The 57671-nt window shown below is 55.8% G+C and carries 34 protein-coding genes (1 of these 34 running past the window's edge); 25 read left to right on the top strand and 9 right to left on the bottom strand.

Going from position 1 to position 57671, the window contains the following annotated elements; translation table 11 throughout:
- Positions 1-882 carry the 5' portion of a signal recognition particle protein gene (ffh, locus tag Q4D85_RS06480; protein ID WP_303199087.1) on the bottom strand. Its footprint begins 714 nt before the window's first position, so only the first 882 of its 1596 coding nucleotides appear in the window; it begins with the start codon at positions 880-882; its stop codon lies off the left edge, out of view.
- 478 nt (positions 883-1360) lie between these two features.
- Positions 1361-5389, bottom strand: a complete 4029-nt coding sequence (gene eccCa / locus Q4D85_RS06475; protein ID WP_303199086.1) for a type VII secretion protein EccCa — start codon at positions 5387-5389, stop codon at positions 1361-1363.
- Positions 5390-5486: 97 nt separating this feature from the next.
- Between eccCa and Q4D85_RS06470 the strand changes: the two genes are divergently transcribed.
- Positions 5487-6926: an EsaB/YukD family protein gene (locus Q4D85_RS06470; RefSeq protein WP_303199085.1), complete on the top strand. Its 1440-nt coding sequence runs from the start codon at positions 5487-5489 to the stop codon at positions 6924-6926.
- On the opposite strand, the gene Q4D85_RS06465 is transcribed toward Q4D85_RS06470, so the two are convergent.
- Complete coding sequence (locus Q4D85_RS06465; RefSeq protein WP_303199084.1) at positions 6923-7681, bottom strand: hypothetical protein; 759 nt, start codon at positions 7679-7681, stop codon at positions 6923-6925. The two genes, Q4D85_RS06470 and Q4D85_RS06465, sit on opposite strands and share 4 nt — an antisense overlap.
- A gap of 110 nt (positions 7682-7791) precedes the next feature.
- On the opposite strand from Q4D85_RS06465, the gene Q4D85_RS06460 reads away from it, so the two are divergent.
- From Q4D85_RS06460 to Q4D85_RS06435, 6 genes are all read left to right on the top strand, one after another.
- Positions 7792-9561 (top strand): MinD/ParA family protein, encoded by a 1770-nt coding sequence (locus tag Q4D85_RS06460; RefSeq protein ID WP_303199082.1) that lies wholly within the window; start codon positions 7792-7794, stop codon positions 9559-9561.
- Positions 9558-10205, top strand: coding sequence for a hypothetical protein (locus tag Q4D85_RS06455; protein ID WP_303199081.1), 648 nt, complete (start codon positions 9558-9560; stop codon positions 10203-10205). Before Q4D85_RS06460 ends, Q4D85_RS06455 begins: the two co-directional genes overlap by 4 nt.
- Positions 10202-10540 (top strand): hypothetical protein, encoded by a 339-nt coding sequence (locus Q4D85_RS06450; protein ID WP_303199080.1) that lies wholly within the window; start codon positions 10202-10204, stop codon positions 10538-10540. The genes Q4D85_RS06455 and Q4D85_RS06450 overlap by 4 nt, the downstream gene beginning before the upstream one ends.
- 29 nt (positions 10541-10569) lie before the next feature.
- Positions 10570-10818 carry a hypothetical protein gene (locus Q4D85_RS06445; RefSeq protein ID WP_303199079.1) on the top strand — a complete coding sequence of 83 codons (249 nt, stop codon included), beginning with the start codon at positions 10570-10572 and terminating at the stop codon, positions 10816-10818.
- 135 nt (positions 10819-10953) lie between these two features.
- On the top strand, positions 10954-11646 hold the full coding sequence (locus Q4D85_RS06440; RefSeq protein WP_303199078.1) for a hypothetical protein: 693 nt from the start codon (positions 10954-10956) through the stop codon (positions 11644-11646).
- Positions 11647-11712: 66 nt separating this feature from the next.
- Positions 11713-12642, top strand: a complete 930-nt coding sequence (locus Q4D85_RS06435; RefSeq protein WP_303199076.1) for a hypothetical protein — start codon at positions 11713-11715, stop codon at positions 12640-12642.
- A gap of 22 nt (positions 12643-12664) precedes the next feature.
- Here Q4D85_RS06435 and Q4D85_RS06430 read toward each other — a convergent pair whose 3' ends face one another.
- Together Q4D85_RS06430 and ftsY are read right to left on the bottom strand one after the other, a co-directional pair.
- Positions 12665-13435: a hypothetical protein gene (locus Q4D85_RS06430; protein ID WP_303199075.1), complete on the bottom strand. Its 771-nt coding sequence runs from the start codon at positions 13433-13435 to the stop codon at positions 12665-12667.
- A gap of 116 nt (positions 13436-13551) precedes the next feature.
- Entirely contained in the window at positions 13552-15195 is a 1644-nt protein-coding gene (gene ftsY, locus Q4D85_RS06425) for a signal recognition particle-docking protein FtsY (RefSeq protein WP_303199074.1), read from the bottom strand.
- 348 nt (positions 15196-15543) lie between these two features.
- Here ftsY and Q4D85_RS06420 point away from each other — a divergent pair, with 348 nt between their 5' ends.
- The 12 genes from Q4D85_RS06420 (at position 15544) to Q4D85_RS06365 (ending at position 45263) form a co-directional block, all read left to right on the top strand.
- Entirely contained in the window at positions 15544-17979 is a 2436-nt protein-coding gene (locus Q4D85_RS06420) for a hypothetical protein (protein ID WP_303199072.1), read from the top strand.
- A gap of 45 nt (positions 17980-18024) precedes the next feature.
- The gene (locus Q4D85_RS06415) at positions 18025-20505 is read left to right on the top strand and encodes a DUF6493 family protein (protein WP_303199071.1); all 2481 of its coding nucleotides are present in this window, start codon (positions 18025-18027) and stop codon (positions 20503-20505) included.
- A gap of 128 nt (positions 20506-20633) precedes the next feature.
- A complete protein-coding gene (locus tag Q4D85_RS06410) occupies positions 20634-21554 on the top strand; it encodes an ATP-binding protein (protein ID WP_303199070.1) in 921 nt (306 codons plus the stop codon).
- 139 nt (positions 21555-21693) lie between these two features.
- Positions 21694-24096 carry a hypothetical protein gene (locus tag Q4D85_RS06405; protein WP_303199069.1) on the top strand — a complete coding sequence of 801 codons (2403 nt, stop codon included), beginning with the start codon at positions 21694-21696 and terminating at the stop codon, positions 24094-24096.
- A 19-nt stretch (positions 24097-24115) separates the two neighbouring features.
- Positions 24116-26545 carry a DUF6493 family protein gene (locus Q4D85_RS06400; protein WP_303199068.1) on the top strand — a complete coding sequence of 810 codons (2430 nt, stop codon included), beginning with the start codon at positions 24116-24118 and terminating at the stop codon, positions 26543-26545.
- A gap of 47 nt (positions 26546-26592) precedes the next feature.
- Positions 26593-29814, top strand: coding sequence for a DUF6493 family protein (locus Q4D85_RS06395; protein ID WP_303199066.1), 3222 nt, complete (start codon positions 26593-26595; stop codon positions 29812-29814).
- A gap of 21 nt (positions 29815-29835) precedes the next feature.
- The gene (locus Q4D85_RS06390) at positions 29836-32343 is read left to right on the top strand and encodes a DUF6493 family protein (protein ID WP_303199065.1); all 2508 of its coding nucleotides are present in this window, start codon (positions 29836-29838) and stop codon (positions 32341-32343) included.
- On the top strand, positions 32250-33200 hold the full coding sequence (locus tag Q4D85_RS06385) for a hypothetical protein (protein ID WP_303199064.1): 951 nt from the start codon (positions 32250-32252) through the stop codon (positions 33198-33200). Before Q4D85_RS06390 ends, Q4D85_RS06385 begins: the two co-directional genes overlap by 94 nt.
- Positions 33201-33283: 83 nt before the next feature.
- Positions 33284-36538, top strand: a complete 3255-nt coding sequence (locus Q4D85_RS06380) for a DUF6493 family protein (RefSeq protein WP_303199063.1) — start codon at positions 33284-33286, stop codon at positions 36536-36538.
- A gap of 126 nt (positions 36539-36664) precedes the next feature.
- Positions 36665-39859: a hypothetical protein gene (locus Q4D85_RS06375; protein WP_303199061.1), complete on the top strand. Its 3195-nt coding sequence runs from the start codon at positions 36665-36667 to the stop codon at positions 39857-39859.
- 44 nt (positions 39860-39903) lie between these two features.
- Entirely contained in the window at positions 39904-42942 is a 3039-nt protein-coding gene (locus Q4D85_RS06370; protein ID WP_303199059.1) for a hypothetical protein, read from the top strand.
- The gene (locus tag Q4D85_RS06365; protein WP_303199057.1) at positions 42939-45263 is read left to right on the top strand and encodes a hypothetical protein; all 2325 of its coding nucleotides are present in this window, start codon (positions 42939-42941) and stop codon (positions 45261-45263) included. The genes Q4D85_RS06370 and Q4D85_RS06365 overlap by 4 nt, the downstream gene beginning before the upstream one ends.
- 198 nt (positions 45264-45461) lie before the next feature.
- On the opposite strand, the gene Q4D85_RS06360 is transcribed toward Q4D85_RS06365, so the two are convergent.
- On the bottom strand, positions 45462-46268 hold the full coding sequence (locus Q4D85_RS06360; protein ID WP_303199055.1) for a hypothetical protein: 807 nt from the start codon (positions 46266-46268) through the stop codon (positions 45462-45464).
- Positions 46269-46532: 264 nt separating this feature from the next.
- Between Q4D85_RS06360 and Q4D85_RS06355 the strand changes: the two genes are divergently transcribed.
- The 3 genes from Q4D85_RS06355 to Q4D85_RS06345 are packed head-to-tail and all read left to right on the top strand — an operon-like array spanning position 46533 to position 50099.
- Positions 46533-47213 carry a DUF4241 domain-containing protein gene (locus tag Q4D85_RS06355; RefSeq protein WP_303199054.1) on the top strand — a complete coding sequence of 227 codons (681 nt, stop codon included), beginning with the start codon at positions 46533-46535 and terminating at the stop codon, positions 47211-47213.
- 20 nt (positions 47214-47233) lie between these two features.
- Positions 47234-49510 (top strand): hypothetical protein, encoded by a 2277-nt coding sequence (locus tag Q4D85_RS06350; protein WP_303199052.1) that lies wholly within the window; start codon positions 47234-47236, stop codon positions 49508-49510.
- A gap of 10 nt (positions 49511-49520) precedes the next feature.
- Entirely contained in the window at positions 49521-50099 is a 579-nt protein-coding gene (locus Q4D85_RS06345; RefSeq protein WP_303199050.1) for a hypothetical protein, read from the top strand.
- 121 nt (positions 50100-50220) lie between these two features.
- On the opposite strand, the gene Q4D85_RS06340 is transcribed toward Q4D85_RS06345, so the two are convergent.
- Positions 50221-50916: a hypothetical protein gene (locus Q4D85_RS06340; RefSeq protein ID WP_303199049.1), complete on the bottom strand. Its 696-nt coding sequence runs from the start codon at positions 50914-50916 to the stop codon at positions 50221-50223.
- A gap of 693 nt (positions 50917-51609) precedes the next feature.
- Here Q4D85_RS06340 and Q4D85_RS06335 point away from each other — a divergent pair.
- Positions 51610-52044 (top strand): hypothetical protein, encoded by a 435-nt coding sequence (locus Q4D85_RS06335; protein ID WP_303199047.1) that lies wholly within the window; start codon positions 51610-51612, stop codon positions 52042-52044.
- Between the two features lie 270 nt (positions 52045-52314).
- Here Q4D85_RS06335 and Q4D85_RS06330 read toward each other — a convergent pair whose 3' ends face one another.
- Complete coding sequence (locus Q4D85_RS06330) at positions 52315-54606, bottom strand: hypothetical protein (protein ID WP_303199045.1); 2292 nt, start codon at positions 54604-54606, stop codon at positions 52315-52317.
- On the bottom strand, positions 54597-55055 hold the full coding sequence (locus Q4D85_RS06325) for an NADAR family protein (protein WP_303199042.1): 459 nt from the start codon (positions 55053-55055) through the stop codon (positions 54597-54599). Before Q4D85_RS06325 ends, Q4D85_RS06330 begins: the two co-directional genes overlap by 10 nt.
- A 281-nt stretch (positions 55056-55336) precedes the next feature.
- Between Q4D85_RS06325 and Q4D85_RS06320 the strand changes: the two genes are divergently transcribed.
- Both Q4D85_RS06320 and Q4D85_RS06315 read left to right on the top strand, forming a co-directional pair.
- A complete protein-coding gene (locus tag Q4D85_RS06320; protein ID WP_303199040.1) occupies positions 55337-56545 on the top strand; it encodes a hypothetical protein in 1209 nt (402 codons plus the stop codon).
- Positions 56546-56980: 435 nt separating this feature from the next.
- Entirely contained in the window at positions 56981-57640 is a 660-nt protein-coding gene (locus tag Q4D85_RS06315; RefSeq protein ID WP_303199038.1) for a hypothetical protein, read from the top strand.
- Positions 57641-57671 lie beyond the last annotated feature (31 nt).

The following is a 57671-nucleotide window of genomic DNA, read 5'->3' as shown; positions in this document are numbered from 1 at the left end:
GTCTTCCATCTTCTCACCGGTAGAGGCGAACATGATCGGCTTACCCGTGACTTCACGAATCGACAGCGCCGCACCACCGCGGGCATCACCATCAAGCTTGGTCAAAACGACACCGGTGAAGTCCACACCGTCGCGGAAGGCCTCCGCCGTTTGCACGGCATCCTGACCGATCATCGCATCGATAACGAACAACACTTCGTCCGGATTGATCGCGTCGCGGATATTACGCGCCTGGGTCATGAGGGTTTCATCAATACCCAGCCGACCGGCGGTATCGACGATGACAAAATCGTGCTTCTTCGCCTCCGCCTCGGCGATGCCGGCCCGAGCCACCGCTACTGGGTCGCCATGAGAGGTGCCCATCTCGTGATCGAGGGTATCGATCGAGGTGCCCGGGTCAGGGGCGAACGTAGGCACCCCGGCGCGTTCGCCGACGATCTGAAGCTGCTGCACCGCGCCGGGCCGCTGCAAGTCACAGGCCACCAGCATCGGGGTGTGGCCTTTTTGTTTGAGGTAGTGCGCCAGCTTTCCGGCGAGGGTGGTTTTACCGGCACCCTGCAAACCTGCCAGCATGACGACTGTTGGTGGTTTTTTCGCAAGGTTGATATGCCGAGTTTCGCCGCCGAGAATGCCGGTGAGTTCTTCATCGACAATCTTGATTACTTGCTGCGCCGGGTTTAATGCTTTGGATACTTCTACCCCGAGTGAGCGTTCTTTGATCCGTGCGATAAAACCGCGTACCACCGGCAGTGATACGTCGGCTTCGAGCAGCGCGAGCCGGATTTCGCGTGAGACCGCATTGATGTCAGCCTCCGTGACCTTGCCCTTGGAACGAAGCCCGCTTAAGGCTTGGCCGAGCCGGTCTGTTAGAGATTCAAACACGATCTATTCACTCCTTGAGGTGACGCATTTTTAACGTGAGTAGTTAACGCATCAATACTAGCGGCAAGCCGGGTGTTTGGTCACCTCCGACAAGGTTTTGCTTTTCGACGCCCCACAGGCGCGCACTCGCCAACGCTGCTAGCCGAGATATTCCCGGTTGTATTTGAGCCCACCAACCAGGCGGCTTTGGGCGGAATCAAGACGCCATTGGCCGTGCTTTTGTTACACAGACGAACACCCATTCTTCTATCCACTCTTTGTTGTGTGGATATTCCCGTTGAACATGGAGCAGGGTGCGCGTGGGCTTCGGCTGCGAAATTTCGTAAAGGCGATAATAATCTGGGTTAAAGTGTGGTTCTGAGCCGATTCCATACGCCCGGGTAATGTGTCGAGCTTTATCGGTTTTAACTAAATAAAGTGACACAGGCCAAGATCGTGCCGGGCGGCCGTGACATGGGCGTCGACAAGCAAAAACACGTTAATCGGCTTGCGGTGTGAACCCAATCTGCACCATTTCCACCCGCCCGGATCGCTGCACCCACTGGGCGCGGCCCGGCGGCAGTGGCTTTAAGAACACTTTGGGGTAAATCTGCCCTTCTTGACGGTCACCAGACAGCAACAAGCCGGCGGCACCGGCTTCCCGGATTCCCTGGATCACTGGGTCATACCCGGCGCGCGACATGCCCGACGACCTGCGGGTCACGATCACGTGCAAACCGATATCGGCGGCTTGCGGCAAGTATTTCGTGAGTGCTTTCAGCGGGTTCGCCGACCCTTCGATCATGTCGATATTGTCGACGATGACGAAGATTTCCGGCCCGCTCCACCACGAACGGCTCCGCAATTCCTCGACGGTGACTCCGGTACCTGGTAGTCGGCGTTCAAGCTCCGCGACGATGCCTTCGGCGAGTTTGTCGCAGCCGGGTCGGGTGCCCGCGAAACCGCCGAGGAATTCATCGGGGATGACGCCTAGCAAGTGTCGGCGTAGGTCCCACACCCCGAACATAACATCGCCGGGTTCCTTTCCCTTAAGAATTTCGCTGATGAGGGTACGCAACGTCGATGTTTTACCAGATTGAGAATCGCCGACGATGAATACATGGCGTTGGTCTTCTTCGAAATTGAACTGCGCAGGCCGCAGGGTGGTCTCGGCTAAACCGATGATTGCGGTGTCGATGTCGGAGAAATCTGCACGCAGCTTCGCCATATCGACGCTGTCCGGCAGCATCCGTACCTCCGGCGCGGTCGGTCCCCGCCATGCGCGGTTCATCGCCGCAACGGTTGCCTGCGGGGTTGGTTCCGGAATGAGGGAACGTTTATCCACGTACGGCAATGCGATTTGGCTATACAAACCGTCGGATGTCAACGCCCGACCGACCGTCTGAACTTTCAAGCCCTCGGCGGGCTTGCGGCCAATGGACGAATCCATGGGGTCGTTGAGGGCGAACTCAAGCTTATTGCCGATCACGGCTTGAAGCGGCAACCGGAAATCCGCCCATCGGCCGGTAACGAGGATCACGTGAATCCCGAAGGCCAAGCCGCGTTGGGCGATTTCGGTGATGGTATCTGCTAAATCTTCGTAGTCTTTGCGCAGCGTCGCCCAGCCGTCGATGGCCAAGACGATGTCCGCGGCGGGTAATTCCGGCAGGCGGTTTTGGGCGTGCATCTCCCGCATCTCCGCCACGCTGGAAATGTGGTAATTGCTGAAAACCGCCTCGCGCTGCACTAAGAACATGCTCATTTCCGCAACCGTGCGCCGCAATTGGTTTTCGTCAAACCGGGTCGCCACGGTACCCACATGCGGCAAGTCCTTGAGATAACTCAATTGTGAACCCGCCATGTCAATGAGATAGAAATTCACATCGGTTGGTTTATGGGTTAATGCCGCGGCCGTCACCAAGGTGCGCAACGCGGTGGTTTTTCCTGACTGCGGCGCACCCATGATCGCCACGTTTCCGCCCGAACCAGACAGGTCAAGAACCAATTGCCCCTGCCACTGGGTCAGCGGCTTGTCTTTCATTCCCATTGGAATCCGCAAATGCCCGGCCGACTCCGCAGCCATTCCCCGCTTCGTGGTCGATTCAACGCTGTCGATCACCGCCCCTAATTCAAGGTTCTCCGGCAGCGGCGGTAACCAGATCTGTCGAGTGCGCGGCGCTGCTGGCGCTAACCTACCAACCACCAAATCCAAAGTGGTTTCCTCCGACTGTGCGCTTCCGCCTGTTTGCTGTTGTATTTTCGCCTGGAACTCCAACTGCTTCATCCGCAGCCAGGCCTCCGTGGTGTTCATCAACTCCAACGGCATGGGAACCGGCGGCAGTTCCCGCTGCGCGGCCGATTCGGTGGCAACATATGGCCCAGAAACATATGCGGCTTTGAATCTATCAAAAATATCGGGGTCCACCTTGAGAAAACCCGACCCCGGAATAGGCGGCAAATCATGCGCGTCGGTGGTACCAATAGCGGCACGTGATTCCTGGGCGGAGAAAGTACGCAAACCAATACGGTACGACAAGTAGGATTCCAAACCCCGCAGCTTGCCTTCCTCTAATCGCTGCGACGCCAGCAAGAGATGCACACCAATCGACCGGCCGATACGACCGATCTGGACAAACAGATCAATAAACTCCGGCTTCGCGGCAAGCAATTCACCGAACTCGTCAATCACCACGAACAACACCGGCAACGGCTCACTGAGCACACCAGCGTTGCGCAGTTTATTATATTCGCCCACATTGGCGAGATTGCCTGCCTCCTGCAGCACCTTTTGCCGCCGTTGAATCTCACCCAAAATCGAATCATGCAACCGGTCCACCAAACCAGCGGCGTCCTCTAAGTTGTCGACGATCGCTGCAGTATGCGGCAATGGCTCCAAACCCGCAAAGGTTGCACCACCCTTAAAGTCCACCAAAACCAGGGACAACTGGTCTGGTGGATGGCACACCACTTGACCTAACACCAGGGTGCGCAGCACCTCCGATTTACCGGAACCGGTCGCTCCCACGCACAACCCATGTGGCCCCATACCAGATTTCGCCGATTCCTTAATATCCAGCGATATCGGTTCATTATCAGCACCGATACCAAACGGAACATTGAGAAAATCTCGACCAGAACGCGGTGCCCAGGCCTCCTCAATGCTATACGTGGCGAAATTGCCGATTCCAAGCATGGTATCCAACGCGATCGTCTGTTCCAGCGGTGCATCCGGACTAGCATCTTCCACCAACCGTAGCGACGACACCGCCCGCGACACCGACTCCGCAAGCACCGGCGACACCTCATCCAACCTGCCGTCACTGCCGCCGTACAGCACCCGCTCTACGTAGCCATCCGCGCCCTCCTTCGGGGTACGGATCTCACCGCGATCCAACAACTGCACCGAAAACGAACGATCCTCGTTAATCAGCACCCGCACATCCACCCGCGACGGCTCCAAATACTGCACCGTGGAACACGAAATCAACGTAATCCGCGCCGCATCCAACGACATCACCCCATCAAGGTGATCCGAAATCCGCCGACCAAGCTCCGAATCCATCGACACCACAACAATCAACTGCGGCGCCTCAATCGCCGTCAACTTGAGCTTCGAACGCTCCTTCACCATCTCGCCGCGCCGAGAAATCTCCGACAACAACGCCTCCGCCGACGCGTCGTCAAACGAAACCTCCCGCTTACCAATCGGCCCATCGAAACTCTCCGCATTCAGCAAATGCGGCAACCACAACGCCCAGGTTCCGCCGTCATCCGGATCAGCCAACGGCAACGCGAGGTGCAACCGAACATCATCAGGCGCATGAAACACAACGATCTGCGACACAATTGCCCGAATAGCCTCCGCACACAACTCGCCCGGCCCCACCAACGACACATTCCCTCGCACCGGAATCGCAATCGGCAAATGCTCAATGGTACAAGTACGCCGCATCATCCGATCCAAATGAGCCTGCGAAATCGGCTCCGCCACCATCATCGGATTAGAAGCAGGCGGCACCTTCACCCCCTGGGCAAGCTCCCCCACCCCGGTACCAATACGGGTAACCAAAAAATCCTCATCACCGCGCCGACGCTCCCACAACCGATACGGGTCACGCACCACATCCGTTAACCCATGCGGCTGCGGATTACGCGACAACGACTCGGTACGCTGCTTGATAGCTAACTCACGTATCTTATCTTCCGTCTCCTCCAGGTGCTCCAAAAACCTGGTGCGTTCATCCTCCGCAGTTTTCCGCGACCCTGTTTTATTACGAATAAACATGGTCACCGCAGTGAAAATCACGGCAATAAACATAACCCCACCGATAGCCATACGGATGGGGTTACCTGAGGACACCATCATCATAACCATGCCGGTACCAGCAACAATCGGCATGATCAACGTCATAATATTGGCGTTGCTAGAAGCCGACCGGATAGTCGGAACCGGCGCGAGCGGAACCGGTTCCTCCTTGGCGATGGTCGCATGTAACCGCGCCGGGCGGTGCACAATTTTCGTGCTCATGGATTGATCCTCATATCAATAACTGAAAATACAATACGTCACAGCGACTGTTTAGCTTACGTCACTTTAGATATAAAAGTGTGCGAACATAGAACACATGAGTTCGACCTTTGTACGAGTCAGCGTGCTGCATGAAGACCACCAACTCGACGTCAGCCTGCCGGTTAACCGCCCGGTGATTGACTACATCGATGATGTAATTACGCTTCTGACAGAGGCTCCGAAGGATAACGAACCGAATCGAACATTGAAAAATACCCATATTTGGGTGATGTCGTCCCCCACCAGAGGAATCATCGAACCATACCTCACCTTGGCCGACCGTGGAATCGTGGATGGCGAACGGCTGTATCTGACCAGGCGCCATGAGGCCGCCCACAGCCCATTCGTCGATGATGCCTTAGCCGAAGTCCGTTCAACCATCGGTGACGCCCAGTGGCGCTGGTTTGAGAAAATGCGTTCCGGCGGATTAATTGCCTGCACGCTTGTGCTGCTGAGCCTCTTAGCAATTGCTGCGAGCCTTAACCTGCTTACCACCCCCAATGCGTCGATTTCTACCCTGGTCACCGGCAGATTTGGCATAAACGCTGCGATTATCGGTTTCGTCAGTGTATTCGCATTTGGTTTGGCTATATGGCGCCCCCAACCGTGGCTGAGGTGGGTCGGAATGTGGTTACCGGTCGCGGTTGCTGTTATAACAGCACCGTTTCTTCTCACCACCCCGGTCTGGTGGTGTGCCGCGATCCTAGCTGCGGCAATTCCCGCGACGGCTGCGGCTGGCCGAAAACAACCAGTCGGGGCCGTTGCTGGCGTAACCGCACTTTTGCTTGGAACTATCGTTTTAACGGCTGTCGCCGTCGGCTTGCACTTCAAGCTCAATCTCATCGCCATAGCCGCATGGTCAGCGTGGGTTCCTGTGCTGCTGTTGCTTCTTGCCCCAACCGCCGCGTTGAAAGCTACCGGGCTTGCAACCATCTTGCGGCGCAATGATGCAGGCGATCAAGTGTCCCGCGACGAGATTCGGGCTAAAGCGCTACGCAGTGAGGCAATCAGCCGGGGAATCGTGTGGGCGGCTATCGGCATTGCGGTGGGCATTCTCATGATCCTTTCCACCAGCGGTTTTTGGCAGCACGGCACGATTGCGGCGTTGTTATCGGTAGTGCTATTGCTTAGAATCAATGGTTTCGCTGATACCCGGGTTATTGTGCCGCTATTAACCAGTGGCGTTTTAGGTTTAGCGTTGACCGCTGGCGCGGTGGTTTCGTGGGCTCAGGCGGGCTGGGTTGGCAAACGGGGGTTGCATCCCTGGTGGCTGCCTGGTTCCGATTCGTCCTGGTTAACGTGGTTTTGCGCGGCTGTCGTCGTCATTATCGCCGCAATTATCATGATTATCGCGCAGTTCCGCGCGCCGGATGACCTAGCCGAAGCCAAGCTGGCAAAGGTCATCTCGACCATCGACGTTCTAGTATGCCTGGCGGTTATCCCGGTTATCCTCGCAGCCCAAGGAGTATTTGTCTACTATTGGGCAACGTTTTAGGGATACAGCCTGGCTAACAATCGGTGATACATGGTCAGCGACGCCGAGTCTGTCGGCAAATGCATGCGGTCGCGCGATGTGGAGCCCAAATCGAGACTTGGCATGGAAAACGTGTCTTTGAGTTGGTTATCGGAGACCTCCCCGCCCAGCCGTACCACTGTCACCCGCCCCTCGTTCGCGGCTTGGGTTAATTGGTGCCCCTTGCGGTACAGCCAGCCGTGGTCGGTGTGGTGTTTGTCCGTCACTAAAATCACGTGCTTGGCCAACGCGGTACCTGCGGATATGGTGTCATGCAAACACGTAAACGGTAGATCAATCACGACGGTTGGCCACCGATGCGCCACCCGGCTAACGGCAGTGTCTAATACTTCCGGTTGAATTTTTATTCGGGTTTGGAAGTTATTGCTTAAAAGGGCAACGGCTCCGCTTGTATCGGCAAAGGTTTCGATGGTTGCTCGGTTGAGCTTTTCGACGTTCGCCTCCACGAGCCCAATCAGGTCACCGCCGGTCCCCGCACCGATCGGGCCGCGTAGGGGTTGATTGATCCCATCGCCGTCGACAAGCACCACGGGTTGCTGGGCAACGGCATTGAGCAAAATCCCGATGCTGGCACTAATAGGGGTAGAAAGGATGCGCTCGTCTAAGGCAGCGACCGCGATGGTCATTGTTTTATCAATGGTGCGCGGCGGGGTGCGCTGTGCATGGGCTAAGACATTCGATGCCAATAACCGACGCACAACAGTGGGCGATTTCATCCCGGTCATTGTCAGCCTTCTTTTTTATCGCTGCTTCAAATTATGCAAAATGATTATAGGATAAGAATCATTCTTTAAGTGACAATGGAAGAAAAAGTAGAGATTTACTGATGAATCAACACCCCGGTAACAATGGCGGCCACCCGGCGTGGCTTCGGATCGATGCCGACGAGGCACCTGAACCACAGCACGCTGATCAACCCCAACCCCCTTCTTCCACACCCCACACTGCTTCTCCGCCTCAAAGCATTCCCGAAACGCCAACTAGTTCGAATCCGCAGCAATCATTTTCGCCAGCGCCCACACCACCAGCGCCAGCTGCACCCACCCCTCTGGCACCAACCCCTCAGGTACCAACTACACCACCTGCCAACACTGCACCTGCCAACACCCCACCTGCGCATTATGGCACTGTTGCACCTGCTCCTGCCGTATCGCCGCAACAACAGCCATATCAGCCTAGACACCAGGCGGATCCGCAGCCACCAGCACCGGAAGTTAGTGCGTCTGGGCCGGTAGCTCCAGCAGCACCAGCGCCGCAGCCAGCCCAACCAGCATCTCATCAGCAACCACCACAGCACGCCGCGCCATTGCACGCGGAGCCCCACCATGGCGAGCCGCAGCCAACCGAAACACAGCACACAGCGCCGCAACCAGCGCCGCCTGTAGCAACCCCGCAAAAAGCGGTTCCGGAATCGGCATCGGCCGAGGTCCCACCAGCGCCTGCCCCCGTTTCGCAGCCCCCGGCACCCGCTGCGCAGCAACCCACAGCAGCCGCACCGCCACCTGCTACTGCGCCACAACCAGCTACGCCACCAACCGAGTCTGCTCAGTCCACATCGGCGCAACCAACGCCGACTGTTGGCGCGGTTAAGCAACCTCAGTCCCCAACGCATCCGCCGCTGACAGCTACCAAAGCACCGATGGAACAATTCGAATTGGTTCCGCCGCCAGCATTGGATCAGACGAACCTTGTTAATCCGGTGAAACCTCCGCCGAAAGGTGGGTGGCGTAAATTCCTGCACAAGATCACAGCAGGCCGATTCAACCCAGGTGATTCCGCAAAACAACGCAAACACGATCAGCTTTTAGAGCGGATCAATACGCCACTACGCGGTGACTACCGCATCGCGGTGATGTCCTTGAAAGGCGGCGTTGGCAAAACCACCACCACCGCAACCCTGGGTGGAATACTGGCAGAAACTAGGGGTGACCGGGTCATCGCCATCGACGCCAACCCCGATTTAGGAACGTTGGCGCAGCGAGTGGTGGCCAATAACACCGCAACCATCCGTGACCTTTTGGCCTTGCAAGATACCACCCGGTACCCAGAGATTCGTTCCTATACCACCCAGGCGAAATCCCGCCTGGAGGTAGTCGGTTCAGAACGCGACCCCGCGGTATCGGAGGCGTTTAGTGAGGCGGAATATCGAAAAGTGATCGACATTCTTCGGCATCACTACAATATCGTTCTCACCGACTGCGGTACCGGCTTGATGCACTCCACAATGAACGGTGTGTTGGATCTGGCCAACGCGTTGGTCTTGGTCACCTCACCAGCATTAGATGGTGCCCAGTCAGCTTCGGCAACCTTGGATTGGCTGAAGCTTCATGGTTACGAGCAATTAGCCGCGAATTCTGTTGTGGTGGTTTCCGCAGCACCGCTGCAACGCTCAAGCATTGACATGGAACATTTGGTCAAGCACTTCCGGTCCCGTACCCGGGCAGTCCAAGTTATTCCGTACGATCCGCACCTGGCCGAAGGCGCAACCATCGACCTCGACCGGATTGGCAAATCAACCCGCGAGGCATATTTGGAATTGGCCGCAATTATCGCGGAAGATTTCAACGCTTGGGATAGGCAACCACCACAGCAATGAGCGCCACGAGACCACTTCTATTTGCTCTCGCCAGTTCGTTTCTTTTAACCGGCTGCGTCGAGCGCCTGGAACCTGTCGTGCCCACTCCCGAGCAACGAGTGGATCAAGTCGCGGAATGGTCTGAGGATCGTTCTAAACCCTATAACATTCCGGAACGCTCACTTCGGGCGTACGCCTATGCCGCCTGGTTGGTCAAAGAAGACTCAAAGTGTGTCATTGGGTGGCCGACCCTTGCCGCAATCGGGCAAGTGTATTCCGACCACGGGCGGGCCCTGGGGGCGTCGATAAGCGAAGCGGGCAAAGTTTCCGTCCCGCAACGCGGCCTCGACAACATGGGGCCTGGTAAACCCGTCGTTCCCGACACGGACGGTGGCAGCACCGACGGCGATCCAATCAACGACATTGCAGTTGGCCCCATGCAGATCATGCCGTCGCGATGGGAGCAATTCGCCGAGTCGACCGAACCTGGGAAAATTCCCGATCCTAACGACATCGACGATGCCGCTTTGACCACCGCACGGATTCTATGTTCGGCCGGTAACCCCAGCACCCCGGAGGGCTGGGATGCCGGTATCACATTAATCGCGCCAAACCCCGACGTGGTCAAGCGCATTCACGCAATCGCCAAGGAGTATTCCCGATGAGTTCTCTGCGCATGGCGTTGTCGGTAGCGACACTGTCGACGGCCGCCGTCATCACCTTGGTATCCTGCGGCGAACCGGGTTTCGCCAAGCAGGAAAAATTACAGCAGCACATCCCGCCGCTTGGGCAGCTTCCGGAACTACCTGAAAGCTATTTCCCGCCACCGCCAAAGGAAAGTTCGGAGCCCCCGGCACCACCATCAAGCCAACCGCAAGTTACCGTCACTACAACCGTGACCTCGGAGCCCCCGCCACCGCCGCCACCTCCACCACCACCGCCGCCAGAACCAGAACCGGATATTTTCATCCCGATTATCGACGACATTTTGCGTCTGTAGGTGACGAGAGTTTTTATAAAGGAACAATAATGACAAGTCCCACCGAAGAGTCGGTTGGCCACGACAACCGCCCGCCGCGGAAAGACCATCGGTCTGTGATTCAGGCGAACAAACTGCGCACTGAATTGATTGTGAAAGCAATCCAATTCGGCAATACCGAACCTTCGATCAAACCGCGCAGTTTGAAAATCCTGTTTGGGTCGACCGCCCTTGGTGCCATCGGCATTGTGGCGTCCATGGTGATCTCAGTGGTTCTGCAATTGATCCAATCACGATGACATCACGGTTGCGGCTATTTTCCGGGTTTCCTAGAAATCGCCCCGCCTTAGGTTTACGATATGGAATGCACTTGTATCAATACGTTGCCCACGGTTTTTACCTAGGCAGCCGCGTGTATGTGGAGTTAACTCAAGTTGAGCGACGAAAATAATCTGTTAATCGAATACCACCCCGATGCACCCCGACCGCAATTCATGTGGTCGGCTTCGTTACCTAGCACGTGGCGGATAATCGAAACCCACCCAGCCCGCTGGAAAGTCTGTGCAGAACGACTAGTCCAGGACTACATTCCAGGGATGCGGCTATCGGCAAGCGATCGCCGGGCCGTCATGGCGAAGCTGGAAGAAGTTGTCGCCCAATCCCAAAAAGCGGGCGTGTTGCTTGCGCTCGTTCAACCGGGCATCGTCGATGAACAAGTAAGCGCCGTAACCCTCCTCCTACGGTGGGTTGACACGACGCCTTCCCCGGCCAGCGTGTTGGCGATTGAGAAGGAGTTAACCGGCAAAGACCCTAAGGTTGAACGCACCGGTAGCGATGTGCCTTACGTGTTCGTCTCGACAAGCCACCAGGCTGGTCCCATAACCGACCGCCGAACCGTCATTACCCACCAGGCCTACGTCCCGGTTTCTGGTACTTCGTGGACGTTAGCTGTTTCCGCGACAGCGCCGAACAAAGAAACCAGCGATTCCGTGGCCGCGATTGTGCGGCGTGTTGTTGAGGGAATCAAGGTGTATCCGGACACGGCCGGGGAACGAATCTTCGCCGAACCCGCAGCCGAAGACGATGTGGCAATGGTCATGTCCGAAGAAGGTGTTTTGAAGCCTTAAGCGACTCCCCACGTTCATATCGATAAATATCCTGCGGGAGTTGTCCAACACGGGTAGCCTGTCCGTATGGACCAAACCTACCCACATCTTACGGAAGAAACCGAAGCCCGCTTTCGCGCCGACTTGATTGCTGCTGCCAGCGCGATTGGGGCTTCGATTACGTTTTTAGACCCCAATGACGAGGCAATGCTTCTGACGAGCGACGGCCAGCACACGAATATGGGACTGCAAAACGTATCCCGCGATTACGCACTGGCCGAAGGTGACAGAGCATCCGAACTGTATGTTATTGGCGAATACTTCAAAATGTTCCAGCCCGCCGACCCTGTCGACACCTCCCCGGAGGCAACCAAACAACGGCTGAAAATCCGGGTATCGCCAGCAGAGATGCTGCAGGAACTTCTGTCGCTTAGCTCCGACGTGTCTTTTGATCAAACGACCTCGCCGCTCGCCACCGGCTTGATGACTGCGCTTGTCGACGACCAACCGGTCTCCATCGCCTCCATCTCCGATCAAACACTCGCCAATCTAGGAACCAGCGAAGAGCTCTACCCCATCGCCTTAGAGAACACCCGCACCGAACTACTAGGGCAGCAACCCGTAGTTCAGCACATGCCTGGCGAAGAGCACCCCACCGGTTTTACCTATATAGAAGACGCTGGTTATTTCTTAAGCTCAGTGGTGATTTTCCCCGAAATTCTCCAATCGTGGGTGCCTACCCTCAATCCTGAAACTGGCTACATTGTTTCCATCCCAACCCGGGACATTATTCTGGTTGCGCCGGTTACCAGCAGTACCGATCTATTCAATTCGCTGCAAACGATACTGGGGCTGACTGTTTCCCTCTATGAGAAAAACAGCCACCCCGTCTCCCCCTACATTTATCTCCAACGCGTTGGCCACGAAATCCTCGAAACCATCGGCGGGCCGATCGTGGAAGACGGCGAAACCAAACTTGTATTGCCACTTCCGGATTACTTAAGCGAATTGCTTTAATCTGCGGTTAACCGGGTAACGGTTATTCCCAGAAACCCGAGTAGCTGAACAGGACCAAGCCGGTTGCCGCAATCCCAGCGGCCACCTTGTGCCAATCAGCGCCGGTGGTATTGCCGTACACATGCTGCATATCGGAAACAATTCCGGCTACATCGAGCTCGGTGCCGGGTGGGCGTCGAAAAGCAAGCGTGGACGCCCCCATTCCCAGTAACGTCAACCCGTAACTGGTGGTCATCCGCTCGATGATCGCCGCGACTTCAAACGGGTTTAAATCATCAGCGAAGTAACCGTTTGGCAAACACGCTAAGAAGTCACGCGGATCATCGGAGGAAATGCACAACACGAAGTGCTCGGGATCAACCAGCGAATCGAGGTTGTCGTAAATCTCACCCAACGTTGTGACGTTTTCGTCCGTAGCATGCAAAGCATCCTGGAGCCCGTCCCACTCTACTTTCAGCGCCGGATCAGCAAAGGCCTTTTGGACGGCATGATACCGATGCAGATCTAGGGCATCTAGATCGTCCTCGCCTTCCTCCGACCAGTCGAAGCCGTCCTCGAATCCGTGCTTATCAGCAGCATGCCCAGAGGTATAAAGCATCTGCGATAGGAAGTCGAGGGTGAGGTAGCTTTTCCCCTTGCTTTCCTGCGCTACAGCGATCTCGTCAAACGCACCCAGCAGTTCTTCGAAATCGTCCGGATCGAAAATTCCATGCGTTGCCATGAGATGAAGCCTGGATACGTCTTCATCCGGCAGCTTGAGAATTTCGATTGGCTCGGATTCTTCATTCTCCACAGCTTTATCCTCTCAGTCGCATCTAAACCATGAAATCGCACCGGTATCACACCGACCTCAGGCGGGCGTCGACAAGCAATCATCGACACCCCACCCCGAGGCGATGAGCTTTCCTTTTAACCCAAGAGCGCGTCGACGAATCCTTCCACCTCAAACGGTGCCAGATCGTCAGCGCCCTCGCCCAGACCAACCAGTTTCACCGGCACACCCAAGTCTTCCTGAACTTGGAAAACGATGCCGCCTTTAGCCGTGCCATCCAGCTTCGTGAGCACCACACCGGTAATTTGCACAACCTCGCCGAAAACCCGGGCTTGGTTCAAACCATTCTGGCCGGTAGTCGCGTCGATAACAAGCAGCACTTCGTCCACCTCAGCCCGCTTTTCCACCACACGCTTTACCTTGCCAAGCTGATCCATCAAGTTCGCCGAATTATGCAGCCGGCCAGCCGTATCAATCACCACAACATCGGCGCTGGTCTCAATGCCCTTCGATACCGCATCGAAAGCCACGGATGCTGGGTCAGCGCCCTCTGCACCACGAACGGTGGTTGCGCCCACGCGACGCCCCCACGCCTCCAACTGATCCGCTGCCGCCGCACGGAAAGTATCAGCCGCACCTAACAGCACCTTATGCCCCATCGACACCAAAACCCGAGCAAGTTTACCGGTAGTAGTAGTTTTACCGGTTCCGTTAACCCCAACCATAAGCACCACGGCGGGCTTGCCTTCATACGGAATCGCCTTAATCGAACGATCCATCTCTGGTTTACACGCCGTAATCAGGCATTCCCGCAGCATGGCGCGCGCTTCCGCCTCGCTTGAGACACCACGGGTGGCGATCATGTCGCGCAATTCCTCGACCACATTCATCGTGATCTTGACGCCCAGGTCAGCTTGGATCAATTGCGCTTCGATATCCTCCCACGCATCTTCGTCCAGGTCACCCGCCGACAACATCCCCAATACGGACTTGCCAAACACGTTTTGCGAACGAGCCAACCGACCACGCAACCGGCCAATCCGGCCCGCAGCCGGATCGATATCCTCCGTTGGTTTCGCTTCCTCAGCTGGGGTTTCGACGGCTGGTGCTTCGGCGTTAGGAGCCTGCGCTAAGGCTTCCTCAGCAGCATCGATCGCTTGAGTAGCTGCGGCCGCAGCAGCCGCAGCCTCCGTATCCTCCGCGCTTGGGGAAACAGCGTCGTCCTCAGACGTCGTCTCACCCGTCGGTTCGTCTGATTCTTCAGTTTCCTCAATTTCGTGGAATTCATCGAGCGCCGCGAAGTTTTCCTCACCCGGCTCTTCCGAATCCGCTGGCTTTTCCGGCTCTTCGGTCGAACTTGTTTCCTTGGCGGAAGCCTCAGAATTTTCTTCTTCGGCTTGCTTGTCGACGCCCTCCGTCGCAACGGATTCCGGTTGCGTGGTTACGTCAACCTCCGGCACCTGTGCTAACTCTTCTTCCACCAATAGCGCCTCATGTTCAAGTTGCGGAACAACCGGTGCCTGTTCCCCCGCTAACTCTTGACCAGGCAACACTTGCGCTTGCTTCTCGTCTTTTTTAGCAGTAGCGAAATTAAAACCACCCTGAGCTTGGTAATTACCTGATTTCTCTTGTTGCGTCAGCTCTTTTGGTTGCGCTTGATCCGCTTCTGTCTTATCAAAGCTAATGGTCTTAGCCTTTTTCCGGTTGAGACCCACCAGCACCAAAATGGCGATGAGCACAACGATGGCAAGAACAATAATGAGGATTGTCGTATTGGTCATGGTTCCATCTTGGCAAACTTCCGCCGCTTTAACATCTTCACTGCGAAGATAGGGCTAACAATTAGCTAATAATTTATAAAAACGCAGCACGCCTGCCGTCATCAACCACGGGATACAGCAGAAAAAACCAACACGTCTGCTTAGGTAATGGTTTCTCCTTGCGCTCCTACGATCAGCTTTACATCGACGACAAAAAATATTGCCGATCACATAAGCTCGTACTAATTTTTAGAACAAATATTCTAAAATTTTTGTATAACTATGTTGCATGGCGTTGCTAGGATTAGCTCGAAAATATTAGGTCAAAGCTTTAACAAATGGACTAGCCAACCAAAGGACAACACCACCATGTCTACCAAGCAAGAACTGCAGGCCGCCGTCGAAGTTTTCCGCGAGTTGGGCTGGGAGAATGCTACCCAAGATATGATCATGGGGCTCCCCGCTGGCACAAAGGAGCAGCGTGCAATTGCAGTCGCTGGGTTGAAGTCGGGTGAGTGGCAGAAATACTCCGAGGAAGAACGCGCCTTTATTAATCAGGCTGGGGTGGATCTGACCATGCTCACGCTTTTCGCTATCCGCATGGGCGCTCCCGCGCCACGATGCATATCCTTGATTGATAATTACAATCGTTTCTCCGATCTTGATGCGTTGCCGTTCATTGTGGCTGAGCGGGGTGAGAAGTTTGCGCAGAGTTTTATCAAGGCTGCGTGTGGGTCGCGGATGCCCGCACCGGGGTTTAAGTTCTTGAGTGCGGCGCCGGAAACGGTACTGCGTCTCGTGTTCGGCGATTATGGTGTTGACCTCGGTATTCCTTCCTATCCCACGTATCTTCAGGATTGGGCATGTCTTGTCTGTTTCCTGTTCCCGTCTGGTGGCGTAGATCCTAGTGATGCGGAATGGATGGAGCAGCCGTACCGGAATGAAGCGGAGCTAAAGTTTTCGGCTCTCATTCCCACGTTTCGTGCACATGTTGAGGCTGGTCTTAGTGCCGGTGTTGGGCTTTCCGGCAGCTTCGGCAGGGCGATTTTCATCGGCGCTACCGTGGGGCTACTCTCCCGCGATGAGGCACTTTCGGCGATCGCACGGGGTCTTGACCTCGCGCAACGCCAAGGTGAGCGCCGTCGTTTGGTTGCGCTTTTGACTGAGGATTTTCAGGTGACCGATGCGGAGATTTCGGCTCATTTCGCCCATTTCGCCACTGCGTTGGCTACGAGCGACCCTACTTATTGCGCTGCTTTTGGCAGCCGCATTATTGCGCTAGCTTCGGAGCTTCAGCTTGTCGACGCCGCCGCTGGCCCCCTGCACGTGACTACCGCGACGGGGCAGAAGGCCGCGCTGAAGGCTCTTGTGGAAAAACCCACGCCTCCGAGGGAAATTATCGCCCAGCTTGAGCCTCGAATTACTAAGCTTGCTACCTCGCGTAATGCTGCGGTCCAGAAGCTTGCTGCGGGTCTTCTCGCCCGGTGGAATATTGAGGAGTCGGAGGAGGAGGGTGAGTTCCTTCCGTGGGTTTCAGCCCCACCGTTGTGGGAGTGTCCGCGCTTTGATAAGGGCCCTGTGACGTTGGAGAATTTTATTTCTGCTGTGCGCCGGTCAACGTTTGGGCTGCTTGATGTCCATGCTGAGCGTCGTAATGCGTTGCTTGTGGCACTGGCCAATGAGGATATGGATGTTGCCCGTCGTGCGGTTGATATGTGCGAGGACTACGAGAGTTGGTTGTGGTTTACTAGCTCGAAGAAGGGGCGAAATGGTTTAAATCCGGTGGTGGCGCGCAGTGCTGCCTTGGTGGAGAGTTTGGGTAAAATCCCTGTGCTGCTTTCCGAACCTACGTATGAGGATCTTTCCATTGATTTTGATGATCTGATGGGGCGCCTTGAGCTGTATCGGGAGGCTGGTGCGGAGGTGATGGAACCTGACTTGCAGTTGGCGTTGTTCCGGTTGAATCTTGACACCGCTGATGCGGCGAAGGCGCGGGCGGTGGATGTTCCGATGCGTGTGTTTGGCGCTGATCATGCCAATAATTCGGCGGGCACGATCATTGCCTCCTTTATTGAAAACCCCATCACGGAACCCAGCTTGGTGGCAAAGCTTGAGAAGACGTTTGTCCCTGCCGCACCGACTTATCCATCCACGTTGGGGTTGCTTCCTCCTAGGCTTACGAGGTGGGTGAAAGATACTGGTGTGTTGCCGGTGGGGTTGTTTCCTGCGTGGATGGTCACGCCTGCTACCCACCTTGTGCGTTCTGGTATTGGGCGAAGTAAGGAGGTAGCTGCTGATATTGCCTGTGCGGTTGCGCAACTTGCCCGCAGCAGGCGCCCGCTGGGGGCTGGTTTTGTGATGAATCTGCTTGCGTTGCAGCAGCCTGGTTCGCTTCCCGTCCACGAAGATATCGCGGCCGCGCTTTTTGACGCGTGGGAGCGCGGGCTTATCCAACCAGGAGTTGCCGACCCTGCTTTGTTGGAATGGTCGACTAGTCCGGCGAAATTTTCCGGTCTTGCCCCGACCCTTGAGCAGCTTGCCCAAGATGGGTTGCTTTCAATCGTGTGGCCGGTTCTTGATGGGCTTCTTGGCCTCGCACCGAAACCTTCGGCAGCAACTGCGGAGGTCGCGGAGGCTATCTGTGCGCTTCTTCCCTCGGTAGTCCACGCGGTGGAGCAACACCAGGCATCTAGGGAGCAGTTGGCGCTTCCTGCGCTTCACCGGTTTGCTGGGATGAGCAAGGCAAATAAGACCACCGCGGCGGCGAAAAAGGCGCTGGCGTTGATCCCCGATATTTCCATGTAGCTATTCCACGTTCTTTTCATTCCCCCGTTAGAGGAGATCATTTTCATGGCTGTTAATCCCAAGCTTCAGGCCGCCGTCGAGGTTTTCCGCGAGTTGGGCTGGAACGACGTATCGAGGCAGAACTTGATGGCGCTGCCCACTGGCACGAGTGAGCAGCGTGCGATTGCGGTTGCTGGTTTGAAATCGGGCACGTGGGAAACCTTTGATGCGAAGCTGCGTCGCCCCTGCAACCACGCCGGGGTGAACTTGCAGAAATTGGCGTTGTTTGCGATCCGCATGGGTGTGCCAGCACCGCGGGCGTTATCGTTGCTGAATCGGTATGTGCGCAGTTATCCCGCCCCGATACGATTCCCCCTTATTGCTGGGCGGGGTGAAAAATTTGCCACACAGTTCATTAAGGCGGTCTATGGCACCCGCGTGCCCCGACCGGACGACTTCTATGTCAGTTTCGACCACTACTCCACGTGCATTCGGCTCGTTGCTGGTAACGGCGGTTTTTCTGTGCCGGTACCGTCAGTCGCGGGCTATATTCAGGATTGGTCCACGTTTATTGTTTCGCTTCTTCCTGAACACGTGGATCCTACTGAAACCGCTTGGATGTCCAAGCCGTGGCACATGGATGAGGACATTAGTTTTCATACGTTTGCGCCTACTTTCCGTGAGCATGTGGATAAGGGCATTGCCGCGAACCTTTCCGTTCTTGGCAGCTTCGGTAAAGTCTTGGTTGCTGGGGCTATTATGAGACTTCTTCCCCGCGAAGAGGTGCTCACAGTGTTTATGCAACAGATAGAATCCCCACAGCGACCAGCGCAGCGGCGTCGTATGGTGGAGTATCTTGTCACTGATCTCGCCGTCACGGACACGGAAATGCTCGCCCACCTCGACGTGTTCAGCGCGGCTTTGGCTACCAGCGACCCTGTTTATTGCGCCGCTTTCGGCCCAAAAATCATAGCGCTTGCCCCTGAGCCTAAGCTTGTCGACGCCGCCACCGGCCCCCTGTACCTGACCACCGCCACCGGCCAGCGCGAGGCTCTTAAAGCCCTGTTGGATAAACCGGTACCTACAGCGGACACGATCGCTACGCTTGAGCCTCGAATCCGAGAGCTTGCCCAATCCCGGAATACCGCGGTGGCCAAGCTTGCTGTGAAGCTCCTAGAACACTGGAATCTCGACCCCCAAGTTTCACAGGATGTCGCTGAGGTTCTTCCGTGGCACCCAGCCCCGCCGCTGTGGGACTGCCCGAAGTTTGATAAAGGCCCTGCTACGTTGGATGCTTTCGTCGATGCGGAGCGCCAACTCACCCCGTTGCGGGTCGATATTCATTCCGAAAAACGTGATGCGTTGCTGGTGGCACTCGCCAACGAAGATGTGGCGGTGGCGCGGCGGGCGGCGTCGACAAGCAAGTGCGTTGAGTTTCAGCGTTGGGCACGCGGGGAAGAAATACTACAGGGTAAGGGGCGGCGGCTCGGGCTGCTGCAGGCGCGCGCCGTGGCGATTGCGGATCGGTTAGGCAGTATTCCTGTGCTTTTATCCGAACCCACCTATGAGGATCTTTCGATCGATTTTGCAGACCTCATGCACCGTCTTTCCCACTATCAGGCGGCTGGCGTTGAGGTGATGGAACCGGATTTGCAGTTGGCGCTGTTTCGCCTCAACCTTGATACCGCCGACCCCGAAGCTGCGTTGGACTGTAATGTTCCCGTTCGTATGCTGCGCACCCATGTTTTAGACGAGACGGCTGGCGAAATCGTTGCTGCCTATATCCGCGACCCTCTCCCCGAACCACCGCTGGTTGCGACTAACTTTCGGCATTGGGCGGTGAATTGCGAGACTTTCGCACCTGATCAGCCGGTGTACCCGGAATCGATTGCGTATCTACCGAACCGGCTTATCCGCACATACACTTCAGAAAATGGCATTCCTGTCGGGGTGTTTCCCCGCTGGACTGTCGCACCCACGCCCCACATAACCCGCTCCTACATTGGGAAAAGCAAATATGCGGCTGAGGAGGTTGCGTGCGATGTGACTCAGCTTGCTAGGTCTAGAAAACCGCTTGGGGCGGGGTTTGTGATGAATCTCCTCGCACTCCAACAACCCGGCCCGCTGCCTGTGCACGAGAAAACAGCGGCCGCGCTTTTCGACGCCTGGGACCGTGGCCTGCTAATCCCCGGGATTGCGGATGCGACCTTGGTGGAATGGGCGGTTACTCCGACGAAGCTTGTAGGCCTTGGAAAGACTCTTGAGCAGTTAGCCCATGAGGGTTTGTTATCACTGGTGTGGCCGGTTCTTGACCCGTTGCTCAAGTGGACAATTCAGGCACCGAAACCGCCTGCGGGCACATCAGATATTGCGGAGGCGATTCTCGCACTCGCACCTTCTGTTATTCATGCTGTTGAAAGTGGTGACGCTGACGCGGATCAGCTGAAGCTTCCCAGCGTGCACCACTATGCGAACCTACCGAAATCCAATAAGACCACCAAGGCCGCACAGAAAATTCTCGCCCTAATCCCCCCAGAACTTCTGTGACCTGCCAATTTTTGACACAACCCAGCGAAATCCATGTAAGCCATCGTCATTATCGTTACGAAACGATTGAAACGATAAGGCTTTTCGTTGCAGAAAGATCGAAATAATAACGAGGATTGAACCGCATCATGTATCAACGAGGAAAAGCTTCCGAAACAGTCATAGATTATGAGCTTTTGCCTGCTTCAGACCAGGAGCTCAAATTCTCAGTCTTGGAAGAGGAACTTGTGGAAAAGCATTCAATCAAAGAACTCTCCCCCGACATTTTGAAAACGCTGCAATTACTGTCACCTGACGGTGTATATAACAAAGCAGCTGAATTGCTTGCTGATGCCAACGATTTTCTTGGTATCGACATGGCACGATTCGGATCAACCATTAACGAAATTCACGGACGGTACGATCTCACTGGAGTTTCTGTTTTGAAACAATTCCATGAAGCGCTCAGCATATTCACCCAAAACTACGTTTACGAAAAAATTGAAGGTGCTACTAGGGAAACTGTAGAAACAATTCCCAAGGAAGCTTTTCGCGAATCAATAACAAACGCTCTCGTCCACCGCGCGTGGGATGTGAGGGCGCCAATCAAGGTGAGTATGCACCCTGACAAAATAGTTGTGACGTCTCCTGGCGGGTTGCCTCCCGGAGTTTCCCCTCACGATTATGTCAATGGTCATTTTTCTCTCTTACGAAATCCAATTCTGGGGATGGTCTTTTTTCGACTTGGATATATTGAGAAATTTGGAACAGGAATCGCCAGGATAAAGCATCTTTATCAAGCAAGTGTTGTCCAACCCGCCTTTGACATTTACGATTCCTCGATCACAATCACACTCCCCATCCTTTCGGACGAGCACTCCCTTAACCAACACCATGTCAAGGTATTGGCTGCCCTCGACAATGCAACACCTCGATCCCGTTCTGAGATTGCAACTGTGGCAGCAGTGAGTCGTGCCATCACGATACGTGCGCTCAATGAGCTCATAGAGCTGGGGAGCGTGAAAAAAGTAGGTAGCGGCCCACAAACCAAGTACATGAGAAATAACTAAAAATTTCTTGCATATTGTTTGAAAAACCGTCGCCGCCAAGCGCTCATCATCTTTAATGGGCTGAGACACGAAATCATCCTCCTCAAAAGTCTTGCTTAACCAAGTCACTCCGCCAACAAAAGCAACAAACTTCTTTTCAATGAACCTCAATCCCCACCTGCACGAAGCCGTCGCGATTTTTAAAAAACTCGGCTGGGATAAAGCCGAACTGAGCGAAGCCTCCACCCTGCCGTTGGGCACCCCGGAGCAGCAGAAGATCGCACGCACAGGATTAGCTACCGGGGATTGGGGCGAAGATGTATTGGTAGAGGGTGAGGGTTGGCGCTGGATTTCGGCAGTGGACGTGAATACCAAGATGCTGGGGCTGTTCGCCACACGTCTGGGTGTTAACGCCCGTCGGGCGCTGGAGGTTCTTCCTGGGGACGCTGAAGAAGAGGTCAAAGAAGCCATTGCGGTTATTGCGCAGCGCGGTGAAGCTTTCGCCGCAGATTTCGTCTGCGCTGCCACTCTCACAGATGGCCCGCTTGGGGGTGGTTTCTTTGGGTTTCACTGGATTGCAGTTCAGGTTGCGCTGCACATGGATTTAGAAATACCGCGAAACAAGGCATTTTATATTTTTTGGGCTCAGATAGTCCTCGGTTCTTTCCGCGCTTTAAAAGTATGGGAGCCACAGCACGTGTGGCATGCGTGGTTTGATGTGGAGGAACATGCCGCCCCCGCACAGCTTTTACAGCCAACGTTTATCGCATGTGTGCAGGAAGCGGCTCGTTATCCCTCGATGGCTCTGTGTCTCGCCATTGTTGGCGCGTACCACCACGGCTGGATGGATCGCCACAACACTGTTTCCTATGCCCTGTCTTGTATTGCGGGGGCACACACACTGTGGGAAAGGGGAAGGTTGGCACGGCTGTTGTTCTTAGAACTTGGCTTGAGCGTTGATGATCTCCTCCCCCACATCAATAAGGTAGAAGAGCTGATTGCCACCGGTGATCCCGCCATGGTTTCCCGTTTCGCATTACCGCTTATGCCTCATGTTAGTGGCCAGAACTTCGTCGATATTGTGCTGCCCGCACTTAATTGCCGCACAGCGAAAACCACCGTTGCTGTTCTCAACCGACTCATCACGCTGCCCGCCCCTGACCAGGACATCATTAGCATCTTAATACCCCACATCGAAAAGCTTCTTTCCACTGAGCACCACACAACGATCAAAAAGGCCACCAAACTGCTCAAACACTGGAACCAACCTGTCCCAGAAGTCCAACAGTGTCAGCGCAGCTACGCCTGGATTAACCCACCAGAACTCTGGGAGCTACCCCGATTTGAGCGCGGTGTTGCCAGCGTCGAAAAGCTCACACACGCGGTGCAAACGTTGGAAAAACGCGAACGCAACCGCCTGAGCGCTTTCGACCTCGAATTAGAGCGCTTCCTTGCATTAGCCAACGACCTTGCCCGCACCGACCCTGACGCCGCGAAAGCACTGCTTAGTAAAACTCCCATTTTTAACCGCATCTGCCAGATCTGGGCGCTTGGCCCGAACCCTCACCTGCGGATCACCACCAACTACTTGGCAGAGCTCATTGAGCGGCGAGTTTCTGAACTGTTTGCGGCACTCGGCGAACTGCCGTGCCTTCTATCGGAGCCGTCCTTTGTGGACCTTTCGATCACCGCCTGCGACTTTATCGCGCGCCTGCAAAAATACCGCGACACTGGGACTCCCGTGCTGGAAAACGACCTGCTCTTCGCCCTCACAAGGTTGAACCCCGACACTTTCACCGAAGCCGCTATCACGCAAATTGAGCAATTAGATGTTGCGCTCAGACATGTGGAAAGAATCCCCGCTGAATACACCGTTGCGCAGGTGGTGAAGGAATACCTGACTGTTGATATTTCTTCCGACCCCAATTGGGGCGAAAATTTTAGTTACTGGACGTCTTACATTGCAGACCTTGCGAAAGACTTCCGCGAACCCGATGAAGACCAAGACCCAGAGTTGTGGCAATTGCAGTTTCGTTTAATATGTGAGCACCCAGTCACTGATCTTACTGTTGACCTACATCAGATGGCTCACCACGGGAAACCACTCACGCCACACGGTGCCATGCTCGTGTTCGACTGCCAGCGCCCAAGCATGGGTGGTTCTGCCGAAACCCGCACCCTACTGAACACAATATGGCAGCGCGGGCTTCTTCACCCCGGTGTTGCCGACCCTAACGTTCATTTCACGTTCGGTTTTGGACGCTTAAAAGAGCTTGCTGTTGTGCTTGACGACGCCGCCCACGACGGCATGTTATCGGTAGTGTGGCCACTGCTTGACGCCCTCATCGGATTCTCCCTCAACCAAGACCAACTCCTGCCAGGAACCACACAGATCGTCAACCTCATCGAACGCCTCGCACCCACAGTGAAAAAAGCTGTTGCCGACAAAACAGCACCCCACAACTCCTTCGACCTACCAAACCTCCATACGCTTGCAAAACGACCGGAAAAAGACAAAGCAATCACCGCCGCCAGAAACGCACTGAAAACCCTTGGCCTGTGAAAGAGAAACCTCTACAGCAATGAAACTCAACCCTCACCTAGACGAAGCCGTCGCGATTTTTAAAGAACTCGGCTGGGACAAAGCCGAGATCAGCGAAGCCCCCACCCTGCCGTTGGGCACGCCGGAGCAACAGAAGATCGCACTCAAGGGATTGCGCACTGGGGATTGGTCGGCGTACGAGGAAACCGATTCTGGCAAGTCACGTTGGGTTTACGCAATCGATGTTGATGAGGAGATGCTGGGAATTTTCGCCACTCGTATTGGGGTTAATGTAAAACGCGCCGTCGAGGTCCTTCCGTGGGAAAATCAACGACTCAAAGCCACGATTATTCAAGAACGTGGCCTTAAGTTCGCCGAAGAATTCGTGGCAAAGGTGTTCGCATCAAATCGTGGAAACAACATATTGATGCACGACTCTGCCCTCGAAGTGATCCTGCATATGGGACTTAACCACCCCACTTCCAAATCTTTCTACACCGCATGGATACGAGGGCTGAGTAATGCACTCAGTAACCTTGATAAATCCATTCCCCTTCACATGTTCGAGCCCACATTCGCCACCATTTTCCCGAAGGCACTCGAGCATATCTCCAACGAATTCGTCTCCCTTCCATTACTCGCCGCAAACTTGTGTCAGGTTGAGTGGATCGATCGAGCAACCGCCATCACCATGGCGCTACGAGGCCTTGAACAAGCGAAAACACCAAGCGAAAGAAAAGCTGAAACCCTGATCCTCTTCAGCGAACTTGGCACAACTAGTGCGGAACTTCTCAACCACGTCGAGCATCTTTGTGGTTTCATCGCCACAGGTGAAACCGCCATGGTGGAGCAGTTTGCTCTACGTCTCATCCCCTGCGTGGAAGACGCACAGCTTGCCGATGTAGCTCTACCCGCGCTCTACACAAAAACGAAAAAGACCAAACTATCAGTACTGAAAGCCCTCCACGATCGGCCCCAACCCTCCCCTGAGACGCAAGAAATCCTCCTGCCACGCCTAGAAGAACTCGCCCACAGCCGCGACGCCACAACCGCAAAACAGGCCACCGCACTCATCGGTAATTGGGGTGTTGCGGCCACCGAACCCCCACTAGGCACCCCCACCTGCACGTGGGAGGATACACCTGAGATCTGGGAGCTGCCCCGATTTGAGCGTGGCGCTGCCAGCGTCGAAAAGCTGAGCCAGGCTGCGCAGCAGCTTGTTGCTCACAAACGCGAAGAACATCAGCGCCTAGCAGACGTTGATGTGGAGCGGTTTTTCGCGCTCGCCAACGAACTCGCACGCACCGACATTGATGCTGCTCGGCGCGCCTTGAAAGGGACAACCGGGATTATTGATGGTGTGTTCGCGCAATGGGCGGATGACCCTAGCGAAGTGAGGTATTTGACTAATTCGCAGCGGCGGACGGTTATCCCCGCGCGGTGTGATCAGCTTGTTTCGCGGCTGGGTAAGATTCCCTGCCTGCTTTCTGAGCCTTCTTTCGTGGATTTGTCGATCACCGCCGATGACCTCGTGAAACGCCTGAAAGCATATGAAGATGCAGGTGTTGCGGCGCTGGAGGCGGACCTGCAGCTCGCATTGGCGCGGCTCAACCTTGACACCATCACTCCCGATACCGGCGCCCAGCTTGACGTGCTCGATGTGCCCCTTGAGCTGGCAAGTGGTGCGTTGTTCCGCCGCAGCGCGACACAGATCGCGAAGGATTACCTGACTGATCCGCTTAGGGAGCCGCTGTTGAAATGTGTGTCGGGCACGGTTGAATTGCAGCCCCACCCCACCCCAGATTCTTTGGCGGGGCTGCCGCGCCGTTTTTGGTTGGGCAGGCCGGATCCCACAAACTCGTTGAAGGCGTGGGATTCCACCCACTATTTTTGTGTGTTTCCGCACTTCGGCGACGCCGCGTTCCTGGATCTTGCATGGTCGACGTTCGTTTCCCCTGAGGATTTGCCGGGTATTGTGCAGGCGGCACGTCGCGGTGCGCCGCTCCCGCCCGCCGCTGCCATCAACTTTTTCGGCACGCAGCGGCCCATCAAAAACGCTGGCGGCGAGTTCGTCACCGCGCTTGCACAGGCGTGGCAGCGCGGCCTGATCAGGCCAGACGTTGCCGACGTTGCGTTCCTCGATTGGGGTGAAAAGCTTGGGCATCTGAAAGCTCTTGCTTTAGCGCTTGACGACGCCGCCCACTCAGGCATGTTATCGGTCGTGTGGCCCATCCTTGATGATCTCATCGGCGTCTCATTGCAGGAATCCAGTTTGGTGGCAGGAACCGCAGAGGTGGCACTCGTGATGGAAACTCTTACCCCCAGTGTTGCCGCTGCCATTGTGGCTGGTCGTGCGCCCCAGGAAACAGCTCGTGTGCCGCACTTGCGGGCGCTGGCTGCACGTAAGGGTAAGAACAAGGCGGTCACCGCAGCGAAAAGCGCCATCGGGATTCTGCCCGCCAGTACTTAAAAATTTCCTCCCCCTAAAAGCACACTCAAAAAGGACAAAAAAACATCATGAAACTCAACCCCCACTTGCAGGAAGCCGTCGCGATTTTTAAAGAACTCGGCTGGGATAAGGCCGAGATCGGCGAAGCCCCCACCCTACCGTTGGGCACCCCGGAACAGCAGAAGATTGCACTGAAAGGGTTACGCACCGGGGATTGGGGAAAAAGCGGGCAGATAGATGAAAATAGTTGGGGCTGGACTCCTGCTGTTGACGTTAACACTATTATGTTGGGGTATTTCACCACCCGCCTAGGGGTGAGCGTCAAACGCGCAGTTCAGGTCCTCACCATGTATGATGACAGGACTACCGCTGCGGTAATCCAAGCATGTGGCCAAGACTTCGCCGAAGAGTTCATCGCTGAAGTGTTTTCAAAGAATAGCCTCGCCAACGAGCGCATGAGATGCCCCGCTCTCGAAGTGGTGTTGAGCATGGGGCTTGAATACCCCGAGCATGAGAATTTCTACAACGAGTGGGCATCTATCCTCCTTGTTTCCTTCGAAAATGGGTATAGGGCGTTGCCGTTGGAACTGTTTCAGCCGACATTTACTGAGATTTTCCACAAAGCACAAGACAGTACTTTCCCTGCCTTTGGCAAGATAGCGCGGGAAGCGCTGAAGGTGGGCTGGATTGACCGCGAAATCGCGATCACAACCACTATCACCAGCATCGGGAAGGCAAGTTCGCCAGGTACCCGCAAAGAGGAAACCGAGGTACTTTTCCACGACCTCAACGCCAGACCGGAAGAAATCCTCCCCTTCTTCGACCTCATTACCGGGGTGGTTGCTACCGCCGAAGCCCCCATGGTGGAACAATTCGCCCTCCGACTCATCCCCCTCGTGGAAGACACACAACTTGCCGATATCGCACTTCCCGCCCTCTACGCGAAAACCAAAAAAGCCACCCTCGCTGTTGTGAAAGCCCTGCGTGCGCGGCCGAAGATCACCGCTGATACCCGCGAAGTCCTTGCACCCCGCATTGAGGAATTGAGCACGTCACGCGACGCCACCACCGCGAAGCTTGTCTCAAACATTCTCACCGAGTGGGGTGCCACCGTCACACAACCAACCGCAGCCCCAACCAGTAGATGGGAGGACACACCGAAACTCTGGGAGCTGCCCCGATTTGAACGCGGCGCTGCCAGCGTCGACACGCTCAGCCAGGTAGCCCACAAACTGACCGCCGAAAAACGCGAAAACCATCATGATGTTTCGGACGTTGACATGGAACGCTTCTTCGCACTCGCCAACGAATTGGCACGCACCGACATCGAGGCTGCGCAGCGGGCGTTGAAGGGGACGAAAGGTATCGCCTATGGTGCGTTCGCCAAGTGGGCGGAAAACCCCACCATGAAACGCTGCTATCTGCCGCTATCCACGAACGAGATTTTCCCCGCGCGGCTGCGGCAGTTTATACCGAAACTCGGGAAAATCCCATGTTTGCTCTCAGAGCCCTCCTTCGTGGATTTGTCGATCACCGCTGACGACCTCGTCGAACGCCTGAAAGCATATGAAGATGCGGGTGCTGCGGCGCTGGAGGCAGACCTGCAACTCGCCTTGGCGAGACTCAACCCCGACACCATCACACCCGATACGAGTGCCCAGCTTGAAGTGCTCGATGTGCCCCTTGAGATGGAAGACAGGGAGCTCTTAAGCCGCAGCGCCACACGGATCGCGAAAGACTATCTCAGCGACCCGGTGAAGGAACCAACCCAAAAACGCTTAGCAGGCAAGGTTGTGCTGAAACGGCACCCGATTCCCAAATCTTTAGCAAGGTTACCGAAGCGCCTCAGGCTTAATAACTCTGACTACACGCACTACTTTTGTGTGTTCCCACACTTCGGCGACTCTGGCTTCCAAGACCTCGCATGGTCGAAGTTCATTGCTCCTGAGCTGCGGCCAGCAATCTTGCAGGCCGCTCGCCACGGAAAACCGCTCCCACCAGCAGCAGCCATCAACTTTTTTGGTTTGCAGCGCCCCATCGAAAATGCTGGCGGCGAGTTCGCCACCGCGCTAGCACAGGCATGGCAGCGCGGCCTGATCAGGCCAGGCGTTGCCGACATCGCGTTCCTCGACTGGCGCGACGAACTCATGTTTATCAAGGCGTTTGCCACCGCGCTTGACGACGCTGCTCACTCAGGCATGCTATCGGTCGTGTGGCCCATCCTTGACGATCTCATCGGGGCATGCATGCAAGGCCCCAGTTTGGTGGCAGGAACAGCCGAGGTGGCGCTCGTCATGGAAACGCATGCCCCTGCTGTTGCGGCTGCAATCGCGGAAGGCCGCGCCCCAGAAAATGCTGGCCTAGTACCCAACCTGCGCCAACTCGCGGCACGTAAAGGTAAGAACAAGGCGATCACTGCGGCGAAGAACGCTGTGGCGCTGCTTCCCAGCACTAAAGGTGGGGAAGTGTCCGCGCCTGAACCTGCGGAAGTGCCTGTTTTGTCCGATGCTGAGTTTGAAAAACGCTGGAAGCATGCGGGAACGAACCCTGCCGCCCCTGTCGGTGATGATGTTGAGATTTCTTTCGCCTGGCGCGACGCAGGCGCAAAGCCCAAGTGTATGACCGCCACCATTCGCATCCCTGCGCTGGGGCAGACTGTGCGTGTGGATAAAGAATATGGGTGGTTTTACGACATCACCCATGAGCGCCAATGTGAAGTATTCACCGAGGATGGCTCAGAGAAATACTTACGGTGGGATAGGCGCGAAAGCCAGCTTGTTTTAGCTCCTGACCGCGAAGGGAGGGTTGCTGGCCCCATACCTAGTTTCCTGCTTTCCATTCTTCTGGCCTATACCTGCGACGGGAAACACCATCAGACAGCACAGTACAACCTGAAAGAGTTCGTTTCAGCCATGCGGTTAAGCCCTGACGTAGTTGCTGAATCCATGCAGGATGTGCTTTCGTTTGCGGATTTCAGCCCCGTGCCAACCCTCAACCTAATGGAAAAGAAACCTCAGATGGTCCAATTCTTGTGGCCAGCTTTGACGGAAAGCCTGAAACACGCCGCACAGCTTATTGAGCAGGAGGTTTATCCACGCTGGCTCAACAAAGTACTTGATGTGGTGAAGTTCCACGCGCCCGTTCTGATTGCCGCTACTACCCGTGATCGCATTCCTGCCACGGAGTGGGCTTGTTTACAGCAGCTTCGCAGCATGAAAAAGAAGTGCGCCGCGAAAACCAAAGCAGAAGAACTCGCACGCATCTTCCCCGCCACCACACCCACACCCTAGAAGAACAGAAGCTGAGACGCTATGAAAGTCAATCCAGATCTAGAGCAAGCTATCGACATCTTCAAAAAACTCGGCTGGAACACGGCCAGCTTCGATGAGGTAATGACCCTTCCGCTGGGCACCCCGGAGCAGCAAAAGATCGCGCTCAAGGGGCTGCGCACTGGGGATTGGGATGGTTACGGCACTACTGACTCAGGCAGATGGGGCTGGATTTCTGCCATTGATGTCAATTCCGCTTTGTTGGCGCTATTCGCCACCCGAATTGGGGTTGGTGTGAAACGCGCAATCGAAGTTCTTCCGTCAGAACTGCACGAGCTTAAAGCCGCAATTATTCAAGAACGTGGCGAAAAATTCGCCGGAGATTTTGTGACCGAAGTATTCACCCGAAACCGTGGCAACAACGTGTTTATGGACGAAGCCGCCCTAGAAGTTGTTCTGCGGATGGGACTCGATCATCCCAAGACCGAAATCTTTTACGGCACCTGGGCGCGGGAACTGAGACGAGCATTAGATAACGGTATCAATCCACTCCCCGTCGAACTATTTGAATCCACATTCACCACAATTTTCTCCGAGGCACTGGATTTGTGCCCTGATGACTTCACTTACTTAGCTGCGCTGCTGCTTGACGCAGGTTGGATTGATCGTGCAACCGCTGTCAGCACTGCACTTCGCAGCATCGATAAAGCTGGCTCACCTGGTATTCGAAAAGACGAAACCCTCGTTCTTTTCGAGGAAATAAAGGTCACGACAACAGAGCTTTTGTGCCACACTGATCTTCTTTGCGGTTTTATCTCTACAGGTGAAGCCGTCATGGTGGAACAGTTTGCCCTGCGGCTCATCCCTTGTGTTGAGGACGCCCAGCTTTCCGACGTAGCTCTCCCCGCGCTCTACGCAAAAACGAAAAAGGCAACCCTGGCCGTACTAAAAGCACTCCATGATCGGCCACAGCCGCATCCCGAGACACAGGAAGTTTTGCTCCCCCGCCTCGACGAACTTGCCCATGGCCGTGACACGACAACCGCGAAACAGGCCACCGCCCTCATCCATCACTGGGGTCTTGATGCCACCGAACGTGAAGATGCCAGCCTCATCACCTACGCGTGGGAGGACGCACCTAGGCTCTGGGAGCTACCCCGATTTGAACGCGGCGTCGCCAGCGTCGAAAAGCTCGCGGAGGTTGCACAGAAACTTGTTGCTCAAAAGCGCGACAAGTACCTCGACGTTTCAGACATCCACATAGAGCGGTTTCTCGCGCTCGCCAACGAGCTTGCCCGCACTGATGTTAAGGCAGCTCAGCGCGCATTGAAAGGCGCAACCCAGATCGCGGGCGGCTTATTTGCGGAATGGGCGGTGCGACCGCAACGAAAGCGGTACACGATCATCACTTATTCGAAGGAAATTTTCCCGGCGCGGCTAAGGCAGTTGTTGCCTAGGTTGGGGCAGCTGCCGTGTTTGTTGTCGGAGCCGTCTTTCGTGGATTTGTCGATCACCGCGGATGACCTGGTTGAGCGTTTAACTTGGTATCACAAAGCGGGTGCGTCGGTGTTGGAGGCGGATTTGCAGCTGGCGCTTGCGCGGCTCAATCCTACAAGCATTACGGCGAGTACGGCCGGGCAGCTGGCGGCGTTGGATGTTTCTGTTGTGCTGGAGGACGGTACGGTTTTTGGGCGGAGCGCCACCCAGATTGCGCGGGAGTATCTTACAGATCCGGTGCGTGAGCCTGGGCATAAGCTTGTTGCTGGGGAGATGGTGATTAAGGCGTTTGCGTTGCCTGAGTCGCTTGCGGGGTTGCCGATGCGCCTGCAGTTGAATAATTGGGATAAGACGGATTATTACTGTGTGTTTCCGCACTTCGGCAATGCCGCGTTTCTGAATCTGCGGTGGTCACCCAAGAAGGACCCCGAGGATGCGGCGGGGATCATGCAAGTCGCACGCCACGGAAAACCCCTGCCACCAGCGGCGGTCGTGAATTTGTTTGCTGTGCAACGCCCCACCAAAAACGCAAGTGCAGAATTTAGCGTGGCGCTGAGCAATGCGTGGCAGCGTGGCTTGATCCGCCCGGGTGTGGCCGACATTGCGTTTCTGGATTGGTGTAGCAAGCTTGGGAATCTGAAGTCCCTTGCGTTAGTGCTTGACGACGCCGCCCACGCCGGGATGTTATCGGTAGTGTGGCCCATTCTTGACGATCTCATCGGTGCCTGTATTCAGGACACCAGTTTGGTGGCTGGAACAGCTGAGGTGGCGGTGGTGATGGAAACTCTTGCCCCGAGTGTGGCAGCCGCTATTCGTGATGGTCGAGCGCCTGCGGCGGCGGGGCTTGTGCCTCATGTGCGCCAGTTGGCGAAGCGGAAGGGAAGGAATAAGGCGGTCAAGGCAGCACAAAACGTGGTGGCTATTGTGGCGGATACATCCCCAGATTTGGCAGACCAGTCATGGGTTTCGGATCAGATGAGATCAATCCTCGCTTGGGGCAGGCCGTTGAGGTGTTTCGGGAGCTTGGGTGGGATCGACCTTCGTTTTCGTTAGCGCCGACTCTCCCGGTGGGCACGGTTAAGCAGCAGGAAGTTGCGGTGGCGGGGTTGAATTTTGATTCTTGGTCTGTACTTGAAGGATCCGGCATTGCCGAAAGTATGGCCCCGGGTGATTCTGTGCGGATGTTTGCGTTTTTCGCGGTGCGCATGGGTGTGGATGTCGAACGCGCGTTGGAAATTTTTTCTGCTCCGGTTCACGATAATTTCGATGGCGGGCTCGCGACACAGGTTGCTGTTCTTTCTGGTCGTGGGGTTGCGTTTGCCACGGAGTATGTGATTGGAAAGTTCGCCCAGTATGACCCTAGTTCGGGAATGCTTGTCGACGCCCTCGGGGTTATCCTCAACCTTGGGCTTAAGACCCCTGATGATCACGTGTTTCTCCACGCATGGGTTTTAGGGTTGGAGTGCAGTCTTGAGGGGTACAACTGGTATGGGGTTGAGGATTATCTTTTACCCCTCGACCTGTTTCGTCCCACTTTCCTTCCACTGATCAGGCAGGCAGTCGCCGACCCTGCCCTCCGCGTGGAGTTGATTCTCACCACCGCGCACCGGCTTGGTTGGCTCAGCCGCGAGGATTTTATAGGCCTTGTTTTACAGCGCGTTGCCGCCACCTGCCCCGAACCCCAGGTCGCCGAGGTTGTTTCCCTCGCCGTGGCAACCTGTGAAAAGAAGACTATTGTTGCTGTTTTCAAGGCTTTGAAGAAGCGCCGCACACCCAGTGATGAAACGCTTGACACGCTTGTGCCCATCATCAACACACTCGCGTCGTCTCAAGATCACCTATCCGACCACCAGACGAGAAAGAAAGCCACCGAACTGCTCCACCACTGGGGCATTTACCGCACACGGTAGCCGCCAAGAGGTTACCCTGAAGAAAAAACATTTCACCACTATCCACATTTTTCTTTTTTCTCAAGAAAGCCACACTGAGACTTATGACCTCCACCTCCCCCGCCACAATCAACCCGCACCTTGCTGAAGCGATAGCTCTATTCAAGGAACTAGGCTGGCACGAAGCCCCGCTATCGTCTGCCCCCACCCTCCCACTGGGCAGCGCGGAGCAGCAAAAGATCGCGCTCAAGGGGCTGCGCACGGGTGACTGGAGTGGTTTTAATCCCAAGGGGAAAAAGAAGTCTGTGTTAGCGGGCATTGACCGTGACATGCTGGGGTTTTTCGCCGTGCGCTTAGGGGTGGATGCACAACGCGCGGCACGCCTGCTTGACCGCAAAAACCGTGAGATCAACGTGGCGGTGATTCAGCAACGTGGTGCGGAGTTTGCCACCGAGTTCGTCCAGTATGTGTTTGCACCACGTTCGCAGGTGAACCCACTTCTGAAGGATACTGCCCTCGAACTTGTCTTGCGGATGGGCCTGGATCACCCCACCACCGCCGATTTTTACGACACCTGGTTATCCAAGGTTTGCAGCTCCTTCGCCGGTAGCAACACGAGCATCCCACTGTCGGTTTTCCGCCCAACGTTTTCCACCTTCCTTGAACAATGCGCCGAGTACGGAACCTACCCTGTCACCGACGCCACCGTTGATGGGTACATGCGAGGCTGGGTGAGTGAAGAACTGGCGGTGAAGCTCACCCTCGATGGCATCGAATCCGCAGAGTCCATCACTAATCGCAAGGGTCACGCAGTGGCACTGGCCACCGAAATCACCCCTGATCCGAAGGTTCTTCTCCCCCACCTTGCTAGGATCGGCACGCTTGTTGCCACCTTGGAACCGCCACTCGTCGAGGCCCTGGCCGTGCCGCTGATCCCCATTGTGGCGGATTCCGACCTGGCTGACATTGCCCTTGCCGCACTGTATGTGACAACAAAGAAAACCCTCCTTGCGGTGCTGAAAGCGCTGCGTACGCGGGAAAATCCAGACTCTAGCACCAAAGAAGCCCTCAGCCCGCGGCTTGAAGAGCTTTCCGCCTCCCCAGATGCGACCACAGCAAAACACGCCACGGCGCTGCTTAGACAGTGGGGCACGCAGTTGACCGAAACGCCCACCACCGAGCCCACATGCCGGTGGGAAGACACACCGAAACTCTGGGAGTTACCCCGATTTTCACGCGGCGCTGCCAGCGTCGAAAAGCTAGCTGAGGTGGCGCAGATCCTTGCGCAGCGGGGTCACGGCGAGTTCTGCCACGTCTTAGACATCCACATTGAGCGTCTCCTCGCCCTGACAAACGAGCTTGCCCGCACCGACCGCGATGCGACGCGTCTTATGCTGAAGACAACGCCCACGCTTCTCGACGGCGTTTTCGCGCAGTGGGCTAAAGACCCAGAAAACTCCGCCAGCAAGACACCCAGGTTCGCAGGTGTTGCCCGTGCGAGGCTGCGGCGGCTGATCCCCAAGCTGGGGCAAGTGCCCTGTTTGCTCTCCGAACCCTCCTACGTAGACATGTCGATCACCGCCGATGACCTGGTCACACGCCTTGCTCAGTACGATGCGGCGGGGGTTGCCGCCCTAGAATCCGATCTGCAGCTCGCCTTAGCGCGGCTTAACCTCGACACCATCACAGACGACACCGTAAAACAGCTGGCAGCGCTGAACGTCCCCCTCGAACTTGAAAACGGTACCCATTTCGAACGCACCGCTACACAGGTTGCCGCGGACTACCTCTCCACCCCGTTCACCGAACCTGCCGTGAGCTTCAACCGTGGCTTTGTGCAACTGAAGTTCGACAAAAACCCAGCCTCGCTTGAGGGTCTGCCCATCCGATTTTTCAGCAGCAGCGCCTACGCATTGCCCCATCACTGGGTGTTCCCGCACTTCGGCAACGCCGCTTTCACCGACATGAAATGGGGCTCCTTCATCGACGCCGACACCGTCGTGGGCATAAACCAAGCTGCACGCCACGGCACACCCCTCCCGCCGGCAGCGGTGATCAATCTCCTGGCGATGCAACGCCTGACCAAAAACGGCGCGGATTGCAGCACAGCGCTGCTCAAAGCGTGGCAGCGTGGCCTGATCACACCAGGGGTTGCCGACATTTCTTTCCTCGACTGGCAAGAAAAAATCAGCAACCTGAAAGCACTCGCCTTAGCGCTTGACGACGCCGCCCACCTAGGCCTGTTATCGGTCGTGTGGCCGGTACTCGACGACCTCATCGGGGCCTCACTAAAAGCATCCAGTCTGATAGCGGGAACCGCCGATGTGGCAGCCGTGATGGAAAAGCTAGCACCCGCGGTCGCGGATGCGATCAAGGAAGGGCGTGCGCCTCACGATGCCGCTGCGGTGCCACACCTGCGCACGTTGGCCGCCCGACGGGGGAAGAATAACGCGGTCACGGCGGCGAAGAAGGCCGTAGCAGTGTTGCCCGCTACTTCCAGTCCTGTCGTGAGTGCGCAACCTGCGCCAACGGTTGAGTATGCGGAAGCCACACTCTTGGATGATGCGGAGTTTCGGAAGCAGTGGATCACCGACCGGTCCACCGCGCACACACCCATTGTTGATGGCGCTCAGCTGTCGCTTCGCTGGGAGAATCCGCTGGCAAAGCCACGATGTATGAGAGTTGACTTGTATCTGCCCCACCTGGGCCAGACTGTTTCCGTCTACCGAAAAACCGGCTGGTTTTACGATATTGTCACCGAGCAACAGTGCGAAGTCTTCACCGAAGAGGGCCCTAAGAAGTGCCTTCGGTGGGACGAATCGGCTGGGCAGCTTGTGTTGAATGAGGATCGCGGCCAGATGACGAGGGAAACCGGTGTCACGGCTGTGCCGCAGTTCCTTCTCCCCGTTCTCATGGCTTTCACCTGCGACGAGAAGTACGGCACCGACGGCTGTAAGGCGCTGAAGGATTTCATAGGGTGGGCCCGCTACTCCCCGGAATATGTCGCCGATGCTGTTCGAACAGTGCTGCCCTTTGAGCAGTTCAACCCAGCGAAAGCAGCACAGTTTATGGCAAAACAGCCCCAAGTCTTATCGTTACTGTGGCCCTTGCTGACCGAAAGCCTGCGCCACGCCGCAGCACAAGTAGCGGAAGGTTCGGTGCCACGCTGGCTAAATAAGGTGCTTGAGGTGGTGTATTTCCAATCAGACCTGCTTGCCAGCGCCACTGTTCGCGGCCACATTCCGGCAACCGAATGGGCCGTACTCCACGAGCTTGGCGGCATGAAGAAAAAGTGTGCTGCCCGCGACAAAGCTATGCGGTTGGCGGAAATTTTTGATGCGGCTCTAGCACACGGGTGATCCCCCACCCCCAGGGTCGAACAAATTTTCTAGAACATTGGGGGCTTCATGTTAGGCCAAGGGCGTAGTTTTGTTAGCACCCAGCAACCTTTACCCCAACAATCATCAACGAAAGGACTAAACACCATGTCTGCCCAACTGAAAGCAGCCGTTGAGATCCTCACCGAACTAGGCTGGGCAAACCCCAACGCTGCCAACGTTTTCACCCTTCCGTTGGGCACGACTGAGCAGCAAAAAATAGTTGAAAGCAGCCTGAAATCAGGCACTTGGATGGGACAAGGCTGGAACCCTGACGATCCGCTCAAAGAACACGGTGAAGTCTCAAGCAAAAACGCCCTACTATACCTGCTTCGGATCGGTTTCCTCCCCAACCGTGCGTTCACATCAAACACCATTGCCTGCTTAGACAAGCCAACACTTCTCGCCGTACTGGAAGCCGCTGAAAAACCCTTCGCCGAAACAATCATCCACCACAACTACTCAAGTGTTATCAGGTTCGGTGAACACGAACCCACAAGACTCGGCGCAACAATCGTGCAGGTCATACACTCGAAAAACCTACCGCTACCTGCGACTATCGAATACCTCAAAGATTGGGCAGCGCTGGCCGCATTAGCTTTAGGAACCCGCGAGGTTTCCATGTGGGATAATGGACCAACCCCTCCGGTTGAGGTTTTTTTATCGCGTTTTGCTGAACACCTCACCCTCGGTGTTGAACTCGGAACCCCCGCAACAGGACCATTCAGCAGTGTCTTTACAGCAGGGCTTCATCGTGGCTGGATCAGCCGCGACACAGCACTCGACCTCGCCGTTCAGGGACTCACCCTAGCCACCCGACCCGGCGACCGGAAACGCTGGACAGAAATACTCACCACCGACCTTCAAGCAACGCCCGAAGAACTCCTTCCCCACGCACAGCAACTACACCAAGCCGTTGCCACCGGCGAAACCCCACTCATCGAACACATCGCCGTCCCACTCATCCCACACCTAGATCTTAAGGAACTCACCGACCATGCTTTGCCCGCGCTTTACGCGAAAACCGCCAAAGCACTCACCCTCGTACTGAAAACACTCGCAAAGCTCACCCCTCACCCGGACGTCACCGAAGCGCTAGGGCCACGAATCGTCGAGCTTTCTGGACACGGCAACCTGCCCATCCAGAAACTCGCCGCCGCACTTACAACCAGCTGGAACGTCCCTCAACATGAAAGCACTGACGCGACACCAAACACCACCTTCACCCCATACATCCCAGCACCACCGGTGTGGAACGTGGAGCGGTTCGCACCCAAGCCAGCAGATCTAGCAGCTAAGCTCGCGGAAGGCGATCTTGATGATCCATTTAACAGCACTCTTGCCAGTGAAGAACTTATCCACCTCATTGTTGAGGGCGCATACAGCAATCCCGAAGAAACTCGACGTACGCTCAGCGGTGTCACCGAACGCGACGAGAAAGGGCTTATTTACACTTGGGTAACGGGAAAGAAAATCAATGAAAGATTGAGGGAGTTTCACGGAAACTACTTCGGCCCCTTGTCACGGCTAGGAAAGATCCCGTGCCTTCTGGCACGCCCCTCTTTCGTGGACCGCAGCATCCTTGTCCCCGACCTGCTCGAGCGGCTTGAGCGTTACGTTGAGTCTGGGGCGAAGGCAATTGCCTCCGACTTAGAGTTGGCAATCACACGCCTAGACGTTTCAGGCATCGACATCCCCGCGACGCAAAAAATCTTAGAAAAGTTCAGCATCCCTATTTCCGTCTCGGCGCGGAAAGACATGTCTTATACGGTGGGTGAAGTACTCGCCGCTTATATCGCCGATCCGTTCGTCGATCCTGGTTTGTCTTATCGCGATGACTACGCGGAGACAACAATCCCGATCCCCGAAACGTTGTGGCAATTTCCCGAATTCTTTGGTGGCGATAAAGAACTCGGCGGTGGTTATCTGAGTAGTTTCCCACTGTTCGGCGATGTTGCAGCGGTCGCTTTCATCTTCGCCGACGAAGCGAATTCCGACGTAGACCACTATTGTGATCAGCTTTCTTATCGCCGTTCACCGCTTGAACCTGGCATGGCCATGAACCTCCTGTCCCTGTATCGTGCAGGGAATCCAGCGACAAAAGAACGCGCATTCAACGCAACTGTCACCGCCTTCACCAGGGGTTTACTCCGCCCCAATGTTGCCGATATCAAACACTTAGACTGGCGCGACCATCCCCCAACGCATCTGGCTCAGCTCATCGACACCACCCGCGAGCTTGCCGACGCCGGCCTACTATCCGTGTGCTGGCCACTGTGGGAACACATCCTCAACTACTCCCACACCCAGCCGAAACCACTCACCGGAATCCACCACGTCGCCCACGCCATGGCCGACTACGCACCCTCAATCACCCACGCGGTCGTCGAAAGGCAAGCAGAAGTTGAGGCTGCGCAGGTACCAGCACTACGCACACTCGCAACAAGTAAGGCAAAAAACAAGGCCGTCACGTTTGCGAAGGAGGCGGTGAAACACCTGCCCGTAATCACAAAGGATTCCGCAGCTCAACCAGCATCCACAACACAGCCAGTAACTTGGTCCGCCACAATCATTCCCAACACACCAGATGTCACAGAATTTATCCCGAACCCTGAAACAGGTAGTCTCTACCCCATCACTGTGAAACCTTCGGGTTTTGAACAACCGCTCACTACCCAATACGACACCAGCATCGATTTCTGCACCACAGGAAAACTTCAAGTCACCACACCAGACGATGTGTGGAATTACCTCTTCTGGGATTCCGAAACCGCTTCGCTTGTGGCCGAGGAAAGAACTGACGCCTACTTCAACTTGCCAGATCCCACCGCGCACAAGGAACATGTTCCATTTGTGGTTCCCGACAGCTTTGTCGCAGTCATGCTTGCTCACCTCTCTTCTGGTGATCGATACCAAGCGAAATGGCAGCTACCAAGACTATTCCGGTCTGCGCATATCGGGTCGCCAGCTATAGAAGCGGCAATGAAAAGACTCCTTCCCTTCCCCGACTTCAATCCGGGGAAGGCTCTTGCCCTGCTGAATGAAAAACCGGAATTAGTCCAGTACCTGTGGCCGATGCTCACCGAACCACTCGCGCACGCGGCAACACTAACCACAACACCGAAGTGGCTCAACGTGGTCTTAGACGCTGTGATCTTCCACCAAGACACCCTCAAACACCACACGCCCAGCCACATCCCAGCAGAAAAATGGGAACCACTGTCCACTCTTGTCCAAATCATGACGAAGAAATCCGCTGCTAAAACCAAGGTTGACCAGCTCAACCGCTTCTTCCACCGGTGAAAACCGCCTCAAAACGTCTCGGTATTTGAAGGAACCCTGCCACCATGTCCACGCAACTTAAGAAAGCCCTCGATATGCTCACCGAACTTGGGTGGGCCAACGCCCAGCCCCTCAATGTTCTTAGCCTGCCGCTAGGCACTGATGATCAGCAGAAACTGCTCATCAAAGCCCTTAAGTCCGGGGCGTGGCTGAACCAATCTCATGTTGGTGAAAATTGGGTGGGCAACATCCTGTTCTACCTGTTGCGTGTCGGGGTGGTTCCCGATCGTGCGTTGTCACCTGTAACAATCCGTGAACTTGATCAACCCACTGTGCTTGAGATCCTGGCCACATCCGATGGCGTTTTCGTGGAAGAATTTCTCAACCGCGGCTACGAAAGAATCCGTGGTTTTGGTGCTCAACAGGCTTCCGTGCTGGCGGATTTGGCGGTGCGTTTCGTGCACGAGAAAAACCTACCAATCCCAGAATCCCCGCAATACTTCACCGACTGGGTGGAGTACACCCACGGAATCTTCCATTCTTCTTCCACGTGCGAGCAACACTGTGAAGCAACCCTGCAGTCGCGTTTCGTCGAGCATCTCGCCCACAGTATTACCAGTGCGGCACCCGCGACGGGGCATGTCGGTGATGTTCTCCGCGAGGGGGTTCGCCGTGGGTGGGTCGCCCGCGAAAAGGCACTAGAGCTTGTCATTCAAGGACTCACACTAGCCACCCGACCCGGCGACCGGAAACGCTGGACAGAAATACTCACCACCGACCTTCAAGCAACGCCCGAAGAACTCCTTCCCCACGCACAGCAACTACACCAAGCCGTTGCCACCGGCGAAACCCCACTCATCGAACACATCGCCGTCCCACTCATCCCACACCTAGATCTTAAGGAACTCACCGACCATGCTTTGCCCGCGCTTTACGCGAAAACCGCCAAAGCACTCACCCTCGTACTGAAAACACTCGCAAAGCTCACCCCGCACCCAGACGTCACCGCAGCGCTTAGCCCACGAATCGCGGAGCTTTCTGGCCACAGCAACACCCACATCCAAAAACTCGCCGCCGCACTTACAACCAGCTGGGGCATTGCCACACCACCACCCAACGCAGAAACCAGCATCGTGCCTTATGTTCCCGCACCACCGTTGTGGGCGCCGCCGCCGTTTGCCCCGTCCACTAGTGATCTCGCCGAAAGCTTCGCCCGGCTTACACATGGGCAGTGGGATCACATCGCCGATGTTGCCTCAGAAGAATTCCTAGCTCTCGCAGTGGAACGTGCTTTCACCCACCCCGACGATGTCCGCCGCGTCCTCAGCGCTGCCGCCGATACTCACTGGGATGGGGTTTTGCAGGGCTGGGCTCGCGGCGCTCTTCCTGATGACCAGCACGGTTTCACGAGGGATCATCACGCGATCTGCCGTCTCGGGAGAATCCCGTGTCTCCTCTCCACACCTTCGTTGCGTGATTTTTCACTCACGCTCTCTGATTTCCGGAGCCGACTCGAACGCTACCGCGCAGAAAACTGCACCGTATTTACGAGCGATCTGGTTCTCGCACTCTGCCGACTCCGGCTCACCGCAGGTGAGAAAGACGAGCTTGTCGCCGCCGTCGATAAGCACAAAGTTCTTGGAGGCGAGATCATCGCGGCTTTCCTTACCACGTGTTGGCGAGAATCGGGTATGCACCGCAAGCCGGAACACCCCGCCACTGACGCCGAGCAGGCGATTGCGGATGCATGGCCGCACGACTGCAACGGCCTAACCTTCCCGAATGCCGAGTCCTTGGATCGGTCATTCATCATTTTCCCCGACGAGGCCAACGCGCACGCCGACACGGACTGCATCATCTTAGCCCACCACCGCACACCCCTGTCACCTGCGGATACGGTGAATCTGCTGGCGCTTTTCCGCGCCGGGAAGCCCGAAACGAAAGCGAAAGCTTGTCAAGCCGCCGTCACAGCTTTTCGACGCGGGCTCGTCCTCCCCAACGTCGCCGACGTGGCATACCTCGACGGCACCAACAACACCCCAACGCATCTGGCTCAGCTCATCGACACCACCCGCGAGCTTGCCGACGCCGGCCTACTATCCGTGTGCTGGCCACTGTGGGAACACATCCTCAACTACTCCCACACCCAGCCGAAACCACTCACCGGAATCCACCACGTCGCCCACGCCATGGCCGACTACGCACCCTCAATCACCCACGCCCTCACAGAAAACCAAGCCCCAAGTGAGGTCGCCCACGTGCCAGCACTGCGCGCACTCGCAGAAAGCAAGGCAAAAAATAAAGCCGTCATGTTTGCGAAGGAGGCAGTATCTGCTCTTCCGGACAGCACCATCCCGCCAGCTGAAACACCGAAAAAGCCAGAAACGACGTGGTCAGATGAGGTAATCCCCAGCATTCCCGATGGTGGAAGCCTCGTGTCTTCCGGATCCGCGGAGGAGATTTTCCTGCAACTACCGGGGCATGCGCAGCCATTGGAGGTGTTTCTCACCGGCTGGGCCACCGACTACCTGTATGAGGAGGGTCGACTGAGTTTCCGCACCAAGTCGGGTGACCAAAGCTGGTTGTACTGGGACGGCACCCACATTGCCGAAACCCCGCGCCGCGACCGCTTGAGGGATGAGCCTGTGGTGATTCCGGATAGTTTCATTGCTGTGGTTGTGGCGTATCAGTGCTCCAAGTTCGAGCCTTATTCCATGCGTCAAGAGCTCAGTTCCCTAGTAGAAGAGGGGCTTGTGGGTGCGCATGGTATCGAGGCTGCCATGCACCAAGTGTTGGGGTTAGATGAGTTCAGCCCCGCGAAAGCCCTGTATGTGCTCACCGAAACTCCTAGGTTTATCGAGCATTTGTGGCCGATGCTCACCGAACCTGTCGCCTATGCTGCCACGTTGCCGAAGCAGCCGCGGTGGCTGAACAAGGTCTTGGATGCTGTTATCTTCCACCAAGATGCCCTCAAGCACCACACACCCAGCCACATCCCAGCAGAAAAATGGGATGCGCTGGCCACGCTAATCACCTGTTACCCTAAGCCGAGCGCCGCCACAAAGAAGGCAAAAACCCTCCACCAGTTTTTCACACAACCATGACCGCACCGAACCCGCACCTTGACACCGCTACCAGCATTTTTACCCAGCTCGGCTGGGGTGAAATCCCCCTTGAACTCACACCAACCCACACGATAGGCACCGCCACGCAGCAACAGCAAGCATGGGAAGGTTTAGAAAGCGGGCCGTTTCGCTCTTACTCCTTGGAGAAAGATTCCGTGGGGTGGGGAGGCTTCGAAGTGCGCACCACCATCCATGTTGATGTGGATGAGGTCAAGCTAGCCCTGTTTGCCCTCCGGCTGGGGATGCCCCTTATGCGGGTTGCGGAGCTTTTGGCTGATATGAAGATCCATTCCCCTCTTCCCCTTGATGCTGTGCGGGAGATTCTTCGCGGTTACGGCCCCGATTTTCTGAACAGAATTGTGCGTTTCGCCTGCGATCCTTCCTTACGTTCGGGCACCCACGATGAAAGCCGGTTGGGGTGTTTCGTGGTGGATTGGGTACTTCACGGTCTTGTTTCGCCACCTGAGTCGGTGGAGTTTTACAAGGATTGGGCCCTGTTTGCCGCGAATGTGCTGAACCCGTCGGGGCTGCCTGAGAAGTTTCACATTGCAAGAAACCTTCCTCACCCTGATCTGGTTCTTCCCCAGTTTGTCGAGTTTTTCCACGCTGCCCTTCGCCACGGCGTACCCGCCACCGGCCCGTTTGGGTATCTGTTGCCCGGCGCGGTTGCTCACGGTGTGGTTTCGCGTGAGCAGGCTATTAAGGAGTGTTTCCGCGCGTTGGGTTCTGCGGTTCGCCCGAGCCATAGGAAGCGGTGGGCACAGCTGTTGGTGCAGGATTTTCAGCTTTCGCCTGCGCACATGCTGCCGCATCTTGATCAGATTGTGTCGCTTGTGGCGACTGTGGAGGAGCCGATGATTACGTTGTTTGCGCTTCCACTGTTGCCGGTTGTGGATTCTGACAGGGTGGCTGATCTTGCTGTGCCGGCGCTTTGTGCACGCTCCCGGAAGACTCTGGTTGCGGTGTTGCAGGCGTTGGCGCTGCGTACTGATGACCGTTCTGGGTATGCGGAACAGTTACGTGAGTTGGCGAAGTCTCGGGATGCGAAGGTTGCCGCACTTGCAAAAGATTTGGTGGGGCATGCTCCAGAGCACCCGCAACCAGTGGTCCCGTTGTGGTCTCCTGCCCCGCCAACGTGGACGACTCCCCGGTTCGAGCCTGGCCCTGCCATGGTGGATGGGATTGTGGCGAACTTGAAGGCTGCCACGCAAGACTGTCTGGCGGTAGAGAAGGTTCTTGCGCAACTTGTTGAGCTTTCACTCACAGATGTTGCGGCGGCCAAACGCGCGGTCAGCGGGGTGTCAGCGCGGGATTTTCCGGTGCTCAACAGGTGGACGAAGGGATCATTGTGCGCGCCGGATTCCACGAATGGGGCCGATCACGCGGCCGCAATTGTGCGGGATTTGGGCACCATTCCGTGCGCCTTGTCGCGGCCTACCTGGGTGGATTTCCGCATCGACCCCGCCGACCTGCTGGCCCGCCTTGAGCTTTTTCAACAGCACAATATCCCCGCGCGGGTCGCGGATTTCCAGCGCGCTCTCCTACGGCTCGACGTCACAAGGATTCCTGGCGACTGGGCGCGGCGTTGTGCGGCACTTACTGTGCCTGTGCTTTTCGACGACAACACGCCCGCCCCCATCACCCTCGCCGAGTTCCTAGCCGACTATCCCACACATGTGGTGGCTGAGCCTTCTGGTGTGGGGAGAGAATCCTTGCGCTTCACACTGATCACGAAGGAGAAACTGCCGCTTCTACCTGAGGTTTTCCCACTGATACCCCACGCGGTTCTCGATAACCTGCAAGGCTTTAACGAAGATCATGAGCGCATGCTTAAGACGGCGTGGTGGCTTGCCCATCAGCCCGCACCGTTGGATTCGGCGCAGCTGATCAACCTCTTGTTGTGTATCCCGGAAAAAGAGAGTGTCGCCGCAGCGATTGTTCAGGCTATCCAGGGCGCGTGGTCGCGGGGGCTGATTCACCCGAACGTTGCGCGGCTTGATCACCTAAAGGAAGGCAATATCCACCACAGTGTTCCCGCCGAGGTCACCCGCCTGAAAGAACTTGTCGAGCTGGGAATGTTGTCCGTTGTGTGGGACATTTTCGATCAACGCTTGGGGCAGGCCGCGCTTTATCCACTGCACCCCAATCTGATCCTTACTGTGGATGCTGTCGATGAGTATCTCCCCCATGTACCCAACGAGGCACGTATTTTACCTGGCCTCCACGCACTAGCAGCAAGGAAAGGGAATGCGAAAGCTGTTCGCCGCGCCCGGGAGGTTGTGGAAAAGCTCAAACTATAGTTTTCTGTTGCAGGCTCGAAACATTTCGGTGGATAATCTTGGAAAATACAAGAAAGATCCTCTTTTCCAAAGAGGTAATTCCGCAGATTTAGCCGGGTCACCTAGCTTTTCCCATCAATGTGTTTTCCATGCTCAATCCGCATTCCTGCGCTTCAAGAATAGCCGCGTTCACTTTCACCGCAAGGGAAGACCTCCGTGTTACTTAGACGCCGAACGCCTGATCCGTGCCTGTAACGCCCGATGCGCGGCGTACACAAGCTGGCAATTGATGGGGTCCATCATGATTTCTCTCAATACCGTTTCAGTTTCCGCTGCTCTATCCGCCCAACCCTCGGTCTGGAAAGCGGTGACGTGATGTGCCTGTTTCCCAAACGGCCCAAGGAGAATAAAATCCTCGCAAGACTCAACGTGAGCATCTTTAGAAAGGCACGCAAAGTCCACAACAGTGCCGTGAACATAGGCATTCCCAGAAATCCGTGCCTTCGCACCACACCTGCTTTCTTTGACCACGGCATGGCCGAAAATTGAGGAATCCTGCACAGTTGAATCCTCCACACGAGCGTGCCCAGAAACCCATGCGCCTTCACTGATGAACGATTCCCCACGAATACGGGCATGGCCGTCGATCACAGCATCACCCCACACTTTGGTTTTCCCCGCCACACGAGCACGCCCTGCCACCAATGCACACTCACCAACTGTGGCATGCCCCTTGATCCGCGCCTTCCCGCACGCACGGGCTTCGCCACCAACATGTGCGTGTCCTGTGATCCGAGCGTTTTCCCACGCTTCAGCATCTTCAGCAACCCACGCATTCTTCCCAATCCGCGGTTTACCGGAAGACACATGAGTGGAACTCACCCAACCACCAACATCCCCCTTCTTCACATCATGAGCAGGAATATCACGGGTGGCGCGAATGCGAAAAAGCTGAACTCCCTCTGAGTTGAGTTTTGTCTCACTGGTGAGTTCGTAGTGGAGAGCTTTTTCGTTATCTTTTGCCACGGTACCGTTCCTTTTTAGACATTCCCTTGCGCAAGGTTAACACCATGAATGCTTGAGCACTGAGGTTTTCTCAACGAGATCACGCGCGATCACATTCTTCTCACATGAGTTCTTCAAGAAACAAGTAAAAGAGTATCTGTTTGAGCTTCCGGTTTTCCCATTGGCCCATTCAAGGGGTTGGTAAGGAAAGCGCACCAAAAACTTAGTTAACTCCTATTGATTTACGCCGTAGCGGTCACGTGTGCGCTGCTATCTTCTACTGTTATGAAGGAACGACCATGCTACGCCTACGCCGACCGTGCCGCCGACACGGTTATGGGTGCCACTTACCGGCTTGAGCAGATACCTGTGGGGAAAGTTCTTCTCACATCTGGGCTGATCGAAGCCTGTGATCCGTTTGTTTCCCTTGGCGATGCTGGCTACTACTCCGCCCCGAAGGGCGAGTTCACGGTATTCGCCACCGTGGCGCGCACTACGGATAACAAAGAACCAGACCCGCGTGTTGCATACCTCAGTGTTGTTTTCAGCGATGACCCAGCCGTCCGATACGAGGACGCAGCGCCCCTTAACGTTGACCAAGACAAGGCCGCGGACGAAGAGTGGGTATTTGGTGTGGGCGTGGATGCAGGAATCGTGGCTTTCGTGGATAGGATCGCGGCGGAATCCATGAAGAAGCATATTGAAGAAAACGACATCGATTTTGTCGATACTTTAACCGACCACCACCAACCAGATAGCTGGTTCAGTCTTTTAGAAAACCCTGACCACTACGCGCATTCCGTTGCCAATATCCCACTCCCATTCGTCACAGGTGGGGAGAATGTGGTGATGAGTTTCTCCGGTTGGGGCGACGGATTCTACCCAGTGTTGGCTGGGTTTAGCGCTGATGGGGATCTTGTGAGCTACCACATTGATTTACACATGGTCGATACCCCTGCCGCGTAGCACGAAGGAATTTGCTCACAATGAACCCTGACTCCACAACAATCCGCACTCTCATCGGCTGGGAAAGTATCACCGCGTCCGAGGCGGCCACCGCGCCGCTCGGCGAAGCTGAGCAGCAACAGCAGGCGAAGGCGTTGCTGGAAAAGCTCACGGAGCCTGACCTCACGCTGGGGATTCTTGCGATCAGGTTGGGGGTTCGCCCTACTAAGGCGGTGGAGCTGTTGCCCCCAAACCCGCCGAAAGTGGTAACAAGGGCGCTGGTTGAACGGGGTGAAAAGTATGTGCGTGGCTTCATCGCCGCCGCGTGCAGGCCGCAGTTCCGCATGCGCACCCATGAGCTGAGCGATTTCGGCGAGCGTGCTGTGATGGCAGTGGCCGAGTTGTCATGTTCCCCACCGGATAACGTTGAGTTTTTCCGCGACTGGTCCATCCTTGTTGCCCGCAATCCTTCGCTTCTACCTGGCGCGGTGTTTCGTGAGTATTTTTCGCAGGCTGTTGCATTGGGGGTTCCCGCCTTGGGGGCGTTGTGCATGTTGCCGAAGATTGCGGTGGATCACGGTTGGTTAACAAGGGATGAGGCGTGTGTGTTGGTGTGGTCGGGGCTTGGTAGCGCCACGCGCCCGGGTGATAGGAAGGCGTGGATTAAGGCGCTCACCAGCGATCTTGGGGTGTCCGCCACGGAGCTTTCCGTCCACGCTGACCAGGTCGCGTCCCTTCCGGCGGGTGAGAATGCGGTGGTGGCGCACCTGATTGTGCCCCTGTTGCGCCAAAAAAGTGTGGCGGAGCGCAGCACGCTGGTGCTCAATGGGCTGTATGCGTCTTCAAAGAAGCAGATTAAGGCTGTGCTTGATGGCATTGCGGACGAGTGTGTGCCAGACGCGGTGGCGCGGGTGCAGGAATTGGCGGCGGATTCGGATTCGGGGGTTGCTGCTTGCGCTCAGCGTGTGTTGGAAAGGTGGGGTGTTGCCGCGTCGACTCCTGAACCTAGCCCTACCTGCCCCGATGGCGTGTGGCAGCCCACCCCGCCGGTGTGGGAGGTTCCCCGTTTCGATGTTTCCGCGATGACTCTCGAGGATCTTCGCCATGATTGGGCTGTGGTTTATGGCGGCAACCATGCGCGGAGTTTTTCCCTTGAGGCGGAGCGGGTTTTGTGTTTCACCCACCGGTTGGCGAAGTCGGATAAGCAGGCGTTGCGGCAGGTGTTGAGCGGTACCGCTGACCAGTTGTGGCCGTACAATTTGGTTTCTTGGGCTCAAGACGATCCCCCGCAGCGGGAGGAGTTTACGGCGTTCACGTTGTGTAACCGCAACGATTCCATCACGGGTGTTCTGGGGGATTTGCCGGTGCTGCTCTCGGAGCCTACGTGGGAGGATTTCCGTATCCACCCAGGCGATTTATTAGACAGGCTTCGCCGCTACGAAGCCGAGCAGGCAACCATTTTCTCACCCGATTTTTTCCAAGCGTTGCTGCGCGTCGACGTGTCCGTGGTGTCCCCCGACAAGCTTTTGCAGCTTATCGACGCCGCCACCACGCTCACCTTAACCGTCACGGTAGCCGAGGATTGCGTTGTCTCGGCAGGAAGAATTGTTGCTGAGTATTTCCAGAATCCAGTCGCGGACAACCCTAGCGATCTCAAGCCTGATGTTTTCAACAACCTCATCCCGCTCTCTTCCCCCGCGTTTGATGATGTGGTGGCTTATTTCGGCCAGGAGCTGCGGTGCAAGCCACTGCCTTTCTACCTGCCTACCTTTGGTGATGGTGTTTTCCGGAGTTTGGTGTGGCGAAATGGCAAAAACCCCATGATGGTTGCCATGGCGATAGAGTGTTCGCGGCGTGCACAGCCGTTGAGTCCGCGTGTTGCCATGAATCTTCTCGCGGTTCAACGCGCCACCGCCCCTGAGGCTGCCCAGCTACTTCACAAGGCGGTGACTGATGCGTGGCGCCGTGGTCTACTGATACCTGGGGTGGCGGATGTGGGGCAGCTTGATTGGGGTGCTGAACTCAGCCAGATCCCACCTCTGGTCAGCGCCCTACGAGGGCTTGCCGATGACGGATTGCTCGCTGTGGTGTGGGATGTGCTCGACCAGCTTCTTGGCCGGGCGGCTTTAGCTGAGGTGCTCTCGCGCGGGCTCATTGATGTGGTTGACGCGATCGACTATTTCCTCCCCACAACCCCCGATTCGGCGCGATCACTTCCGGGGCTGCATGCACTCGCCGCACGAAAAGGGAAGGCGAAGGTTCTCACTCGCGCCCGGGAGGTCGTCGAAAAGCTTAGGCGTGCTACTAGCCCAGGCTAAAATATCCCCCATGACCTCGTCGCAATCTTTCCGTGTAGATATGTTTACCCCCTCACCACTGGGGTGGGTGGGCGGTAATCCCCCAGCGTGGTTCGACACTTGCACCGATCTCCTCCTGGGTGATGAAGCCACTTACGGTTTCCTTTTCACTTTCGCCCTCGATGATCACGATGCGATCTCTGTCTTCCTTGCCCAAGACTTCAATTACCGGATTGAGCACAACATTTACCCCGGTAACGGCGGGAAGGTGTTTCGCCATCCTATTACTGAGCAGTCGAAGCGCACGGATTCCCAGTTACTGGCCGATGATGGCACGAGTCCCGTGTTGCGTCAGGCGTGGCTGCACCCAATACAGACCGACGCGGAACACCCACCGATTCTTACAGTCGGCGGCGAACCAACATTGATTCAGGAAGAAGATTGCTACACCTGTCCGCTTGAGTCAGACGGGTGGGAGTTTTTCGCATGCTTCGACGAAGACGGCTATTGTGACGAGCAGCTTCTCGACCAGTATCCCCTCACCTATGGCGCGCTGTATGTGTACCGACGGGGTGAGGATTTTACCTTCGGGTTTTGGCAATACTCATAGTTTCGCTTGTCGACGTTCCCGCAAAGAACAAATTTTTCATATTTGCCCTAGGTAAGAGCTCAACCATCCTAGACAATTTCGGCAAAAATCCAATGAAAGTGGCCCTCCTATGTTCACAATGCTAGGCGTCGCCAAGTACAACCTTTTCCCAATCTAGTTCTAGGTACTTTTTATCGCCCGCCATCCACTGGCTAATAAACTCAGCGACTTGTGCTCCACCGGTGACGAACGTGCCAACCAGGTCAGCATTTTCCCCGTCGCGATATTCAATCCGCCATTCGTCCTCGTGGGGTGGTCGCAGCAACATGTTAGCCGCTTGGGCGAAACGCAGTTCATCGTTCTTATCGTTGACCACCAGAAAAAAGTTCGTGGTTTCCGTATCCACAATATAGGTGCACGTGGTCTCAAGGGCAGCTGCTGACACTGCCGGATACTTTCCTCGCCGCGCGATTTGAATCTCAAAATTAGGATTTTCGTCGCCGTAGAAAACCACAAAATCGTCAGAAACTTCCGCTAACCCCAACCCATTCGCCAGCGCAATGTCCATCAGATACTCCAACGCACGTTCTTTGGCCTGGAGGGTTGTGTTGACGCGGATGATCCGGTCACCTTCCACGCTTGCCTCCTCAAAGCCTGGAAGCTTTTCGACGTCGTGGGTGATCTTATCCACAATCGCCTCCAGCTCAGGTGAAGATGTTGTCGACGTGCAGGAATAGCGCCGCATCAATTGCTCGTTGAGCGGGAAAAACCGATTGCCTATAACTACCTGGTTGTTTGCGTCACGGTCAGGGCTGAAAAGAATGAAATCGTAAGACATGGCTCCATTGAAACAAATGGGGCTAACAGGAGCGCCCAAGTTTAGAAAACCTCCGGTGCACTCTCCATCCACCGGCGCACAAGCTAGGAAGACGTTATCGGAATCTACCGCCGACTATTTACAGTCTGGCAAGCCTTCCGCTTGGCACCATCTGGCCTAAAATGCATGCCCAACCTTCTACCGTAAAGCGGATCATTCGCCGAGTTACTAGCGTATTGAACTGGGGTTTTAATGGTGCGGACGTGGCTTTCCCGCATTAGTTTCCCCGGAATCAAATTCCACCTTCCCCACTACAAAAGCAGCAGTTTGCGCTGCAGCAACTCCCCAACTCGACTCTTAGGTCCTCTAGGCCACGTAACCAACCGCTCAACCGCGCAAAGGTCGAGTTGTCTGTGGGATCCTGCACCGTGTAGCCGCCTTGCTGCAGGTTATGCGATGCCCACAATCTCCCATGCTCCGTGGACTAGCCGAGTCTTCTCAAGCTGGACACAGCTGGCGCGCCGAAACTAACCCAACTCGACTTTTACATCCCCGAAGCCACGAAACCACCCTCTACACCGCGCAAAGGTCGAGTTGCTCTTAAAGACCACCATCACTAACCTGCCTCATGACAGATGTGTGATGCTCTCGCTCCCATAATTTCTTGTAAAAATGCGCTGTAAGACAGGACGGTACAGAGTGGAAAGTTCCCTGATGCCTGATACTTTCGCTCGGCTCATCGCTCTTGAAGATGCGATTGAAGACTCACCGATCTTGGATGATTACGGGAAGTTTCTGTCCGATTTCTTTCGCTTCCTTGAAAATGAAATCGCCCCCATCGCCCCACATCCTGCTAGGATGCGGCACCTTGTGGCGTGCGCCCGTGCTTTTGTTGCAGGGAATTTTTCAGCAGAGGATTTGCGTGAGGAGTGGTCTCGCTACGAAAGCACGTGTGTCCCCAACCGGATAGATGATCCCCACGGTTACCACTGTGCGATAGAAGCATGTTGGTGTGCGGACATAGACTTCCTCAACAACCACGCACCAGTGGAACAGCAGGATTCGTACACGAGCTATATTCTCAGCGGCCTATTTGAGATCACCCAGGATCTTTCACTGTGTGAGAAGCTCTACCTGTATCTTTCCTAGCTACCACGAAAGTCAGTAGCCCTGCGATGAGCCCGATGGGGATCGCAGCCGCATTGTTTGGCGGCGCGAGGTAGGCGACTATCCATGAGAGAAAAATAAGAGCGAAGCCCCACAACGGCATTGTAGAGTTGTCCTCATCAGGCTTTGCGAAAAATCCCAACACGGTCGCACCGACAACGAGTACCACGACAGACAGAGCCGCAAGAAAGATTTTCTCCATCGCCACAAAATAAACGAAGAGGCCGTAGAGAAAAGCGATACCAGCTTGTTTCAGAACCACGGTTTCGCCTCTTCCACCTGCTCGCGCACCTTTCGTGCCGCCTCCACTACTTTTGAGCTTCCTTTGTGGGCTGCGTAGTAAGCAATACCCGGCAGGTTTTCCACTGCGGTGTGGGGTGCAGTGTGGGTTTTCACGGCGTGAAGCACATGGGGGCATAGCTTGACCATGAGTTCTGCGACGGCAGAAAGCCCCTGTGGTGGGCGGGGTTGGGAGGAGGCAGTGAGGAGGAAACTGTCGCACATCGGCCACACCAGCACCAATAAGCCGTGTTCGGCAAGGTCTTGAAGAATCCCCGCAACTTTATTGAAGCTCCGCTCCGGCCACCAGGAAGCCTCGATGGTTGAGGGGAGGAGGAGTCCGCGTCGAAAAGCTAAATCCACCGCCTCCACCACGGAAGGGTCGCCACTCTTCAACGCCGCAATTAGCTGCATCATTTGCTCGGGGTTTAACGGGGTTCGGCGACTTATAAACTGCATCGCATACCTCCCTAACGCGGGTGGCTTCAACGTGCTTGAGATACCCCACTCAAGCTGCGGGAACACCGCCTGAAACGCCGCAGTCACCTCGTATCCGAAACGCCGCAGATGTTCCGGCAGACGCTGCGCATCTGTCACTAGGTTCTCCATTGCCTGATTCACCAGCTCCACAACGTTTACCTCCCCCTCGGGGAGTTCAACGCTCAGGTGAGAAATGGGAACCTCACTGTCAGAAGCTTCAACCCTGAGCCGACACAACGCGAGGAACAAGTCGGCTGGGACAACCCGGGCGTGAGCGTCAACGTAGCACTGAAGGCGGGTGCGCAGGTCTGACACGCTCACGCTCAAGTCCACGAAAGACGGCTCGGATAGTAGACAGGGAATCGCGCCGATGGCGGCCGACACCTCATAAAGACGCTCCGCTAAGGGATTACCCCTTTTACTACGGTCGCCACGACCAGGCAGGCGGACACGGGTTACCCCGCGTTTCGACGTGGAATGCGGCAACACCCGCAACGCCGCCTCATAATCATTCCATGCCAGTTCAACGGCAAGCGCCACGAAACGTTCTGTGGCGTGGTCGTGGATGTTGCGGGGGCAGAAATCCCAAGGAACCTCCTGCAGTGCCTCACCCAGCTCCGCAACACTCACCTCCCCTTTTTCAAACCGAGGCATCACCCACAGATCAGGCACCGCAACCCACTCATACTCCTCCTGCACAGTCGGTTGGGCTGAATCGCCTACACTCCTCCCCCAGCGCTCAAGAACCTGGGTGGCCTGCTTCGACACCTTCACATTCGACGCCGACGCAAGCTCAGCAACGCGCGGAGAAAGCTCTGCCACCGATTCAGCAGAAAGATCCTCAGCGTCTTTCAGTAGCGCAAGGATCGCCGCCTGTGTTTTCGCCGTACCGTGATACAGAGCCGCGAGCGCACACTCCGACTTCTCCTGCCCCACCAACACACCCACCAGGCACGGGGCGAGAGCATCAATGAGTTGCTTATTTGCACCCACCACCGCAGCACACAGGCCAGGCGCGTGCGCTTTTAATTCCTCATCGGTGATGTTCAGCTCCTCTACAAGAAGGGCGACGCAGTTCTTGCGTTGGAGTGGTTTCGACACCACCCCCACCGATTCCACCACCCAAGACAAAGCGAAGTCCCGCGCCACAACCTGCTCACTGGCCGCAAAGCCGAGGACTTTGCCCACATCCCCCTCGGCTGCCAGCCCCTCACGCCGCGCCGTTTCTAGGTGTTCACGCATAGTGGGGAGGATTTCCTCCCGCTCAGGGTCTTGAGGATTATCCTGCCTTTCCTGCGTGAACAGCACCCTCACCGCGACTTCGGCCCATTGCCGCAGATACGCCTCAGGGGTGAAAGCAGTGCCGTTAGCAAGGGCCCACCGCACCGCTAGGCGACGTTCCTTCGCACCAAACTCACCACGGGTAGCGGCCAGGGTGCCCATCACCTCACTGGTGAAAACCTGTGGTTTCGATTCGAGACAGCCTGCAATAACATACCAATCAAGCACCGAAAGTTGGCGCAGAAGCTTCACCGCCTGCGGTGGAGTCACCTCGGAGCGTAGGGCGCACAGTTGCAGCATGTCGTGGCGTAGCCGTCGCGGGTTATCCACGGGCTCACCGGCGTACCAGCGCTCGCGTTCCCCTGTGAGCGCCCCCGCCACAATAATTTTCTGCTGCTCCAGTGTGCCCAACGCGAGGGTGGGGGCTTGATCGCGGGGCTGATTCTTCCAGCCGATCTGAGCAAAGGCCGTGAACGCGGCCCTAATTTTCTTACTTAATTCCATGTCACACCCTGTTCTTCGCGTAGTCGATCACGGACTTTCTCCAAAATCTTGCCCAGCATGTTGCTGCCACTCCCATCGCCCCCGTCACCCCAATAGGAATCGTTGGCTGTGTGCTCCACCAGCTTCAGATCACCCGTGGCGAGGAGGCGTTCGGCAATGTCAGGGTTTTGGCTAAACTTCGCCCACACCGCGTCGTACATGATGGAATCTTTCACCTTCTCCCAGTCTTTACGCAGCGGTTTCTTCCTATCCCGCCCAGCGCGTGCCGCCGCCATGGGTGAAGAACAGATGCGGATTTCGCGCTGGATTGTGGGGTTGGCGAATTTCATGGCCTGGAAATAGTGTTCTGAAGTCTTCCAGGTCACGCCCTTGAGGGTGAAAGGGTAAGCGGCGAAGTTGGAGAGGAATCCGTACTCGTCCTGGGTGCTGTAAAAATTGATGGTTGCCATAGGTTATCTTCTCGGGTGTTGGAGTTGGTGGGGTCCGTGGACGAGGCGGTAAGAGCCTTGACAAGTGCGGAAAAGCTGCACTCCATCAGCGTTTTTCTTCGCCCAGTTCTCATTCCTCGTGACAAATTTTCCCTGGCAGTTTAGCACCACAGACCGGCGTTTTTGATGGGGTTGGTGCGGAAAGAGCGTCGAAAAGCACAGCGAAATCCTTGTTTCGGGTGCGGTACTGGGCAGCTACAATTTTTACACGTATGTTCGCTAACCCCGAAGGAACCTCTGACGTGGCACTATCCGCAACCGAACTTAAAAACAAACTCACCGAAACCTGGCCGAAACACCACTGGTGGACCTTCGACGAGCAAGCCCAAGAATTCGTCACAGACGCCGAAGTTGTGTTCTGCGTAGAGAAAAAGCGCAAAGACAAATACCAGCTCATCACCATTTTCTACGTCGGACCCCACGGCTACATCGACAACGTCGAAGACCACAACAAAACCTACACAGGCGACTTTGAAACAATAACCGAACAAATCCGCACCGAAGCCGCCACCACATTCCAAATCATGGGCTACCCCATGCGCTGGTCAAACATCACGGTAGAAGACACCGCGACAACCATTGCGACCGACCGCACAGCAAAACTGAATCTCTGCGCACACGAGGCTGAAGCCCTGATTGGCGAAAAATTCACCATGGATATGTGGCGTTACGACGAGCACACCCACGCCGCATACTCCACGACAAACATCGAGTTTGGATTACGCACTTGCGACGGTGAACCTGGAACATATAAGGAAGAGGAAAGCTACTACGACGGCTATGGAACCATGCTCCTTGATGGCGAGGGATGGGAGCTTTCTGGCACCCCTGAGGAAGTGGTGGCGCATATCTTATCCGGTGACGAACGGTGGCCCTTGTATGGATATTCGCTGAAGTGGCCATATAAAACCATTTATATCGATGACGAAATCATAAGCTCGCCGTGGATACGCATCATGTCCGACCCGCGCTGGCACGACGCACCCGACCTTAAGCAGACGCTCCTGAAACTCAATGGTGTCGACGAAAACGTTCTTACCACCATAGAATCGTTGCGCGAGCTGACACATGAATCGCCGCTCACGGATCTTGCCATGAAAGCGGTCGTGGAAAACTGTATGGAGCGCGGAGTTCAAGGTGACCGCGCCGAGCTTCTGGAATGGCTGATTAGCATTCGGCCAGCCGCTGATGAGGCCTTGCAGGATGAGATTTTCCTCCGCCTGGCGTATATGTTCCTCAAACAATCATCCTTTTCCGATACACCCCGCGTCGATTTTCTGGTCACGTGGGTGCCGAAGAAGCGCGTGCCGTGGCTGGTGGAGGTGCTCAAGAATAGCATTTCCGATTACAACGAACCCGACTTCAACGCCCCCTACTTCGAAGCGTTGGATGTGCTCGGCATTGCGAGTGAAAAAGAACAGACAGTGGCGGACAATCAAGATCGTGATTAAGATCCGAAATTCCCGCTCATACGCGAGCTAAGCAGCAGTTTAGCAGCCTCAATGCATGACCACCCACCCATGCTTTCTTACCAATACGTGGTTTTCCCGAGGACACATGCGTGGAGCTCACCCACCCCCAATCGTCCCGCTTTTCACGCCACGTTCGGGAATATCACGGCTGGCACGAATGCGATAAAGCTCCGCCCCATCAGCATTCCGTTTCGTCTCACCCGTCAACTCATAATGAAGGTCAGTATCGTTAAGTTTTTTGCCAAAATCCCATTCCTCGTGACAAATTTTCCCTGGTAGTTTAGCACCACAGATCGCCGTTTTCGATGGGTTTGGTGCGGAAAAAGCGTCGAAAGGCACAGCGAAATCCCTGTTTAGGGTGCGTACCAGCTACAATTTGCATAGATTTGCACTAACTCCGAAGGGACCTCTGACGTGGCACTATCCGCAACCGAACTTAAAAACAAACTCGCCGAAACCTGGCCGAAACACCACTGGTGGACCTTCGACGAGCAAGCCCAAGAATTCGTCACAAATGCCGAAGTTGTGTTCTGCGTAGAGAAAAACCGCAAAGACAAATACCAGCTCATCTCCATTTTCTACGTCGGACCCCACGGATACATGGACAACGTCGAAGACCACGACAAAACCTACAACGGCGACTTTGAAGCAATAACCGAACAAATCCGCACCGAAGCCACCACCACATTCCAAATCATGGGCTACCCCATGCGCTGGGCAAACATCACGGTCGAGGAGGACGCAGTCACCGCTAAAACTGACCGTTCTGACAGACTCCAGCTCAGCGGGTTGGAAATTGAGGAGCTGATAGGCCAAGCATTCACCCTTGATTCTTGGCGCTATGACGAACACTCTAACGCTGTCTATTCCGCAACGAATATTGAATACAACCTCATAAGCCGCGAAGACGAACCCGGCACCTATGAGGAGGAGGAAAGCTACTACGACGGCTACGAAAGCGAACTACTCGGTGGTGAGGATTGTGAGCTCACCGGAACCCCCGAAGAGGTGGCAGCACAGATTCTCGCCGATAATGAGGTTTTCTCACCGGAGCTTCTTGTGGTTGAGGCGTAGGACAACAAGTGCGGTTTTTGCGATGGCTGTA

Origin of the sequence: Corynebacterium sp. (assembly GCF_030532965.1) — a bacterium.
Taxonomy (GTDB): domain Bacteria; phylum Actinomycetota; class Actinomycetes; order Mycobacteriales; family Mycobacteriaceae; genus Corynebacterium.
Note: the sequence above shows the minus strand (reverse complement) of the source record. Positions and strands in the feature narration are given on the sequence as shown.

Coding starts and splice junctions, on each gene's coding strand:
- Q4D85_RS06325 (WP_303199042.1), bottom strand. CDS start 55,055: ATGGCAACCATCAATTTTTACAGCACCCAGGACGAGTACGGATTCCTC.
- Q4D85_RS06465 (WP_303199084.1), bottom strand. CDS start 7,681: ATGAAATCGCCCACTGTTGTGCGTCGGTTATTGGCATCGAATGTCTTA.
- Q4D85_RS06400 (WP_303199068.1), top strand. CDS start 24,116: ATGAAACTCAACCCTCACCTAGACGAAGCCGTCGCGATTTTTAAAGAA.
- Q4D85_RS06410 (WP_303199070.1), top strand. CDS start 20,634: ATGTATCAACGAGGAAAAGCTTCCGAAACAGTCATAGATTATGAGCTT.
- Q4D85_RS06335 (WP_303199047.1), top strand. CDS start 51,610: ATGCCTGATACTTTCGCTCGGCTCATCGCTCTTGAAGATGCGATTGAA.
- Q4D85_RS06435 (WP_303199076.1), top strand. CDS start 11,713: ATGGACCAAACCTACCCACATCTTACGGAAGAAACCGAAGCCCGCTTT.
- Q4D85_RS06450 (WP_303199080.1), top strand. CDS start 10,202: ATGAGTTCTCTGCGCATGGCGTTGTCGGTAGCGACACTGTCGACGGCC.
- Q4D85_RS06385 (WP_303199064.1), top strand. CDS start 32,250: ATGGGTTTCGGATCAGATGAGATCAATCCTCGCTTGGGGCAGGCCGTT.
- Q4D85_RS06470 (WP_303199085.1), top strand. CDS start 5,487: ATGAGTTCGACCTTTGTACGAGTCAGCGTGCTGCATGAAGACCACCAA.
- Q4D85_RS06405 (WP_303199069.1), top strand. CDS start 21,694: ATGAACCTCAATCCCCACCTGCACGAAGCCGTCGCGATTTTTAAAAAA.
- Q4D85_RS06445 (WP_303199079.1), top strand. CDS start 10,570: ATGACAAGTCCCACCGAAGAGTCGGTTGGCCACGACAACCGCCCGCCG.
- Q4D85_RS06340 (WP_303199049.1), bottom strand. CDS start 50,916: ATGTCTTACGATTTCATTCTTTTCAGCCCTGACCGTGACGCAAACAAC.
- Q4D85_RS06375 (WP_303199061.1), top strand. CDS start 36,665: ATGTCTGCCCAACTGAAAGCAGCCGTTGAGATCCTCACCGAACTAGGC.
- Q4D85_RS06330 (WP_303199045.1), bottom strand. CDS start 54,606: ATGGAATTAAGTAAGAAAATTAGGGCCGCGTTCACGGCCTTTGCTCAG.
- ftsY (WP_303199074.1), bottom strand. CDS start 15,195: ATGACCAATACGACAATCCTCATTATTGTTCTTGCCATCGTTGTGCTC.
- Q4D85_RS06420 (WP_303199072.1), top strand. CDS start 15,544: ATGTCTACCAAGCAAGAACTGCAGGCCGCCGTCGAAGTTTTCCGCGAG.
- Q4D85_RS06370 (WP_303199059.1), top strand. CDS start 39,904: ATGTCCACGCAACTTAAGAAAGCCCTCGATATGCTCACCGAACTTGGG.
- Q4D85_RS06460 (WP_303199082.1), top strand. CDS start 7,792: ATGAATCAACACCCCGGTAACAATGGCGGCCACCCGGCGTGGCTTCGG.
- eccCa (WP_303199086.1), bottom strand. CDS start 5,389: ATGAGCACGAAAATTGTGCACCGCCCGGCGCGGTTACATGCGACCATC.
- Q4D85_RS06415 (WP_303199071.1), top strand. CDS start 18,025: ATGGCTGTTAATCCCAAGCTTCAGGCCGCCGTCGAGGTTTTCCGCGAG.
- Q4D85_RS06380 (WP_303199063.1), top strand. CDS start 33,284: ATGACCTCCACCTCCCCCGCCACAATCAACCCGCACCTTGCTGAAGCG.
- Q4D85_RS06345 (WP_303199050.1), top strand. CDS start 49,521: ATGACCTCGTCGCAATCTTTCCGTGTAGATATGTTTACCCCCTCACCA.
- Q4D85_RS06395 (WP_303199066.1), top strand. CDS start 26,593: ATGAAACTCAACCCCCACTTGCAGGAAGCCGTCGCGATTTTTAAAGAA.
- Q4D85_RS06390 (WP_303199065.1), top strand. CDS start 29,836: ATGAAAGTCAATCCAGATCTAGAGCAAGCTATCGACATCTTCAAAAAA.
- Q4D85_RS06365 (WP_303199057.1), top strand. CDS start 42,939: ATGACCGCACCGAACCCGCACCTTGACACCGCTACCAGCATTTTTACC.
- Q4D85_RS06350 (WP_303199052.1), top strand. CDS start 47,234: ATGAACCCTGACTCCACAACAATCCGCACTCTCATCGGCTGGGAAAGT.
- Q4D85_RS06355 (WP_303199054.1), top strand. CDS start 46,533: ATGAAGGAACGACCATGCTACGCCTACGCCGACCGTGCCGCCGACACG.
- Q4D85_RS06455 (WP_303199081.1), top strand. CDS start 9,558: ATGAGCGCCACGAGACCACTTCTATTTGCTCTCGCCAGTTCGTTTCTT.